This window comes from Sphingomonas sp. P3_C6 (assembly GCF_056402595.1).
Window position 1 is genome coordinate 1 of the sequence record NZ_JBFUHB010000024.1, and the last position, 55558, is coordinate 55558.

Consider the following 55558-nt stretch of genomic DNA (forward strand, 5'->3'; position numbering starts at 1 on the left):
TCCTCGAGTCCTCGAGCGTGCGTAGCCGCTTGGTCTCCGACACCTCCAGCCCGCCGAACTTCGATTTCCAGTTGTAAAACGTCGCTGGGCTGATCCCGTGGCGCCGGCATACATCCGCCGTCGCCATCCCCGCTTCCTGCTCCTTCAATATCCCGATGATCTGCTCTTCGCTGAACCTGCTCCGCTTCATCCCGTCCGACTCCCTTCGCGTGTCGGACTCTACTTATCCGCGGTCACATTTCAGGGGAGCACGTCACTCTGTATAGTTGATCGTCCACCGCGATTTTGCCGACTCCCCATTCGGCTCGCTAAGAACGACGGGCCGCGTAGATAGGAGTTGTTGTGCAGCACGTTCTCTCCCTGGCAATACTGATCGCTACCATGACTTCGGCCAACGCGTCGGCAAAGGATTTCGATGCGGTTGCCGCTGCGCCGAGCAGCCACCGTGTTTTGATGGAAGACGACAAGATACGTGTTCTGCGGGTAGAGGTGGCACCCGGTGCGACTGAACCCGTCCACGATCACCGCTGGCCGAGCGTGATGTATTTCGAGCAGCCACAGCCGATCACCTATATTGAATACAAGTTGGTGGACGGTCGCCCGATAGAGATCCGGCGCTCCGATGCCCCCGCGCTCGAGGCTACGCAGACCGTTAGAGGGGAACCAGAGGGACTCCATGCCGTGATGAACCGAGGAACGGCACCGTTTCTTGCCGTGAGGGTAGAGTTCAAAGACGGTAATTCAGTCAAATAACCAATAGGGCTCACCCTAACTTGCCGATCAACGGCAGCTTCCCACCACCTTAGGACGACCAGGCGCCGATCGGGCCGGCCGAAAGCAGGCCTTGGATCCACATGAACGAATGGCAAAAGTTGGTGGAAGGAAACGGCGGGCCGACCGGCCGCTTCTGGGCCGCCGCGAAGCTGGCGGCGGCTCTCGACCCAGCTCCGGTCGTTTACTCATTCCGGTGAACGTCCGGTCCCTACGGAGGCTACCGATCGCGCCGGTCAACGTGGACGATCAGCAAGCGCCGCATTTCCCGAGCCAAATGGAGACGCTATAGTCCTCACTCGCTGAGGAGATGCAGAGTTGAAGACCCCCTTGCGAGTTGCTGCTGCGCTCACAGGTTCGTTTGTCGTGGCTGCGGCAAATGCAACCCAGCCGAACCCCATGACGGTGGCAACCTTCCTCGCGAAAGAACAGGCTCTGGAGGCGCGTGGGGCCTTGGCCGCCCTGTCTTCTGACACGCGGATCCTTCAGCAGGAAGCACAGGCGTCGTTTGGCGAATGGCTCGCTCAAGCACATCCACCGAACGCTTGTCCTCCAAAAGGTAGCAAGTGGCGGGGCGATCCGCAAAAATTCCTGGAAATGCTCCGTGCAGTGCCGCCGGGGGAACGCGCCCGCCTCAGCGTTCGGGAAGCGTTCCGAAGAGATTGGAACAAGCGTTACCCCTGTCCGTGACGACCTCGCGGAACGTCCACTTTCCAACACCTCAAGCCGTTCAGCCGAAGCCCGATCTTCACGGCCGTGCTTGTGAATGACGGCTTCGCCCAAGGAGCGTCTGGCAGCAGGCGACCAGATATCGCCGTTCCCCCGTGGCGGCGCGAACGTCCGAGTCTGACAGGAGCCGCCGACCGGGTGTCATGGAGCTGCCGGTCTGCAGCCGCCAACTAGCCGCCGTTTACGCTCCTAGCTAGACCGCATCCCTAAAAGCGGCCGTTCGTTCAGCGGGTCTGGCGAGAGCGTGGCTCGCCAATATCTCCGCCACTCTTGAACGTGATATCAATGGGTACTTGCGCGCGCCCCGTATCGACCGTGGCCGCTGGTAGCGACAGGCCTTTCTCGGCACTGCCAGCTATCTCCTGAACGGAACGGAAACCATTTCGGTTCGACTGGTTGCCGGCAGCCAGTCGATAGGGCGCCTGTCCATTGAACATCGCCAGCACGGTCAACGGTTCGACCATCAGGTCGAGCTTGGGCGCGCGCGTAAAACCCGAGGTGCGGGAATCCGCCACCAGCTTGTATAAATTAAATTTAGCGCCCGAGAGTTCGAGTTCGATCGTCGCTCCATCTTGTCGCATGACTCCGCGGGCCAGCATTGACCAGGGCTGTTCCAGCTCGTCACGACCATATAGCTCGATTGGCACAGGCTCATCGAGTCCAATCCGGCTCAGGCGGATCGCAGCAAGCGGTGTCGAGAAGCTCACCGAGAACTTGATCTCGTGTGGGTTGGAAAGCGCTGCACCCTTGGTGGGCAACGCGATCCGCGGTTGCTCCCGAACAAAGGGCATAGCAACTGTTGCACCGGTTGCGTTCACGCCCGGAGCGGCAACCCAGCTCAACTTGAGATAGCGGCCGCGCAGATTGGTTCCGTGCATTGCAAAGCGACTGTTGTTCAGAACATCGGGGAAATCAGCATTGACTGCAGTGCGATAGAGGAGCTTTTCGCCAAGCAGGTCCCATTTCTTCAAATCCGAGCTCGACTCGATCTTGAAAGTCGCGGCGACGTATTTGGGCAGAATGGCGCGGATGAAAAGTGCATTAACGGGACGATCGATTGATCGCGTATCCAGCAAGACAGCCTTGCGCAGCGGACCAGAGGATTTACTGCCCGCATCTACGCCTACTGCCATCGGAGTGGCGGCGACTTCGTGGAACGATGGTAGGAATTCCGGTCCCGTAATTGTACCCTCTAGCGCAGTCGCCAGTGGGTGGCCGCGGTGGTCGAACACACGCACATCCCCAAAATCACGATCGCGCAGAGCAACCAGTGCGGCGGCTGGCAGCGTGATCCGTTGCGCGCCGTTGCCCTTGGCTGCTTTTACCTCCAGTTGAACGGCGAATGCACCAGGCACATCTCCCCTTGGTGGCGCTGGCGGACCGCTGGAGCAAGCGGCAGAAAGCAATGCAATGAGGATTAAAATGCGCTTCATGTTCCGTCCCCCTGGGCCCTGCGGGGCGCCGACCGCCAAGTGATCTTCGGCGAGAAAGCTCTCAAAGACTATGTCCGCATTTCATAACACAGTTGCCGCAGCAATGCTGTTTTCGACCAAGTATCGCCGTTCCCGTGTGGTGGCGCGGACGTCCGGATCTGATAAGAGCCGCCGATCGAGCATTAGAAAGCCGCTGGTCGGCAGTTGCCCCCAACGTCGACCCTCCGGCAGATTGCAACAGCCTCCTAAACCGGTCGCTCCAGGCAACCGCAGCGTTCCCGTTTCTCCATCTCGAACTGCCAGTTTCGGGAAAACACTATAGGGAACATATTTTGGGAAAGCGCGAAGATGACGCGCCCGGCAACGCTGATCCGGCCTCAGGCTTCCCGCCGCTGAGCCTTCCTATTCGAGAAGAGCTCAAAGTGTTAAAGAAGCACTACGAAGATCATGTTCGCCATGCTGCTGGCGTCGGTTGCAACCGGGGCGCAGGCCCAGACAGCGCAAGCACGGCCCAGTGAGAGTGCAGCAATGAACGACGCCGCAAACGTAATTGCCGTGGACCACACAGGTTTCGCTGTATCGTCTTTGGACGAAGCCGTTCGGTTTTGGACGGGAGCGCTCGGTTTCACACTTGAGCGGCAATCGGAGATGGGGGGCGACTTCCTGCATCAGGTTACAGGTGTCGATGATCCGAGTGTGAAAACGGCGATCGTCAGGGCACCAGACGGCTACGTTGTCGAATTGTTGCAATATTCAAGAGGGCACCAGAACGGGGCGGTGCCTTCCAGCGCGGGATCGATCGGAGCGGCCCACCTGGCGCTGACCGTGAAGGATATTCATGCCACTATTGCCCGCGTCGAGGCAGCAGGATGGAAGGCCAAGGGTAGTCCGCTGCCGATCGCGGGTGGTCCACGGAAGGGTACGTTGGTGGCATATGTTTCAGGCCCCGATCATATCACGATAGAGCTTATGCAGCCGCCGGCCCGTTAGTGAGCCTGCGGAAGTTTTCCTGATCAACCATCCTTTTCAGGACTGCCGCAAATGGCAGCCAACACCGGTTCGCGACCTGGACCTACCGAACCGCAGGCCGACAGGTTTCCGCCTTCCACCTTGCAGAAACACCCAATTCTCGAGTGTCGGGTTTTGGCAATGACGGACGTTCGAATTGCCGCGAGCGAACGGCGCAAATGTCCCAGGTCCGGACTTTCAAGGGGCGTTACGAAGTCCCTGAATGAATGGCAGGTTTTAGGGACACCGATCGACGCGCTGGACGACGATATATGGGGCGCGTTTCTGCCGGAATCGCCCGGCAGCGCGAAGGTCCGGGATCGGCGCACCGACACCGAGAAGCTCGTCGTCCGGAATCCACCACCGCCAGCCATGCTGAAATGTGGCATGGCGATCAAGGCGATCATGGTGGACGTCGATGGCGTGCTTATCATCCATCCGGATACGCGCGGGTGGAGCGTCGATCTGGAGCGCGATCTCGGCATCTCTGCCGAAAGCCGGCAAACGAAATTTTGGCCGGGAACATCTGGAAATGGGTCTTCGATGCAGGAGTCGGCGGAAGGGCAGCTATCGCCATCTCTCGTCCTGGCAACTGCCGGTCTGCTGTCGCCCCATTGCGAAGGTCTGGGGCTGCAAAATAACGCTGATTGGCCTTAGGCCCGGGCCATTGGCCAGCCCTGGCATTGCCGCCGCGCCGGAATGGGATTGACGGATGGGGTACCAGACAGCCGGAGTTGGTACTGGCTCTCAAAGTGCTACGTTAGCCGACATGAGGACAGACCTGATCGACGAGAGCACACGGGCAGCGATCCTGCGTCTGACGATGGCCGAGCGGGAATGCCTCAAGCGCTGCCTGAGCCATCAGACTGCCAAGCAAATGGCCCTCGATCTTGGTATCTCGCCTCACGCCGTGGAGAAGCGGCTGAAGATGGCCCGCGCCAAGCTGGGCCTGTCCTCATCCCTTGAAGCTGCGAAGCTGGTGGAGTCGTTGGAGCGGTACGGTCGGCCAGGACCCGACTCGTCGGACCTTCCTTCGGGCAATGTAGGGGCCGAGGAAGTCGGCTCCCTTGCCGCCCCGCGAAACGAGACCGCGTGGAGTATGCGGCGGCACCAAGTTTATGTGGTCTCAGGAGCAATGCTAATGAGCTTTTTTGCCGCAATAGCCCTGATGATCTGGGTTCAGCCATCTGGCGCGATCGAGGGGCAGGCAACCCCACCAGCAAGCGTCCAATCTGCAGCGCCAACCGCATCCAGCGCCGTGCCGGCTGCCGGCACCGAGGCTGCCTTGCGGCGTCTTGTCTCCGGGTTGGCGAGCGGCTCGCCCGACTACGACAAACTCTCTCCGCAGTTCGCCGAAATCGTCCGCCGCGATCTGCCCATGACACGTCCCATGTTCAGCTCGTTCGGCGCGCTGAAGTCAGTGACTTTCCGCGGGCGAGGCCCGATGGGCGACGACACCTACAATTTGGTGTTCGCCAAAGGCGAGGTGATAATGTCGGCCCTGCTCGACGCCGACGGCAGGATGGCGGGCGGCATTCTTCGGCCGGGGGGTGAAACCCCTGGGCGCTGACCACGCGACAACTGCCTTACGCGACAAAAGCAACGTTCGATTTCCACCAATCTCAATCGTTCCCGTTTGAGGTAACGACCGAATATCCGGCATATCCGGCATATCCGCCAGGTAACGTTGAAGCGGCCGACGGTAGCGGCCCCGATAATGGCTATGCCGTGATGCGGGCCGCCACCGCTTCGGCGACCTTGATCCCGTCCACCGCGGCCGAGAGGATGCCGCCGGCATAGCCGGCGCCCTCGCCCGCCGGGAACAGGCCATTGGTGTTGAGGCTCTGCAAGTCAGGGCCGCGTGTGATCCTGAGCGGGGAGGAGGTGCGGGTCTCGACGCCCGTCATCACCGCATCGGGATGGTCGTAGCCGGGAATTTCCCGGCCGAACGCGACCAGCGCCTCGCGCATCGCGGTCACCGCGAAGTCGGGCAGGCATTCCGCCAGGTCCGTCGGATGGACACCCGGCAGATAGGACGGGACGACGGTGCCGAGGCTGGTCGATGGCCGCCCGGCCAGGAAGTCGCCAAGGGTCTGGGCCGGCGCCTTGTAGCTCGACCCGCCGGCGACATAGGCGCGCGATTCCCAATGGCGTTGCAGCGCGATGCCGGCGAGCGGATTGCCCGGATAATCGCGTTCCGGATCGATGCCGACGACCAGGCCCGAATTCGCGTTGCGTTCGTTGCGCGAATATTGGCTCATGCCGTTGGTCGCGACCCGCCCCTCCTCCGAGGTCGCCGCCACCACGGTGCCGCCCGGGCACATGCAGAAACTATAGACGGTGCGGCCATTCTTGCAGTGATGCGACAGGCTGTAATCGGCGGCGCCAAGGATCGGGTGGCCGGCCGAATGACCGAACCGGGCATCGTCGATCCAGCTTTGCGGATGCTCGATGCGCACGCCGATCGAGAAGGGCTTGGCCTCCAGGAACACGCCCTCGTCATGGAGCATGTGGAAGGTATCGCGCGCGCTGTGGCCGACCGCGAGAACGACCTGCTCGGCTTCGAGATACTCGCCCGTGTGCAGGCGCAGGCCGCGCACGCGGCGCGTGCCGTCGGCGTCCGTCGCGATATCGACCCCGTCGACCCGGTGCTCGAAGCGATATTCGCCGCCAAGTCCCTCGATCGTCTCGCGCAGGCTCTGCACCATCGCGACCAGCCTGAAGGTGCCGATATGCGGATGCGCCTCGGTCAGGATCTCCGGCGGCGCGCCGGCCTTGACGAATTCGATCAGCACCTTGCGATCGAGGTGCCGGGGATCCTTGATCCGGCTGTAGAGCTTGCCGTCGGAAAAGGTGCCCGCCCCGCCCTCGCCGAACTGGACGTTGGATTCGGGATCGAGCACGCTGCGGCGCCACAGGCCCCAGGTGTCCTTGGTGCGCTGCTTCACTTCCTTGCCGCGATCCAGGATGATCGGGCGGAAGCCCATCTGCGCGAGGATCAGCCCGGCGAACAGGCCGCATGGCCCGGTGCCGACCACCACCGGGCGCGTGCCGTTCCAGCCCGCGGGCGCCTTTACCGGGAAGCGATAGCTGGTGTCGGGCGTGCGCTGGACATGGCGGTCCTTGCGGAAGCGGGCGAGGATCGCATTCTCGTCCCGCAAGGTCACGTCGATCGAATAGACGAGCTGGATATCGCTCTTGTCGCGCGCGTCATGGGCGCGGCGGGCGACGGTGTAGCGGACGAGGTCGCGCGGCGTGATGCGCAGGCGGTTGCGGATCGCCGCGGCCAGGGCTTCTTCCGGATGGTTGAGCGGCAGTTTCAGTTCGGTGATGCGGAGCATGGCCGGCGCTATAACGGCGGACCTGCCATTCGGCCATGGCGCCGGATTTCCGGCCTGTCGTAAATATCACCCATCCGATCACTGATCGCGGTTTAATGCATTTCTTCGATGTGAGTCGGCATGGCATGAAGGGGCAACAACAAGCAGGAGAGACCGATTATGGACGCGAAGACGAGCGCAGACCCGTTGAGCTGCCCGATGAAGGAGCCTGCCGCGTTGCGGCGGCTGCTGGGGCGTACCAACCGTGACTGGTGGCCGAACCAGCTCTCGCTCGAGATCCTCCAGCAGAACGGTCTCTCCGGCGATCCGATGGGCGACGATTTCGACTATGCGGCCGAGTTCAAGACGCTCGACTATGCGGCGGTCAAGCGCGACCTGCACACGCTGATGACCGACAGCCAGCCCTGGTGGCCGGCCGATTATGGCCATTACGGCCCTTTCTTCATCCGCATGGCCTGGCACAGCGCCGGCACCTATCGCACCGGAGACGGCCGTGGCGGCTCATCCTCGGGCTCGCAGCGCTTCGCCCCGCTCAACAGCTGGCCGGATAACGCCAATCTCGACAAGGCACGCCGCCTGCTCTGGCCGATCAAGCAGAAGTACGGCCGCAAGCTCTCCTGGGCCGACCTGCTGATCCTGACGGGCAATGTCGCGATCGAATCGATGGGTGGCCCCGTATTCGGCTTCGGCGGAGGCCGCGCCGACGTATTCGAGCCCGAGAAGGACATTTATTGGGGCACCGAGGAGGAGTGGGTCGGCCATGCCGACAACCAGACCCGGATCCAGCCCGAGCGGGAGATGGTGCTGGAAAGCCCATTGGCCGCGATCCAGATGGGCCTGATTTACGTCAATCCAGAAGGACCGGGCGGCAACCCAGACGCCCTTCAGTCGGGCCGCGACATTCGCGAGACCTTCGCCCGCATGGGCATGAACGACGAGGAGACCGTCGCGCTGGTCGCGGGCGGCCACACCTTCGGCAAGGCGCATGGCGCGGGCGACGCGTCGCTGGTCGGTGCCGAGCCGGAGGGCGCCGACATCGCGCAACAGGGTCTCGGCTGGCAGAGCCGGCATGAGAGCGGCATTGCCGACCATACCATCACCAGCGGTATCGAGGGCGCCTGGACGCCGACGCCGATTACCTGGGACCACAGCTTCTTCCACATGCTGCTCGACTATGACTATGAGCTGGTGCGGAGCCCGGCGGGCGCGAAGCAGTGGCAGCCGGTCGACCAGAAGCCGGAGGACCTGGCCCCGGGCGCGCACAGCCCCGAGCGCCGCCTGCCAACGATGATGACCACCGCCGACATGGCGATGAAGGTGGACCCGGAATATCGCAAGATCACGGAACGGTTCCGCGACAATCCCGATCAGTTCGCCGATGCCTTCGCCCGTGCGTGGTTCAAGCTGTGCCACCGCGACATGGGGCCAAAGGCGCGTTACCTCGGCCCCGAGGTACCGGCCGAAGACCTGATCTGGCAGGATCCGATCCCCAAGGCCGATTATGCGCCCATCGACAGCGGCGACGTGGCCGCGCTGAAGCAGAAGATCCTCGGATCGGGGCTGAGCGTCGCCGAACTGGTATCGACCGCCTGGGCATCGGCATCGACCTATCGCCAGTCCGACCATCGCGGCGGCGCCAATGGCGGTCGCATCCGCCTCGCCCCGCAAAAGGACTGGGCGGTCAACGAGCCCGAGAAGCTGGCCAGGGTGCTCGGCGTCTATGACGGCATCAAGGCCGATTTCGACGGCGCCAATGGCGGGAAGAAGGTCAGCATCGCCGATCTGATCGTGCTGGGCGGAACCGCCGCAGTCGAGAAGGCGGCCAAGGATGCCGGCCACGATGTGGCATTGCCCTTCACGCCGGGACGCACCGATGCCAGCGCCGGGCAGACCGATATCGAGAATATCGACGTGCTCGAACCCAAGGCCGATGGTTTCCGCAACTATCTGTCGGTGCGGTTCAGCGTGCCGACCGAGGAACTGCTGGTCGATCGTGCCCAGTTGCTCGGGCTGAGCAGCCCCGAAATGGCGGTGCTGGTTGGTGGCCTGCGGGTGCTTGGCGCCAACCATGGCGGATCGAAGCACGGCGTGCTCACCGATCGGCCGGGGCAGCTCACCAACGACTTCTTCGTCAACCTGCTCGACATGGGCACGGCGTGGAAGGAAATCGATGAGGCGGGCGACGAGGAGTTCGCCGGCACGTGCCGCCAGACCAATACGCAGAAATGGACGGCGACCCGTACCGACCTGGTGTTCGGATCCAACTCGCAGCTTCGGGCCCTGTCGGAGGTCTATGCTTCGAGCGATGCCGGCCGCAAGTTCGTGGACGATTTCGCCGCGGCCTGGACCAAGGTCATGAATGCCGATCGATTCGACCTGAAAGCCTGAGCCTTTCCCCGAGCGCACGCGCTCACAGGCCGCCGGCGTCCCCTCGCTGGCGGCCTTTTGCTGCCGAAAGCGACGCCGCGCCTCTTCCTTTCACCCGTTCGCTGGCGTAACCTTATCTCATGCGCAAACACCTCCTCATCATCACCGGAATCCTGATCGTCGCGGCGATCGCCTTCTGGTTCTGGCTCCGCTCGCCGGACGTGGCGCAATTGAAGATCGAGCAGGTCATGGGCGCGCGGCCGGAGATATCGCCACCGCGGATCCAGAGCTTTCCGACGATCAAGGTAGCCGATGCAATCGGCTGGCCCAAGGGCGTCACGCCCACGCCTGCCGCCGGACTCACGGTGAAGGCGTTTGCGAGCGGGCTCGAACATCCGCGCTGGCTCTATCGCCTGCCCAATGGCGACGTGCTGGTCGCCGAAAGCAACTCGCCGCCGCGCCAGGGCGGCGGCATCACCGGCATGGTAATGGGCTATCTGATGGGCAAGGCGGGCGCAGGCGGCGCCTCCCCGAACCGCATCCTCCTGCTACGCGACGCCGACGGGGATGGTGTGGCCGAGACGAAGACGACMTTCATGTCGGGGCTCAACTCGCCCTTCGGCATGGCGCTGATGGGGGACTGGCTCTATATCGGCAACACCGACGCGCTGGTCCGCGTGCCCTACAAGGAAGGCGACACGAAGATCGATGCGAAGCCGGAGACGGTGATCAAGCTGAACCCGGGCGGCAACCACTGGGCCCGGAACGTGATCGCCAATCCCGACGGCAAGACGCTGTACGTAACGGTCGGATCGTCGAGCAACATCGCCGAGAACGGCCTGGACGCCGAGAAATTCCGCGCCAACATCCTCCAGGTCTATCCCGAGGCGAAGACCTTCCGCATCTATGCCTCGGGCCTGCGCAACCCCAATGGCCTGGCGTTCGAGCCACACTCAGGCGGGCTATGGGTGACGGTGAACGAGCGCGACATGCTCGGGTCCGACCTTGCGCCCGACTATATGAGCCAGGTCGAGTTCGGCGATCAGTTCGGCTGGCCCTGGTATTATTGGGGCGGCTATCCCGATACCCGGGTCGAGCCGGCCAATCCCGCGCTCCAGCAATATTCGAAGCGCCCCGATTATGCGCTCGGGCCGCACACCGCCTCGCTCGGCATCACCTTCGCGGGCGATGCGAAGCTCGGGCCCAAATTCGCCAATGGCGCCTTTGTCGGCCAGCACGGATCGTGGAACCGCTACCCTGTGTCGGGCTACAAGGTCATTTATGTGCCGTTCGGCGACAATGGCTTCCCGGTGAAGGGCGCGAAGCCGGTCGATGTGCTGACGGGCTTCCTAGACAAGGATGGCAAGGCGCAGGGCCGCCCGGTCGGCGTGATCACCGACAAGACCGGTGCGCTGCTGGTATCGGACGATGTGGGCAATGTGATCTGGCGCGTGGCCGCCAAATAGGACGATTTCAGGAAGCGGGGGATTTCGGGCTGCAGCCGGCTCCCCCCGAAACCCGCCGCAGCCCGTGTCGCGCGTCCACGGCCCCTGACCGCTGGCGCTCCTTCCCAAACCAGATATGCGCAGATGCAGCGCCCGTCCGATCTCTTCTCGCGACGTCGGTATAGCTTCCTCGAAGCTGACCGATAGTTTAAGACAAATATGGCGATACCCATATCGGGTAACGGGGCCGTCCCGGCCATTTCACCGGAAGGGGCATGCCGATGAGCGAACGTGTCGTCACCAACTCAGCGAAAATGGGGGAGAATTGGCGCGTCGCGGTGTGTTCGCTGATGAACCTGTTCCTGACGATGCATCGCACCATGGCGGCGGCGACACCGGTCGGGCCAACCGAGCTGCTGATCTATTCGACCGTGTCTGTCGCCAATGTGCAGCGGCTGATGCGTGAACGCAGCATCCCCGGCGACCTGGCCGGCACCGACATATTGCCGCGCGAATGGGTCGTGCCGATCTCCCGGAACGCCATCGCCACGGCGAGCGGCCTCCCCCGCGAGACGGTGCGCCGGCACGTCGCACGGATGATCGAGACCGGATTGCTGATCGAGGACGAGCGCGGTGGCGTCACCCTGCCGAGCGGCGTCATCCAGGATCGCGGGCTTGAGCCGTTTCTGGAGGGCATGCTCACCAATTACGCGCGCAGTGCCGAGGAATTGCTGCGGATCGGCGTGATCCGGATCGAGAACGATTAGGGCCCTCCCCGCCATCTTAACGCCGTATTGTCCCTCACGTTTGTCGAGGTGGCCACATGATGGGAGGATGGCCTTGTTCGATTTGCCGCAAGCCGAACCACCGGGAGGAATCGCGCCCGCCGTCGGATATCAACAACGGGCAGGGCCAGTCGACAGTCCCATTCCCCGGCAACCTTCGGCTACGGCGGCCTGCCCGCCATCGCCATCCGACGAAGTGGTGGTTTGCGGAAAGAGAAATGACGAGCAATATCGCCTGCACCCACTCCCGCCGGCGCCGGATGGCGAGAATCCGCTATCAACACCCATCCGCGTGACATTGGCACCGGGCGTGACCTTGGGATTCCAGCAGGGCGGCGGCTTCGGCCTCAGCGCCCAATTCGGCCGCGGCGCCAAGAAAGGCGAGGGAAAATAGCCCGTACGAGCAGGCCGCCGGGCTTATTTGAGCAGCTTCTTCCCGCTCTCGGTCAGCTTGTCGCGAATCTTGCCTGCGAAGAGGCGGAGCATCGGCGGCAGGTCGAAGCTCGCATGGACCTTGGTTTCCATTACATCGAGGCGGCTGGCGACGCGCTGGCCCATCGCCTCGACCGTGAAGATCAGGGTGTCGCCGTCCCAGCGATGCTCGGTCACCGCGCCGCCTGGCACGAAGGAGGCGAACTTGCCGATGCCCTTCTCGATCTTGGCGCGGGCAGCGGCGAGGCCGAGCTTGTGCGGGATATCGACGGTGATGGGATCATTCATCTCGCTGGCCCTCAGTTCGCGAACAGCATCGTATCGTCGGCAAACGCCTTGAACTCGAGCGCGTTGCCGCTGGGATCGCGGAAAAACATCGTCGCCTGTTCGCCGACCTCGCCCTTGAAACGAACATGCGGCTCGATACCGAAGGGGATCCCTGCCGCCTTGACGCGGTCAGCAAGCGCCTCCCAGTCGCCCATTTTCAGCACCACGCCGAAATGCGGAACGGGCACGTCATGGCCGTCGACCGGGTTGGCCACCGCGACCGGCTTCGCCGCCGGATCGAGATGCGCGACGATCTGATGGCCGAACAGGTCGAAATCGACCCAGGCATCGGCACTGCGGCCTTCAGGGCAGCCGAGCACATCGCCGTAAAAGGCACGCGCGGCGGGGATGTCGTGGACGGGAAAGGCGAGATGGAAAGGGCGCAGGCTCATCGGGGCGTAATAGCGTTCTTTTCCGCGCCTCGTCACCCCGGATCCCTCGACAAAGCCCGGGACAGGCTTGTTCCGGGGTCCGCCGTTCCGCATACGAACCTGCGAAGAATGTGCGGCCCGATGGATGCCGGAACAGGTCCGGCATGACGGAAGTAGGAAAAGCCTTGCTCGACAATCAGGTCCTGGCACTCAAGCGACTGGCGGGACGCCGCCCCGCCCTGCTCTCTCTCGCGCTCGGTGCATTATCCGCAACCGGGTTCGCCCCGCTGGATCTCTGGCCTGTCACCCTCGCCTGTTTCGCGTTGTGGATGTGGCTGATCCACGACTCGCCGGGCCTGAAACCGGCGCTGCTGTGCGGCTGGCTGTTCGGGGTCGGACAGTTCGCAGTCGGCAATAACTGGCTGCAGCATCCGTTCGTCTACCAGGATGTTATGCCGCACTGGCTCGGCTATGTCGGCGTGCTGCTGGCGGCGCTGTATCTCGGCATCTACCCGATGTTCGCCGCCGGCCTCGCCTGGCGCTTCGCGAGCCCACGCGCGGCGAGCGATCTCATGACGAAGCCCGGCCTCGCCTATCTCCTCGTCTTCGGCGCTGCGTGGATCGTCACCGAATGGCTGCGGGCGTCGTTGCTGAGTGGCTATCCGTGGAATCCGCTCAGCGCCATCTGGGTGCCGCTGCTCGGCGTCGCGCGGATCGCGGCATGGACGGGGACTTATGCCCTGTCCGGGCTGACCGTGACCATTGCCGGAACGCTGATCCTCGCGACGGGGCGACGCTGGCCCGTGCCCGCCGTCACCGCCGCGCTGCTGGCCGTGCTGGCGCTTTTAGGCATGCCGATCGCTACCACCCCGGCCGCCGTCCCCGCCGGGCGCCCCTATGTCCGCGTCGTGCAGCCTAACCTCGGCGAAGAGGAACGCCCGACCCCGGACTATGCCGAGAACAATCTGCTTGCGCTGGAATCGTTGGTCGGGACGCCCGGCAAGCACCCGCGGCTGATCGTCTGGCCGGAGGGCGCGCTGCGCTATTTCATCGAGGACGGTTATCCGGTCGATTATTACTGGCAGGGGTCGCCCGGCCTGGTCCGCCGCTACATCGCGTCGATGATCGGCCCGCACGACATGGTGCTGAGCGGCGGCAGCGCGCTCCAGTTCGATGCGGCCGGCAATCTCGCCACCGGGACGAACTCGATCTTCGCAATCGATTCGAAGGCCATGATCCGCGCCCGGTACGACAAGGCGCATCTGGTGCCGTTTGGCGAATATCTGCCGCTGCGCCCATTGCTCACAACATTCGGCCTGCAGCGGCTGGTGCCAGGCGACCTGGATTTCGCGCCCGGCCCCAAGCCGCGCACCATCACCCTGCCCGGCTTCGGCGATATCGGCATGAACATCTGTTACGAGATCATCTTCTCCGGCGAGGTGATCGACCCCGCGCATCGCCCGGCGGTGATCTTCAATCCCTCCAACGACTCGTGGTTCGGCGCCTGGGGCCCACCCCAGCATCTCGCCCAGGCACGGTTGCGTGCGATCGAGGAGGGCCTGCCGATCATCCGCGCCACGCCGACCGGCATTTCCGCCGTGATCGCCGCCGATGGCCGGTTGCTCGCCAGCCTGCCCCTGCACAAGGCCGGCGCGATCGAGCTTCCCCTGCCCGATGCGGGCGCGCCGACGCTGTTCTCGCACCTGGGCAACTGGATGGCGTTGATCGTCACGGCGGCAATGCTGCTCTTGGCCGTTGCCTTCCGCCGGCCGGCTCGCTAGGGCACACATATAAGGAAAGCTTTATATGCGGTTTCCGGCCTGCCGGAGCCGCCCTAGCCAAGGGTAGATTTGATGCGCGCTTCGTTTCTCTTCACCTCCGAGTCGGTTTCCGAGGGCCATCCCGACAAGGTCGCCGACCAGATTTCGGATTCGGTGGTCGATCTGTTCCTGTCGAAGGATCCCTATGCGCGTATCGCCTGCGAGACGCTGACCACGACCAACCGGGTCGTGCTGGCCGGCGAAATCCGCTGCAAGGGCGTCTTCGAGAATGACGAATGGGCGCCGGGCGCGAAGGAAGAGATCGAAGCGGCGGTTCGCGCGACCGTGAAGCGCATCGGCTATGAGCAGGCCGGCTTCCACTGGGAAAACTTCTCGTTCGAGAATCACCTCCACGCCCAGTCAGCGCATATCGCGCAGGGCGTCGACGAGAGCGGCAACAAGGATGAAGGTGCCGGCGACCAGGGTATCATGTTCGGTTACGCAACCGACGAGACCCCGGACCTGCTGCCAGCGACCCTCTATTATTCGCATCGCATCCTCGAGAAGCTCGCGCATGACCGCCACAACAAGGTCGTACCGTTCCTGGAGCCGGACGCGAAGAGCCAGGTGACCCTGGAATATCGCAACGAGGTTCCGGTCCGCGCGACCGCGCTGGTCGTTTCGACCCAGCACGCCCCGGGCTATTTCTACGACGGCAAGGAAGGCAATCCGGAACTCTACAAGGAGCTTCGCGACTATGTCGTCGGCGTGTTCAACGAAGTCCTGCCCGAGGGTTTCGTCGACGAAGAGACCAAGATCTACGTCAACCCGACCGGCCGTTTCGAAATCGGCGGCCCTGACGGCGACGCGGGCGTCACCGGCCGCAAGATCATCGTCGACACCTACGGCGGCGCAGCCCCGCACGGCGGCGGCGCCTTCTCCGGCAAGGACCCGACGAAGGTCGACCGTTCGGCGGCCTATGTCGCGCGCTACCTCGCGAAGAACGTCGTTGCCGCTGGCCTCGCCCGCCGCTGCACGATCCAGCTCAGTTATGCGATCGGCATCGCCGAGCCGCTGTCGGTCTATGTCGACACGCACGGCACCGGTACGGTCTCGGAAGCGAAGCTGGAAGAGGTCCTGCCGCAGCTGGTCCGCCTGACCCCCAAGGGCATCCGCGAGCACCTGAAGCTCAACGCCCCGATCTACCAGAAGACCGCGGCCTATGGTCATTTCGGCCGCAAGCCAGAGGGCGATTTCTTCACCTGGGAAAAGACCGACCTGGTCGACCAGCTCAAGGCCGCCGTGGCCTGAGGCACTTCCCGGCGACAGCCGAAAAAATGCGGCGCGGTTCCCCAAGGGACCGCGCCGTTTTCGTGAAGGCTTGCGTCAGCCTCCCGCGCAGCTATGCCGCCCCGCCATGAACGATCCCACGACCATCCGCCGCCTCTATGGCCGCCGCCAGGGGCACAAGCTGCGCCTCGGCCAGGCCGCTCTTGTCGAAGAGCTGTTGCCGGAGATCAGCGTGCCCGAAAGCGGGCCCATCGATGCCTTTACCCTGTTCGGCGACAATCGCCCCCTCGAGGTCGAGATCGGCTTCGGTGCCGGAGAGCATCTCGCCGGGCAGGCGGCGATGCGGCCGGACACTGGCTTTATCGGCTGCGAGCCGTTCCTCAACGGCGTGGTCGGTGCGCTCAACCATGTCCGTGACGGCGATCTGGACAATGTCAGGCTGCATATGGGCGATGCGCTCGACGTGATCGAGCGGCTGCCCGACGCGTCGCTCGACCGGGTCTATCTGCTTCACCCGGATCCGTGGCGGAAGGCACGCCATGCCAAGCGGCGCATGGTCAATCATGGCCCGCTCGACCTGATCGCGCGCAAGCTGAAGCCGGGCGCGGAATTCCGGCTCGGCACCGACGACCCGACCTATTGCCGCTGGTCGATGATGGTGATGAACGCACGGACCGATTTCGTCTGGCAGGCGAAGCACCCGCGCGACTTCCTGGTCCGACCCAACGACTGGCCCGAAACCCGCTATGAGCGCAAGGCCCGGCGGCAGGGCCATGAGGTGTGGTACTTCCGCTACCTCAGGCCCTGACCGACTCCGTTCAGGCGCTCAACTCGTCCGGCGCGTCGTTCGACGCTTCGAGCTGACGTTCCCGCGCCTGGGCCTGCATCGTCGGTACCCAGCGCGCCAGCACCTCGAACGCCATAGGATTGTCGAACGCGATCCCGGCATGGTCCTTGTTGGTCCAGCGTACCGACCCGGCGATCGGTGCCAGACCGTTAAGCATCAGGATCAGCTTCTGCCCCGCCTCGAGCTGCGAGCCCGGACTGACTCGCCCGCCAGCCTGGGATATGTTGCACATCGTCACCGAATGATAGCGCGAGCCGACACGGATTCGCGCCCTGACGTCAATGCCCACGCGCGGTGCGCGCGGCTGTTGCGACGAAGTCGAATAATCATGATTGTCGGCGAGGAGCCTGGCCGCATTGACCGGCTCGTTGAACTGGATGCCGGCCAGCCCGTCGCGGCGCCAGAGCACACGGCCGGAAACCGCCTGGCCCGATTTGAACTCCGCCGTAACCGGTTCGCCGATGTTCAACTCAGAATAGATATGTGCCATCAGGCCGCCCGACGAGATGTTGCGGACCAGGCAAAGCTCCTCGCTGCGAAGCGTCTGCAGCTTGGCAACCCGCAACACCGTCACATGACGCAGATTCTGTCGCCGCTCGGGCGGCAATGGCGGCGAGTTGGAGAACGAGATCGTCGTCAGTTCGCCATCATCGAAATGATCGAGCATAGGAGCACCCCTTTACGAGCGATGTGGTCGCATCACTACCAGCACGAGGGTTCCCAAATCCCCCACGCAAACAGCACCCCTCCCGACGTGAAGTATCGGTCACATTGGCTGCCAAATCCTTAACATCGCCACCGTTTCGGATGTATTTGTATGCAAGGCCAAAACAATGTTCGTCTCTGGCGAAGATTGTTCTTATTACTCAATGCACTCCCGCAATGGAGCGTCCGGCGCAGGCGTTGCGGGTATCGGATCCGCCCCCTAGGATATGACCCGCGGGTCTTCCGCACAGGGGCGGCCAAGTGAGCGACGATATCGAGCGGATGATAGAAATCGTCGATGCCTCCCTCCGAGAAAAACCCGATTATCCGTACAATCTGGTGGGGCTCGCCGAAATGGTGGCTGCCCGGAAGGCGGCTCGCCGCGCCGCCGGGCTTGCGCGCGACGCGATGGCACTCGGCCGGGACGATCCGGCCACGGTGATACGCGGGCGACGGCTGCTAGCGTCGCTCGTCCCCGGCTATCACGTTCCGATGATGAATGATGCGCGCCGCAATGCCGCCTGGGACGCGACGCTGCGCCGCATGGTTAAGCCGGGCATGACGGTGCTCGAGATTGGTACCGGCGCGGGCATGCTCGCGCTGATGGCGGCGCGCGCCGGCGCGGCGACAGTCGTCACCTGCGAATATAATGCGGTCGCCGCCCGGATGGCCCGCATACTCGCCGAGCAGAATGGATATGCCGACCGGATCCACGTCGTCTCCAAAAAGTCTCAGGCGCTGACGATCGGCAAGGAGCTCGACCGCCCGGCCGACCTGCTGGTGTGCGATATCTTCGCCGACGGGCTGCTCGATTTCGATCCGCTCGGCGCCATCGCCGATGCCCGGCAGCGGCTGCTCGCGCCCGGTGCACCATCGGTACCGATGGCGGCAAGCTTGCGGGCGGCGCTGGTCGACTGGCAGGATTATCGACGCGTCGGCCATATCGACACGGCCTGCGGGTTCGATCTGTCGCCCTTCGCCGATTTCGTCCCCACCAGCATCCTCCGGCCGATCGGTGCGCCCGGCATCGAGCTGGTGTCGGAAGATGCGGAACTGTTCCGGTTCGACTTCTCGCAGGACCGCTTCCCGCCTTCCGACCGCCGCGCCGTCCCTTGCCGCCTTACCGCCACTGGCGAAGCCAACAGCATCGCGCGCTGGATCAGGCTGGAATTGGATGCGGAAACCACGATCGAGGCGAGGCCCGAACCCGGCGCGAACTTCTTTTCCGGCCTGACCATGACGCCGCTTGGCGTTCCCCTGCCCGTGCGGTCCGGCGATTCCATTACGATCGGGACCGCACATGATGGGCGGAGCATCTCTACCTGGGTCGAGACGGTGCCGACTGGGATGTGAGCCCGGTACGGGATTCATCCCGCTGTGGAGGGAGCTTCGACAGTAACGGGTGCAGCGGGGCGCTGGCCGCTGCGTTCCCACAGGCCCCGCAGTAGCCGCCCCGCCACCGCTGGCAGGCCAGGACGCACCAGTATCCAGTCGCGGATCGCAGACCCCTTGGCCGCGCCGATCACGCGCTTGTAGCCACTGTCGCCGGCACCCCAGTCGACGGTGTCGATCCCGTCGGCCATCGCGCGCACGAGATTACGGTAATAGAGTAGCTTGCCCGGCGAATGCTTGGCGAAAGCCGGGTCATAGCTGTTGGCGATGGCGTATTTGAGCGCGCCCGCATTCAGGTCGAACGAGAATGCGGCCGGTGCGCCATCGACCGTGAGCAGTGCCGCCCACAGCATCTCGGCCAGCACCGGATCGCTCGCCGCGGCGCGCCAGAAGGCGCCGTGCCCGGTTGTCGTGAACTTGGCGTCGCGTCCATCGGTCCGCGCGGCGATCCAGCTCTTCTCCTCGATCGCGGCAAGGGAATCGAAGCCACCCGCCGTCAGTTCGGCGCCCTGAAGGAACCGCCAGTCGAGTGCGCCATGGTCGCCCAGATGCTTTTCGTGGAAGCGATTCTTGCGCAGGGTCGAGTTGCGCGGCCAGCCGCCATCGGCATTCGCCGCCGCCATGTCGAGGACATAGCTGTCGGCGACGAAGCGATCGAGCGTCGCCCAGCCCTTTGCCCTCGCCTGTGCGAGCAGCGGTTCGAGCGCCGGATCGCCGTCGCAGATCGGCCCGACGCGGAGCGCATTCACTTCCTGGCCGAGTCGGTCGAGCAACGCGTCGAACGCCCCCTCCCCCGCATCCGCGCTGACGGGAAAGCTGCGGAACGGCCAGTAGCAGCCCGGCACCGCCGCCAGCCGCGCCAGCGCAGGCCCGAAACGGACGATCGGCAGCGCGATCACCGGATCGCCGTCACGCTCAACCAGGATCGTGCGCGCCGATCCGCCATAAACGCTGAGCGCCGCGGCGAACCATTGATAGCGCAGGAAGCGGTGAGTCTCGGGCGCCGACTCGGCGACCAGATCGATCGCGCCGGACAGTCCGTCGAGCACGAGCGCCCGCGTCGCCGGCGGCAGGCGCGTGAATTCGGCAAGCAGCATCGGCTTCGTCATGACCGGCGTGTTAGCCGCCATCCGTTACCATCCGGTTCGCGCTTGACCCCTGAAGCGGGAAACCGCCACAACGTGCCCGTGGAATATTCGCCAGCCGTCACGACGATCGCCCAGACGATCCAGCTCTCGCTTTCGCCCGTGTTCATGCTGGCAGGCATCGGCGCGTTGCTCAACGTGCTCGCCGGACGCCTGTCGCGCGTCGTCGACCGTGCCCGTCAGGTGGAGGCCCTGCATCCACGCTCGACCGGCCCCGAGCACGACCGCCATGTCTGGGAGCTTCGCCTGCTCGACAAGCGCATGTCGGTGATCAACGCAGCACTGGTGATGGCGGTGTCGAGCGCGGTGATGACGTGCCTCGTCGTCGCGCTGCTGTTCGTGGCGGAACTGGCCCGGCTGCATATCGGGACCATCGTCGCGCTGTCCTTCATTCTGGCGATGATCCTGCTGATCACAGCACTCGCGTCTTTCCTGATCGAGGTACGCATGTCGCTCACCGCCATCCATATCCGGCCCGAGCTGCTCGAAAAGCACCGGCGCTGAACGTCACCGCGGAGAAGCGGGCGCTTCAGGCGGTGGTGGCGTTCGCCTGCCTCGTGCCGCTGGTCACCGGCGGGCAGAGCATCCTCGAAGGACCCGGTTTTCTCGGCCATCCACCGGTGATCCCGACCGATCTCGACAGCCATTTCCGCTATATCTCGGGCATCTTCTTCGCAGTCGGCGTCGCGTTCGCGACCTGCGTGCCGGGGATCGAGACGAAAGGGCCGCGATTCCGGCTACTCGGCGCGCTGGTGATCGCCGGAGGATTGTCACGGCTGGTGTCGCTGGTCGAGGTCGGCGTGCCGTCGACCGGGCATGTGTTCGGGCTGGCGATGGAGCTTGGCGTCGTGCCGTTGCTGCTGATGTGGCAGGCGGCTTTCGCGAGAAGGTGGAAGGCCTCGTCCTGACCTGATGCTTCCCCGGAAGTAATCACGAAGCGGAAGGCTATCGCGTCCCTTCCAGTCCATTTCCGACATCGGCCACCGGCAGATATCGTGGCGCCACCCTTGCATGGCTCGCCTGCTCATAGGCGTAACCCGCGTTCAGCACCGCCTGGTCGCCATACGCCGTGGCGATAAACGACAGCCCGAGCGGCAGGCCTTTGGCCAGCCCCATCGGTACCGTCAGATGCGGATAGCCGGCGATGGCGGGCAATTCGCTCGCGCTCGGCCCGTCGAAATGGTCGCCGGACACGCTGTCGCTCAGCCAGGGTAGACCATAGGTCGGCTCGACGAGGATGGTGGCGTCGGCTTTCTTCAGCATCGCATCGATGCCTTCCGCCCCCGCCAGTCGCAGCGACTTGGCCCGTGCGCCGAGATATTCCGCATCGGCCAGCCCGCGCGTCTTGGCCGCAGCGACGAAGGTTTCCTGCCCGAAGAAGGGCATCTCCGCCGTCTTGTTCGCCTCGTTGAACGCGATCACCTGATCGAGCGTCCGCGTCGTCACCGCGTTGGGCGTGGTTGCGAGATAGGCGTCGAGATCGGCCTTGAGCTCGACCTTGAGCACCTCGAACTCGGCATCGCCGGCCCCGTCGAGCTTGGGCTGCCGCACATCGACCAGCACCGCCCCCGCCGATTTCAGCACCGCGAGTGCAGCGTCATAGACCGGCTTCATCGCCGCCGGCATGTCCGGCCGCAACACCGCGATGCGTAATCCCTTGAGCGAGTCGGGCGACAAGCCTTTCGCGAAGTCCGAGCGATATTTCGCCGCGTCCCTGGTCGCGCTGTCAGCCGGATCGGCCGCCACCATCGCCGAGAAAAGGATCGCCACGTCCTTCACCGACCGCCCCATCGGCCCCGGCGTGTCCTGGCTATGGCTGATCGGCACGACATGAGTACGGCTGACCAATCCGAGCGTCGGCTTCAGCCCGACCAGCCCGTTCATCGAGGACGGGCAAACGACCGATCCATCAGTTTCGGTCCCGATCGCCACCGGCGCGAAGCTGGCCGCCACCGCAGCGCCCGACCCGCTGGACGATCCGCAGGAGGTGCGGTCGAGCGCATAGGGATTGCGCACCAGGCCGCCGACCGCGCTCCATCCGCTCATCGAAGCGTTCGAGCGGATATTGGCCCATTCCGATAGATTGGTCTTGCCGAGGATCACCGCGCCAGCCTTGCGCAGCTCGGCGATCACCGGCGCGTCGCGGCCGGTCATATTGTCCTTGAGCGCCAGGCTACCCGCGGTGGTGGGCAGTTCCTTCGTCTCGATATTGTCCTTGATCAGCACCGGGATGCCGTCCAGCGGGCCAAGCGCCTTGCCCGCCTTGCGCCGCTCATCACTTGCCCTGGCCTGAGCGACCGCGTCGGGCGTGACCGCGATCACGGCGCGCAGCGTCGGTCCGGCGCGGTCCATCGCCGCGATCCGGGCGAGAAAGGCACGGGTGATCGCCTCGCTGGTGGTACCCTTCGCGATCATCGCCTGAAGCTGGTCGATCGACTGCTCGTTGACCCGAGGGGCTTTCTGGGCGAACACCGGTCCGGCGATGGCGGCCGACAGCAACAGACTCATCGCAAAAGCGCGCATTCACCGCCCCCTTTTCTCGCTCGAAGCCAAATCATGCGGCACCGCGCCTGCCGTAACAAGCCGGGATCACGCCGCTCGGCTCATTCGCCGAACAGGTCGCGCTGGCCCTTTTCCAGTTCCTCGGCATAGCGGCGGCGCACGAATTTCTCGGAGAGCACGCCCAGCACGGCACCGCCCGGCCCGACCACCGCAAGCTCGTCGACCTGATCCATGTCGAACCGCGCCATGATCGCCACGATGTCGGCGTCGGGCGCGAGCGGCGCGGTGGGCGACGCTACCAGCGATCGGGCAGTCGCCTGATCGTCGACGCCGTCGGCATAGGCGGCGGCCGGCACCAGGATGCCGGCATAGCTGCCATCGGGCTCGATCAACACCGCACGGCTGGCCGAGCCGAGCGGGAAGCGGCGGCGGAACTCGGCCACGCTGATGTCCGCCGGCGTCGCCTGGGTCTCGCGGCGCATCATCCGGCCGGCGGTGAGCGTGCGCACCCATCCGACGTCCCGTGCGCTCTTGATCGTCTCGCCGCGCAGATGGAGCCGCCAGGTCGAGAAGGAATAACCGAAACGCGCCCGCACGATCGTGCTCGCGACCAGCGAGGCGGCGACCACCGCGCCGGTCAGGAAGAAATCATGAGTCGCTTCGAGCACCAGCATCGCGACCGTCATCGGCCCGCCGACCACCGCCACCGCCAGCGCCGCCATGCCGACGATTGCCGCGTCGTTCTGGACGAGCAAGGGATGCCCGGCGACCTGCTCGAGCGAACCGGCGAACAAATGGCCGACCAGGGTGCCGATAAACAATGACGCGAAGAACAGTCCCCCGCGAAAGCCGAAACCGAGCGACACGATCGACGCCAGGCATTTCGCCGCCAGCACCGCGGCGATCAGGGCCAGCGGATAGCCAATCGCCAGATCGAGATGCAGCGCGCCGTGCCCGGAGGACAATACCTGCGGCGTGACCATCGCGATCGGGATCAATATTAGGCCACCGATCGCCGGCCGGACCGACGCCGGGATGTGGACCCGCCGGGTAAATGCCTCGACCAGCGCGACCGCGCGCATCAGCGCAATGCCGAGCACGGCGCACAAGCCACCGAGCAGGGCGTAGAGCAGGTAATCGACCGTCGGCACCGCGACATTGGCGGTCGTCGAAACGATGTAAGGCGCGATGCCGAGCGCCTGCGACACGCTCGCCCCGGCCAGCGCCGCCGCGGCGACCGGCGCGATCGCCGACGGGGTATAGGCGCCGATGACAATCTCGAAGGCATAGAAGGCGCCCGCCAGCGGCGCGCCGAACGCGGCGGCAATGCCCGCCCCCGCCCCGGCACCGACCAGAGTCCGCAGGTCCGCTCGCCGCAGCCGCAAGGCCCCGCCCGCAACCGAACCGACCGCGCCCCCAAGCTGCGCATAACCAGCTTCGAGCCCGACCGACGCGCCGAAGCCGTTGGAGATCACTGTCTGCCCCGAGATCACCAGGCTGTCGGGCATCGACATATGCCCGCCATGCAGCGCATTGGCCTCGACCGCGTCGATCATCGCCCGGCGGCGCGCCCGCGTGATCCAGGTGAAGCCGGCAAGGATCAGCCCGCCGATCGGCAGGACCAGAAGCTGAAACGGCGACAGGGTGGCAAGGCTGCTCAGGCTCGTCATCGGCGGCAGGCGGAACAGCAGATGCTGCAAGGTCCGCGCGATTCCACCCAGCGCGACGGTGAACAGCCCGGCCGCGCCGCCGACGAGAATGGCAAGGACGATAAACCATGCCTCGCTCGCCCGAAACCGGCGGCGCAGGCGTGCGAACCAGGTAAGGGCTAGCAGGCGGGGCGTCAGGGTCATTGCGGGCGCTTTGCGCCCGGCGTCACGGCGCGACAAGCCCGAGGGCGGGCGCCAGATATGAAAAGAGGCTGCCGGGTCCGCAGACCCGGCAACCTCCTGACATGGTCAGCGGCCGGATGTTCCAGCCCGGGAGACCATGCGAACCGCAGCTTCGATAGACGGCAGCGTTGATTGAGGGAGAATACCCCCCGCCGTCATCCCGATAAAGCTAGCGGTGCGTCCCCCGAACGAACTGAACCGACCCCATTGCTGAACCATGAGACATCGGATCACCTCCTTTCGCTAGTTAAAACGTCGTACCCAGGACTGGATACGCACCCTGTTTGAATCATCCGAATCACATAAACAAGTCTTGTAATGTTATGCGTTTTCGACGATTCTCGTCCGCCTGCGCCGCTTCCCGGGCACCCGCCCGTCAGGCCTTGCCGAACGCGACGCGCAGTTCCTCCTTCGCCTCTTCCAGCACCTTCTTCTGCTTCGCATCCAGGCCGTGCCCGGCGCGGTTGATATAGAAGGTCAGCATCGACATGGCGGAGCGGAACGGCGTGCTCCGCCGCCTCCGGCTGTGCTCGGCCGACCGCTTGAGCGACGCGGCGATGCGCTTCGGATCCTTCCAGGTGAAGACCTCGCGCTGCAGGTCGAGCGCATTGCTGTGCTCGGTCACGTCTTGTGACCATTTTTCGTCGGCCATGATCAGTGCCGCTTGAAATACTGGACGTCGCGCTCGTGCTTCTCGGCGGCGGCGCGGCTGTCGAAGGTGCCGAGGTTGCGGCGCTTGTGCGTGTCCGGATCGACCTTGCGCGAATAGAGGCGATAGTCGCCGGATTTGAGTTTGCGGATCATGGCATTCTCCTCGCGGCGCAAACGCGCGAGGCGAAAACTTTATCCCGTCAGCGCCGGCAATCCTCTGTCACGCGTTCGATCTCGGCCCAGGCAGGCACGACCAGCGGCACATAGCCTGCCTGCTCGATCACGAAGCGCCCGCGACTGAAACCCATCGCGTCGAGCAGCGCATCGCGCGGCTGGAGCGCGACGGCGACATAGGACGGCGTGCCGCCGGTGGGCGAGGCGGACAGCGTCCGCAGCGCCGTCGATGTGCGAATCGTCATCGCCACCGGTCCGGCAGCGATGCCCTGTCGCGAAAGATAGAGAGTGTTCGCCGCGCGGTCGCAGCGCAGGGTCAGCGCGGCATCGGCACCGGGCACCCCGAACAGCGCGATCGAGCCGCGCGCATCCTGGCGATAGGCCCAGTCGCCCGGCGTCAGCGGCCAGTCGCGCCAGTCCTTGCCGAGCGGTGCCGCGGTCGGCGTGGGGGCCGGCGGCGGCGGTGTATAGACCGGCGTCGGAACGGGCCTCGGCGCGGGTCGTGGCGGCGCGGTGGTGCCAACGCAGCTAGCGAGGGTAACCATCACGGCGAGAAGCGGAAACAGACGCATTGCGACCTCTATGCGCGAAGCGGCCATGCGGCTCAACCGCTCGTCTTGCATCGCCCGGCGAATTCGCCTCTGTTGCCGCCGGGCCGTGCACTGGCGCGGACGGGGAGAGAGCGGAACATGGCGATCCAGGCCAGGCGGCTGAAATCAATCATCGGCGGATCGGCCGGCAACCTGGTCGAATGGTATGACTGGTATGCCTATTCATCGCTCTCGCTCTATTTCGCCGCGACCTTCTTCCCTAAGGGCGATGCGACCGCGCAGCTGATGGGCACCAGCGCGATCTTCGCGGTCGGCTTCGTTATGCGGCCGATCGGCGCCTATTGGATGGGACGCTATGCCGACACGCATGGCCGCAAGGCGGGGCTCGCGCTGTCGGTCGGGCTGATGTGCCTCGGCTCGCTGATGATCGCCCTCGTCCCCGGTTATGGATCGATCGGCGTTGCCGCACCTGCCATCCTGGTGCTGGCGCGCATGATCCAGGGCCTGTCGGTCGGTGGAGAATATGGCGCGAGCGCGACCTACCTGTCCGAAATGGCGACGCGTGACCGGCGCGGTTTCTGGTCGAGCTTCCAGTATGTCACCCTGATCGGCGGACAGCTCACCGCGCTTGCCGTTACGCTGCTGCTCCAGACTGCGCTGAGCAAGGCGGAGATGTCGGAATGGGGCTGGCGCCTGGCCTTTTTCTTCGGTGCCGTGCTGGCGCTGGCCGTCTACATCCTGCGCCGCCGCCTGGCCGAGACAGCCTCGTTCGAGAATCAGTCCGCCGACCGGCCCAAATCAGGCCTGGTCGCGCTGTGGAAGGCGCATCCGCGCGAGTTCCTGCTGGTCATGATCATCAGCGCGGGGGGCAGCTGCACCTTCTACGCCTACACCACCTATCTCCAGAAATTCCTGGTCAATACGAGCGGTTTCGATATCCAGACCGCGACCCAGGTGATGACCGCGGCGCTTGTATTGTTCATGCTGAGCCAACCCATATTCGGGCTGCTCGCCGACAAGTTCGGGCGCAAGCCGATGCTGCTGCTGTTCGGCGTCGGCGGCATGCTCGTCACCGTGCCGATGTTCAGCGCGCTGGCGGTGGCAAGCGATCCGCTGGTCGCGTTCGCGATCATCCTGGTGCCGCTGATGTTGTTGTCGGCTTACACCTCGATCAGCGCGCTGGTGAAGGCCGAGCTGTTCCCGGCGCATATCCGTGCGCTGGGCGTTGCCCTGCCCTATGCCATCGGCAATGCAGCGTTCGGGGGCACGGCGGAATATGTCGCGCTCTGGTTCAAGAACGCACATGTCGAATCCGCTTTCTACTGGTACGTCACGGCGATCCTCGCCTGCGCGACGATGGCGTTTTTGATGCTGCCGGAAACCAAGCGAACGAGTTTGATCCTCGAAGACTGACCGATTGAAGGAAAGACGATGTCTAAGAACGACCCTATCCAGCTGCTCGCCCATTCGAACGAGAGCGATTCGATCAAGGTCAAAGGTCGGGAAGGCGACAAGGTCGGATCGGTCTACGAATTCCTGATCAACAAGCGTACGGGCGAGACCGCCTATGTCGTGCTGACGATCGGCGGCTTCCTCGGCATGGGCAAGGCCTTCTATCCCCTGCCCTTCAGCCTGCTTGCCTTTGATCCGGCGGCCGACACCTATATCGTCACGATCGACCGCAAGGTGCTCGAAGGCGGACCGAGCTGGGCCGCCAACCCGCCGCTGTTCGACCAGGCCTATGCCAATCGCGTCGCGAGCTATTACGGCGTCGCGATCGAGGACCTGTCGCTCGGCGGCGGTCAGGACGGCATCGCGGTATAACGTCCATACCGGCGCCAACTCGCCCTGTTCCCGGCCAATAACAGGGCGAAACAGGGCGGGATTTTTTCTCGCCCCTGTTATCTCCAACTTTGTTGGAGATTTTTTCCCTTTCTATCAACACCCTGCCGAGCATTTGCCCTGTTCCGCAATAACAGGGTGAAAGTCCTGCGGAACAGGGGCGCGCGCTCGATTAACAGGGCGCGTTCAACATATCAGGGACGGTGGAAGCGTCGCCGACGCGACCGTCATGGGAAAGAGCGAGCCGGGATTTGCCGCACCCGGCCGGTCTTCACGGTGCAATGATTCGGGCCGTGGTTGAATCGATCGACAACCAGTTTCGAGCGGCCTCACACGAACGGCCGGGCGCGCGCCGGAATAGGCGTGCTTTCGTGCGGCGTCAGTCCAGGCCAGTCTTGCCAGGCGCCCAATAGGCCTTGGTGACGATGCGCGGTGCCGGAATCGACTGCAGCCTCAGGCTCTGCCGAAGCCTTTGTATCGTTGCGGCCTTTCCGGTGAGCACGAACGACGCGCCAGCGGCAATGCCGTCGGAGAGCGCGGCCTCCAATGCCCCGACATGCGCATTGTCCTGGCTCCTCGCGATCAACGCGACATGCTGGAAACCCAGCTGGGTGGACACGTGCCGGGCGCTCTCGATGTCGCCGACCTCGAAGATGGGTGACACGAGGCGCGTTCGATCCTGAGCACCCGCCGCATAGGCAAGGCCCATCGAGGTTTCGTCACCGACGATGACAAGCGGACCGGGCAATCGGGACAGATCCAGCGATGCGCGTGGACCAAAGATGTCGCACTCGCCACCAGGCACAGCATCGCGAACCCAGGCGCTGCCCGGTCCGTCGCCGTGGGAATAAGCCAGGATACAGGTTCGCCCGGCCGATGGGTTCCATTCGATGGGCGTGTAGGTTCGCGTCGTGAACGCCGACCCCATCGCGATCTGTATCTTCTGTCCAGGTCGCCATGCCACACCCGCGAGCGCGGGACCCTCCAGCGTGATCAGATGGAAACGATCGGCCAGTTGCTCGTTTGCGGTGACGGTCGCGCGTTTCATCCACAGGCGTGTCAGCGCCTTGCCCAGACGCCCCTGCTCCCTGGTGCCGAGGCGTTCGGACGATCCGATGGCGGGCATCACGACAGCTTCACGGAAAATTCGTTACCGCGACCTTCGTCCGGCAAAGAAAGCGAAACATAGCCGTTCGCGGGGTCGCGTATATAGGCCTGATATTCGGGGTCGAAGGCGTTCTCGCCAAGCACTACGGCACCGGTCTTCAGCCGAGGCTCGACCAGCCTGAGCACCGGCAGGTATAGCGAGAAGGCACCATCGACCAGCAGCAGGTCGACCTCGCCGCCGACATCCTTCAGCGTCTCGAGCGCATCGCCGGCGCGGATGTCGACAAGATCGGCTAGTCCAGCCGCCTCGAGATTGGCCCGGGCGCGAACGACCTTGGCGGCCTCCATTTCGCTGCCGACGAGATGACCCCCGCCATTATCGCGCAACGCCGCGGCGAGATAGATCGCGGAGATTCCCATCGACGTCCCGAACTCGACGATCCGGGTCGCCTTGCAGGCGCGCGCGATCGCATACAGGAACCGGCCATAGTCCGGTGAGACGGCCAGGAAATTGTCGGCGCGATCGCGATAGGTCGCCCGATAGTCGGCKCGCTCATCGGCGAGCAGATCAGCGACCAGAGCCTCGATCGATGCGCCCGGTGCCGCGATCCTGGCTTTCATCGCTTCGGAAAGAGCGCGATCTGTCGCTTCGGCATTGCGGTGAAGATCTTCCAGAAGATCGGCGACACGCGGGCTGCTCAATGTGCTCATGATGGTCCTTACCGATGGCCGACGCCGGAGCGGCTCGACGGGATGATGGCGATCGGATACCGGGGAGCTGCCTTGGCGTCATTACGAAGGACAGACAAAGTGTTATTCATTGTCGCCAATGATCCTCATGTCCACAGGCGTTACCCATGCCGATTATGAACGCATTGCGGGATTTCGAATGGGTCGATCCCGATGAAGTGCCGCGACCGATCGTCGCCTTTGGTGCGGAGATGTCCGATGTCGGCGGATTCGAACTCGATCATCATCGCCACAAGAAGGGGCAGATGCTTCTCGTCCAGCGCGGTGCGCTCAGTTGCGAAGTCGAGGGCGGGCTGTGGATCGTACCACCGCGCAGTGCCATCTGGATCCCCGGCGGTGCCCTTCATGCCATCAAGGCGGCGGGTGCGCTCGAAGGCTATAACGCGTTCGTCGATCCCGGGGTGGATATGCATTTGCCAACAACCTGCTGCGCGGTGTCGGTGACGCCGTTGCTGCGCGAGCTCCTGTCGCGGGCCGCGCACCTGCCGTATCTCTATGAGGAGGGTGGCGCCAACACCCGGCTGGTCGCGGTCCTGCTCGACGAACTTGCGATGGCGCAGGTCGAGGATCTGCATCTGCCGATGCCTTCCGACCCGCGGCTTCGCAGGATTGTCGACGAGATGATGGCTTTCCCGGCAAACCGTGGGACATTGGAGAGCTGGGCGCGACGCGCCGGCATGAGCGAACGGACGCTGTTGCGACTGATGAGCCGAGAGACAGGCATGAGTTTCGGCCGATGGCGCCAGCAGCTCGGCGTCGTTCTGGCGGTGAAGTGGCTGGCCGGCGGCGCCTCGATCCAACAGGTCAGCGGCGATCTTGGATATGAGAGCGTCCCGAGCTTCGTGACCATGTTCCGCAAGGCACTCGGCACCTCTCCCGCACGATACATGGCGGAGCGTCACCTGGGCTGAGACAATGACTCAGCGTCGTCGCGACTCCGCTGGCCAGCGGTATTTGCTGGACTGCCACCACAATTCCACCGCGATTCCTTCGCGGCGCTATAGGTGCGCGGCTCAAGTTCAGGCATTGAGATCGACGCATGGCACGCAAGCATTCAAAACATGACCCCTATGGGGACCTGCATCGTGAAGAAGAGGCTCCGGCCCCGGTCGTAGCCTGCTGGCTCTGTGGCAGGCCTACCGGCAAGACCATCGTCTGGCACCATCCCGTGCCCAAGAGCCGGGGCGGGCGTGACGTCGTGCCCATGCACCCCATCTGTCAGCAGACGCTGGTGGCCAATTTCACCAATTCCGAACTGCAGCGATATGGGACGGATGTGGATATGCTGCTGGCCAATCCCAACATACGCAAATTCGTCGACTGGGTGGCGAAAAAGGACCCGGATTTCACTGCGACGACGGCCAAGAAGCAACGCTGATCCGCCGCGCCTGCTGTTCCCGCCCCCGGATTCGCGGTCCCGCATGACCGCGACGGGGAACGGCCGCTCCTAGAACGCCACGGCGAAAGCCGAGCCTTGTCCTCATCCAGCGACCCGCCGGATGAGGAAGGGCCGCAACCTCCTTTCGGCGACCGCTTTGCGGTCAGTCCGTGATCGGCGGCCGCGGCGCTTCGGGCCGTGGTGGCCCGGCCGGGCGCGGCACGGGCAGGCGGTAGCAGATGAACTCCGCACCATCGAGGCCGCCGCTGGCCAGCACAATATGCTGACGGCCGCCATGCATGTACGTCATCGGCGAGCCGGTCTGTGGCTGATCGAGAAAGACCGCGCCGACTTCACGCCCGGTCATCTTGTCATAGGCGCGCAGCCGGGCCGCCTTGCGTCCCTGCTCGTCGGTGAATTCGCCACTGTCGCCGCAGATGACGAGGGTCTTGGTCACCAGAACGCCGAGGATGCCCGACTGCCCCGTCCGCGGGATGGTGACGCCTTTGAGCAGCGGATTGTTCCTGATGAAGTCCGGCGTTTCGCCGTGCGCGACCTGCCACAGCTTCGTGCCGTGAGTCAGGTCGAGCGCGGTGATGCGACCATAGGGCGGCTTCAGGATCGGCATGCCGTTGATGGTGAGCAGGTCGGGCGTGATCGGATCGTTCAACCCGTCCTTCACGTTCGGCGCCACGGGCCCGCCGAGCCCCGGCCGACCGCCCGGATTCGCCGATCCGCCAAAGGCCCCGCCCATATTATCGTTGGTGCCGCGGGTCGTGCTGCCGCCCTGGACAAGGCGCCCGTTGGGCAGTTGCCTGATCGCGTAGTTCTGCAGCACGGTTTTCGAATAGATGTAGAAGATCCCGGTTTCCGGGTCGCAGGCGCCACCCGGCCAGTTCGCGCCACCCTGATTCTCKGGCGTCATCAGCGTGCCCCATGGCCCTTCAGGCTTCGTCATGGTCGGCGGGCGGTAGAGCCCGCCAAGCCGATAGTGGCCGATGATCTCGAGCGCCCGCGCCTTGAGCTCGGGTGTCCAGTCGATCACATCGTCGGCAGTGACACCCTGGCGATCGAACGGCGGCGGCCGCGACGGCACGGGCTGAGTCGGCGCATAATATTCGCCGGGCACGTCGCCGGCGGGCACCTTCTCCTCGCGGATCGGCCAGACCGGCTTACCGGTTGCACGGTCGAGCACGAACAGGAATGCCTGCTTCGTCGGCAGGGCGAGCGCCTTGATCACCTTCCTGCCCTGGCGGACATCCATCAGCACCGGGGCGCACGCGATGTCGCGATCCCACAGCCCGTGATGTTCCGTCTGGAAATGCCACCGGCGCTCCCCCGTTTCGATATCGAGCGCAACCAGGGTTTCGGTGAACAACGCATCGCCGTGCCGGGTCACACCGATCCAGTCGGCCTGGGGCAGCTCGACGCCGGCATAGACGAGGCCGAGCTCCGGATCGGCCGACATCATCGCCCACACGCCGGTGTTCGTCGCCGTTTCGGCCTGTCCCGGCTTGATCCAGGTGTCGTAGCCGAACTCGCCCTTCTTCGGCACGGTGTGGAAGATCCACTTCCGCTTGCCCGTCCGCACGTCGAAGCCGCGCAGATAGCCGGGGCCGGTCGAGGACGACGCAGTGCCGATGACGACGGTGTCCCGCACCACGAGGGGTGGGGCATGAAGGCCGACGACCGGCGCCTTGGGATCTATGTCGTGATCCCAATCGAGCCGCAGGTCCACTTCGTTGCCCGTCCCGAATGCGGGATCGGGAAGGCCGGTCTTTATGTCGATGGAGATCAGCTGATAGCTGCGGGTGACGTAGAGAATCCGCTCCACCGTCCCGTCGGTCCAGTAGCCGACGCCCCAGCCGGAGCCGCCGCGGGCGCCAAGGCGCCCCTTCTCGTCATGCCGGTAGGTCCAGATGATCTGACCGGTGCCGGCATCCATGCAGACCAGATAGCGTTCGAGGCCGACGGTTCCGTACAGACGGCCCTTCACCACCGTGGGTGTGGCGTTGAAATAGGAATCCTTGCGCGCGCCGAAATTGTCGGTCTTGAAGCGCCAGGCGACCTCCATCTTGTTGAAGTTGGAGGCGTCGATCTGGTCCAGGCCGGCATAGCGAGTGGAGGCCAGATCATTGCCATAGCCAAGCCAATCGGTGTCGGCGGCCGGCTTGGCGGGCGCGGCGCCCGGGCCGCCATTCAGCACGGCCTGCGCCTCGGCGCGGGCCGCCCAGGGGGCGACGGCAAGTGCGGCAGCGGTGGACAGGAGAGCTTGGCGGCGGCTGATAGAGGTCGTCATAGTCACTTTCGGCACGTGTGAACCAGAATGCCCAAAGTCCATCCATAGCGTCGGACAACGCGAAAGCGCCGGCGCCGCGAAGATATGCATGAGTCGCCGCCACACGCAATCGGATTGTATAGTATATGATTCTGGCTCTCCGTGCGGAGGCTGCCCGAACGCATGGTGGCGGGCGGCTTTTGACGGAATCGACCGGCAAGTGTCCCGAACGACCCGCCTCAGTGGCTAGTTTCGAATCGGTTATGGGATCCGGAGCCCGATTTGAGCGCGTAATCGGTCGTCCGCTTCGGACTTCAATTCTGGCGTACTCTGCGTCAACCCGTCAGATTACGCGTTCGGATATTTCTCTCGCCACGAGACGCACTCATGGATGAAGCGGCCAACCATTGGACTTGGCGGCAAGGCACGTTGCCACCCGTCATCCGTGACAATGGCAATCTGGGAGCGTGCGCGGGAAAGTCGCTCATCGAACGCGACTGAGGCGATACGCTTATCCTCGACGGAAAAGCCCCCCGACACGAGCGGAAGCGAACGCCCATGCTCGCCCTGAAAAGCGTCGAATTCCTGACGCCATCCATCTGCGGCAACGGTAAATCGCTTCACATTCATCCTGTAGTCGCCGCCCACCAGCGAAAATATCGGGAACGCGTCGCACGTCCCGACGATCGCCACCTCCCGCGGACCAAAACCGTAATAGACGCCGGGTTTCCCGCCGTACCGCGTATAGTGCCATCCCGCATCCCAACCGGTTTGTCGGGCGGAATCAGCCACCTTATTCTCGCAACCCGCCGGCCAGCACCAGCAGCGCGAGCAGCGGAAAAAGCCTCAACGCCGCCCGCCGCCCACACGCATCTTCTGGCTCTTGCCGTAGCGGGTCTTGCGCGTGCCGGGCTTACCCTCGTTCGATCGGCCCATCACCGGCGCACGGTGCTCGTCGGCGGGGAGGCCGAGTTCTTCGGCTTCCAGCGAGCGGATCTCGTCGCGCAGGCGACCGGCTTCCTCAAACTCCAGGTCGGCGGCGGCGGCGCGCATCTTCTTTTCGAGCTCCTCGATATAGGCGCGCAGATTGTGACCGACCATGTGGGGTCGATCCTCGTCGATCTCGATCGTGACCTGGTCGCGGCTCGACACGTCCTGAATGATGTCGCCGATGTTGCGGCGGATCGTCGTCGGGGTGATGCCATGCTCGGCATTGTAGATGAGCTGTTTCTCGCGGCGCCGGTTGGTCTCGTTCATCGCGCGCTCCATCGAGCCCGTGATGCGATCGGCATAGAGGATCACCCGGCCGTCGACGTTGCGCGCCGCGCGTCCGATGGTCTGGATCAGCGAGGTCTCGGAGCGCAGGAAGCCTTCCTTGTCGGCATCGAGGATCGCGACCAGCCCGCATTCGGGGATGTCGAGCCCCTCGCGCAGCAGGTTGATGCCGACCAGCACGTCGTACACCCCAAGCCTGAGATCGCGGATCAACTCGATGCGCTCGAGCGTCTCGACATCCGAATGCATGTAGCGGACCTTGATGCCGGCCTCGTGCATGAACTCGGTGAGGTCCTCGGCCATGCGCTTGGTCAGGGTCGTGACCAGCGTGCGATAGCCGGCCTCGGCGGTCTTCTTCGCCTCGACGATCAGGTCCTGCACCTGCTCCTCGACCGGCTTGATCTCGATAGGCGGATCGATCAGCCCGGTCGGGCGGATGACCTGCTCGGCGAAGACGCCGCCGGTCTGCTCCATCTCCCACCCGCCCGGCGTGGCCGAGACATAGGTAGTCTGGGGGCGCATCGCCTCCCATTCGTTGAAGCGCAGCGGGCGGTTGTCGATCGCCGAGGGCAGGCGGAAGCCATATTCGGCGAGCGTCAGCTTGCGGCGGTGATCGCCGCGCGACATGCCGTTGATCTGGCCGATCGTGACATGGCTTTCGTCGACGAACAGCAAAGCATTGTCGGGGAGATATTCGAACAAAGTGGGCGGCGGCTCACCCGGCATGCGGCCGGTGAGGAAGCGGGAGTAATTCTCGATGCCGGCACACGAGCCCGTAGCCGCGATCATCTCCAGGTCGAAATTGGTGCGCTGCTCCAGCCGCTGCGCTTCGAGCAGCTTGCCCTCCGGCACCAGCTCCTTCAGCCGCTCGGCCAGCTCGTGCTTGATCGCCTCCATCGCCTGCTTCAGCGTCGGGCCGGGCGTGACGTAATGGCTGTTCGCATAGACGCGGACAAAATCGAGGCTCGCGACTTTCTTGCCGGTCAGCGGATCGAACTCGACGATCTCCTCGATATCGTCGCCGAAGAAGGACACGCGCCAGGCCGTGTCTTCATAATGCGACGGGAAGATCTCCAGGTTTGATCCCTTCACCCGGAAATTGCCGCGCTGGAACGCCGCGTCGTTGCGCTTGTACTGAAGCGAGACGAGCTTGCGCACGATCTCGCGCTGGTCGACCGTCTGGCCCTTCTTCAGGTCGAAGATCATCGCCGAATAGGTTTCGACCGATCCGATACCGTAGAGGCAGGAGACCGAGGCGACGATGATCACGTCGTCCCGTTCCAGCAGCGCGCGCGTCGCCGAATGCCGCATCCGGTCGATCGATTCGTTCACCGAGCTTTCTTTCTCGATGTAGGTGTCGGACCGGGGGACGTATGCCTCTGGCTGGTAATAGTCGTAGTAGCTGACGAAATATTCGACCGCATTCTCGGGGAAGAAGCTCTTGAACTCGCCATAGAGCTGCGCCGCGAGGATCTTGTTCGGGGCAAGCACCAAAGCCGGGCGCTGTACTGCCTCGATCACCTTCGCCACGGTGAAGGTCTTGCCCGACCCCGTCACGCCGAGCAGCACCTGGTCGCGCTCGCCTGCCTTGGTCTGCTCGACCAGCTCGGCGATCGCGGTCGGCTGGTCGCCCGACGGCGTATAGTCGGAGACGAGCTTGAACTTCTTGCCACCCTCCGCCTTAGGCGGGCGTGCGGGACGATGCGGAACGAAGCTGACGCCCGTCTCGGGCTCTTCGAGGCTGGTGCGAATCTGAATTGCCATAGTGAGTGAATATGGGGAGGAAGACGCCGACCCGCAACGAAAGGCGGGAAGCGGCCCGACGGTCGCTCAACGACAGGCCATACGGCCAATCGCAACAGAGGAATGACGATGCGGATCTATTTCTTGCTCGCCGGCGCGGCAGTGTCGCTCGCAGCGTGCAACCAGCGTGCGCCAGGCAACAACACGGGCCCGGTCGCCAACACCACGGCGCCCACCGCGCCTGTGGCGGCAAAGGCACCACCGCGTATTCCCGGCGAATGGGAATATGTGACCAAGGTCGAGACCCTCGCGATGGAGGGCGATATCCCCGGCATGGCGGAACGGATGAAGGCAGGCCCGCAGGTCAGCACGCGCCGCCAGTGCATGAGCAAGGCAGAGGCCGAGGAGGATATTTCCAGGGCAGTGCAGAAGGATCAGGGCGGTTGCCGCTTCGAACGGGTCCAGGCGGGAACAGCCACCATCGCGGGCACGGCGATCTGCAGCAATGGCGGCATGGAGGCGACGGGCAAGATGACCGGAACGGTCAAGCCGACCGCGATCGACATGGTCGTCGACATGAAGATGAGACTGCCGGGCGCAGGCAGCGCAGCGCCGTCGTCGGTGACGATGCGCATGACGACGGCCGGCAAGCGGGTCGGCGACTGCCCGAAATAGGGGCGAAGACGGCGGGCGCATTCCCTCTCCCGGCGGGAGAGGGAAAAGAAATCAGTAGATTCGTCGGTACGCGACCCGCCACATCACCAGTCCGATCGCCGCCGACAGGCCTGCCAGGATCACGCTGGTGGCGATCGCGCTGATCCAGCGGAACATCAGGGTGCGCGCATCGGTCGCCGGCATGGCGAACAGGCCGAAGCCATAGGTCTGGCCGCCCAGGAACAGGGCGAAGCCGCAAAGGGCGCCGACCAGCGCCGCCGTGCCAGGCCCGCGCCGGTGAAGCGCATGTGCGATGAGCCACAGCGGCCCGGCGACGGCGATCGCCGCCATCGCGGTGATCACCACGCCGATGACGAATCCCACCACGATTCCCAGGGGCGATGGCGGCCCGCCAAGGGCAACGAGGATGCTCGCCACCACGCCGCCCGCAAGACCACCCGCACCAAGCGACAGCCCGGCGCGATCCAATGTCGTGTCATATCCGCGCAGCGCGACCCGCTCGGTCAATGTTATCACTCCCCCCGGTGGCGGCTTCATATCACCGGCCCGCGCGGCACCCAAGCCTCTCCGTTTCCGATGCCGAGATGGAATGCGGACGCCGGTGTCAGGGCTCCCGTGCCTCCCAGTTCGTTTCGAAAACGAACGGTGGTGGATTTCGAAACGACCTTCATTCCGGTGAAAATGGGATCAGCGTAGCGCGCGCACCGCCGCGGTATCGAGGCACCGTACGATATCCGCGCGCGGCACCGCCCTGTGCGGCACGGGCGGGGCATAGGGCGCGACGATCGTCGGCTGGCCGAGCGCCACCGTGCCGAAGCCGGAAAGGCCAGCGCATTCCTCCGCCGCGGCGAGCAGCCGGGGCGGGGTATCATAGGCCTCATAGGAGAGGCGGAAGGTGCCCCAATGCACGCCGATCCCGGTCGGCGCGCCGAGCCGTCGATAGACCTCGACAGCGTCGATCGGCCCGATATGGCTGCCCGACACCATCTGCCCAGCCTCGAAGCGGAAGGCCCCGATCGGGATCAGCGCGAGGCGGACCGGGCCGAGCGCCCGCGCCTCGTCGGGCCATTGCAGGTCCCCAGGGCCGGTATCGCCGGCGAAGAAAACGTTCCCGCCCGGCAGGCGCAGGACGAAGCTCGACCACAGGGCCCGGTTGCGGTCGGTGAACCAGCGGCTGTCCCAATGATGATTGCGGGTGACGACCACCTCGACGCCCGGCTTCACCGCGACCCGCCCGCCCCAGTCCCGCGCGACCGACGGCACGCCGGCCTGACGGATGACGCTGTCATTGCCGAGCGCGGTGATCACGCGCGGATGGTCGCGGTCCCACAGGCGCTTCAGGGTGGGAAGGTCGAGATGATCGTAATGGTTGTGGCTGACCAGGATCAGGTCGATCTTCGGCAGATCGTCAAAGGCGACACCCGGTTCCGCGACCCGCCTCGGCCCGAGCCCGAGCGGCCCCGATCTTTCGCTCCACACCGGATCGGTCAGGATATTGAGGCCCTGGGTCTGGATCAGGACGGTCGCGTGGCCGACCCAGGTCGCGACCATCGCCTCGCCCTCGACCCGCGCGGGGATCGGCACATGACGCACGGCGACATGATCGGGCCAGGCCGGGCGCCCGTCGCTGCCGGTCAGGTAGCGCGCGAAGAAACCGGCACGGCTGCCGCCGGTCGGTACGCCTGCGGTATCCTCGTCGTCATCCGGGTTGGCGAAGCGCTGCCCATCGAAATGAGCCGACACCGGCCCGCGATAATAGATGCGGTCGAGGAAGCGGGGAGCGATCGTGATGGCGAGGCACAAGAAAACCGTCGCGAAGAGGAAAGCGATCAGCGCTCCGCGGACGATCCGCACCAAAATTCCCGGTGATTTCATCGCCGCCCCGTCCCACAGCAGCATCCGCACCGCAAGCAGCGCCTTGCTTTATCACGCGATATTGGGGCCGATGGCATCGGCTACGATCCAATCGACTGTCCTCGCCTACCGCGTATGGTGAAGGCCCCAACTACCCGGCTAGACCTTCTCCACCCGCACCATCAGCCACCCGCACAACCCTGCCCCTGCCGCCATCACCGCCGCCGCGATTGCCGCGCCGTGGAAGGCGCCGAGCGAGACGCCGCGTCCGTTATCCGTCAGCACCAGCCCGATCAGCGCGACCGCGATCATCCCGCCGACCCGCGCGGTCGCGTTGTTGACGCCCGAGGCGGCGCCGGTGTGGCGATGGTCGACCGCCGCCATCACCGTGGTGGTCAGCGGCGCGACCGCTGCCGTCATGCCAATGCCGATCAGCATCATGCCGGGCAGGACGTGCCGCACATAGTCAATGCTCCCGGCCGGCATCGTCGCGAACAGCGCGAACCCGACGCCCGTTACCATCGGCCCGATCGACAGGAGCGGCCGGGCGCCGATTTTTGCTGCGAGCGCGCCGACGCTGCGTGACCCCAGGCCCATGATCAGCGGCAGCGGCAGCATCGCCGTACCCGCCGCCGCCGCGCTCCAGCCGCGCGCGATCAGCAGATAGGGCAGCAGCAACAGCGAGCCCGAGAGCGCCGCGTAGAGCAGGAAGGTGAGCAGGGTCAGGCCGGTGAAGGTGCGCGTGCCGAACAGGGCGAGCGGCACCATCGCCCGGTCGCCGAGCCGCGCCTCGAGCGTCACGAACGCAACCAGCGCGATCGTCCCGCCCCCGATCATCGCGGCGCCGGTGCTGCGATCCTGCACCGTCATCAGGGTCAGCCCCCAGACCAGCAGGCCGAGCCCGACCGTCGCCAGCGCGGCGCCATACCAGTCGGGCGGGGTCGCATCGGCATCGTGCCCGTCCGGCACATGGCGCCAGCCCATCACGAATGCCGCCGCCGCGATCGGCAGGATCAGCCCGAAGATCGATCGCCAGCCGACATGGTCGACCATCCAGCCGCCAAGCACCGGCCCGATCGCCCCGCCGATCGCGCCCGCTGCTGCCCAGGTACCGATCGCCCTGGCCCGCGCCTCCCCCGCGAAATCCGCGCCGAGGATCGCCAGGCTCGCCGGCACCAGCAGCGCGGCGCCGACGCCCTGCCCGATCCGGGCGGCGATGAGCCAGCCAAGTGTCGGCGCGATCATGCAGCAAAGCGTGGTTACGGCGAAGAAGAGCAGCCCCCACAGGAAGGTCCGCTTGCGCCCTAACCCGTCGGCCAGCGCGCCGCCGATCAGCACCAGCGCCGACAAAGGCAGCATGTAGCCGTTGACGATCCACTGCACGCCCTGCCCATCGGCGCCGAGGCTGCGCGCCATCGCCGGCAGCGCTACATTGACGACCGACCCGTCGATCAGCGCGACGCTCGACCCGAGCACGGTCGCGATCAGCGCCCCAGTGCTTCCCGCCTGCCGGTCGGTGCCTGTCACGAACGGATTCCGGTTCTCATACGGTCATCGTCCTACAATGCCCCGGCCAGCGCCAGGACGACGCCCATCACCACCAGGACCAGTCCAATCCCCTCGCTGCGCATCATGCGCTCGCCGAGATAGAAACGCGAGAAGGCGAAGGTGAAGGCCACCTCGACCTGACCGACGATCCGCACCAGCGCGACGGGCGCGGTGGCGAAGCCGGTGAACCAGCAGGCCGATCCCATGGAGGACAGCAGCCCCACCTGCCCCGCGACACGCCATTCGGCGAACACCGTGCGGATCTGGTCGCGCTCGCGCAGGAACAAATAGCTGCCCTGCATCAGGACCTGAAGGCAGACCGTCACCGCCAGCACGATCAGCGCCGCCTGGATCGGATCGGGCGTCGCCACATCCTGGGTCGCCCGGCGGATGCCGATCGCGGTCAGCGCGAAAAAGAAGCCCGAGGCGATGCCGCACAAAGCGGCGGGCTGGCCGAGCGCGCGCAGGAAATCCATCGGCCCCATGCGTTTGCCGCCGGTCGACAGCACCATCACGCCGACGACGCCGCAGCCGATGCCGGCCCAGCTCACCGGGCTCAGTCGTTCGCCCAGCAGCAGGAAGGACAGTGCGGCGCCCTGCACCGCCTCAGTCTTCGAATAAGCGGTGCCAACCACGAAATTGCGATGGCTGAACGCCATGATGAGCAGGTTCGTGGCGATGATCTGCGCCAGCCCGCCCGCCGCGCAGAACAAAGGGAAGGTCGGGCCGAGCGTCGGGAAGCCGCCCGGGGCGAAGAAGGTTTCATAAATGCCCGCGAGGATCAGCGCGAAGGGCAAGCCGTACAGATAGCGCACCAGCCCGGCGGCATTCACCGACATGCTGTGGCTGACGCGCTTCTGCACCGCCGTCCGCCACGCCTGCAGCGCGCCCGCCGTGATGGTGGCGGGAAGCCATATGGGGGATGTGATCATCCCTATTCCTCCCCATGCGAAGCATGGGGAGGGGGACCATTCGCCTCTTCCGGCGAATGGTGGAGGGGAAGGCGCGACAGTTGCTCGTGGCAGACCGCCACTATCCCGCGAGTGACACTGTCAAGATCGTTCAACACTGATAACGCTGGGACCCGCAGCACGCGCAACCCCTGCCGAGCGCACCACGCATCACGTGCTTCATCGCGCGCTGATTGGTCGCCACGGTTGTGCGCCTCGCCGTCTACTTCGATGACGAGCCGCGCTGCAGGACAATAGAAGTCGAACACGAACCTTTCCGCCGGGTGTTGCCGCCGGAATTTGAACTCCTCCGGCTCTCCGCGCAGCCATTGCCACAGGCGCACCTCCGGAGGCGTCATCACACGCCGCAACTTCCTCGCACGTTGCACCATTTTGCGACTGGCCCGCATTTCCCCTCCACCATGCTTCGCATGGTCCCCCTCCCCATCTGCGATGGGGAGGAAAAAAATTGTCTATCGATTGCTGACCGGCCGCGCGTCGACCGTGGTCGCGAGGAACGCGAGGATCGCGGCCCTATCCTTTTTCGAGGTCCAGGTGCCGAGCCGGAACAGCATCGCCCCGAACCCCATCATTCCCAGCGGGATCGCGACAAAGGGCAGGATCGCCTCGAAGGGTGCCGCGGATGAGACCATGCCGGTAAGCGCTATCCCGATGAAGATGGCCAGGAACCCGAACCAGCACCCCATGAAGCCGAACACGCCGGTGGGCGGCCCGATCTTCCCCTCGATCCGGGTGCCGCCGTCCACCGGCTCCATCGTCGCGACCAGCGTGGTCTGGAAGCTATTCTGGACGTTGGGCCGATAATAGAACAACGTCATCGTCTGTTCCGACCCGTTGCCGGTCACGCCCTTGACTGGCTTGGCCGTGCGCCCGCCGAGCACATTCTTCAGCTTCTTCGCGATCGCGTCGGGCGCGAGCGGCGAGGTGAGGACGATGCGGCGGGCCATGGATCAGACGCCTTCCAGCAATTTCTCCCGCGCGATCTTCTCGCGCCAAACGAGCGGCGCGAGCTGGTGGACGTTCTGTCCTTCGCTGTCCACCGCAACCGTCACCGGGAAATCGCTGACCTCGAACTCGTAGATCGCCTCCATGCCAAGATCCTCGAAACCGACGATCTTCGAGCCCTTGATCGCCCGCGCGACGAGATAGGCGGCGCCGCCGACCGCCATCAGATAGGCGCTCTTGTGGTCGCGGATCGCGTCGACCGCGGCCGGGCCGCGCTCGGCCTTGCCCACCATGGCGAGCAGGCCCTGTTCGAGCATCATGCGGGTGAACTTGTCCATGCGGGTCGCGGTGGTGGGGCCGGCCGGGCCGACCACTTCCTCGCCGACCGGATCGACCGGGCCGACATAATAGATCACCCGGCCCTTGAACTCGACCGGCAGCTCCTCGCCGGCATCGAGCATGTCCTTGATGCGTTTGTGCGCTGCGTCGCGCCCGGTCAGCATCTTGCCGTTGAGCAGCAGCCGGTCGCCATGCTTCCAGCTCTGCACCACTTCCGGCGTGAGCGTGTCGAGATCGACCCGGATCGCTGCGCTGTCCGGCTTCCAGTCGACCTTGGGCCATTCGTCGAGCTTCGGCGCCTCCAGATAGACCGGCCCCGAGCCATCGAGCGTGAAATGCGCATGGCGGGTCGCCGCGCAGTTGGGGATCATCGCCACCGGCTTCGACGCGGCATGGGTCGGCCAGTCGAAGATCTTCACGTCGAGGATGGTCGAAAGCCCGCCAAGCCCCTGCGCGCCGATACCGAGCGCATTGACCGCGTCGAAAATCTGGATGCGCAGCGTCTCGATGTCGTTGCGGGGCCCGCGCTGCTTGAGCTGGGCCATGTCGATCGACCCCATCAGGCTTTCCTTGGCGAGCAGCATCGCCTTTTCCGCAGTGCCGCCGATGCCGATGCCGAGCATGCCCGGCGGGCACCAGCCGGCGCCCATCTGCGGGATCATCTCGAGCACCCAGTCGAGGATCGAATCGCTCGGGTTCATCATCTTGAACTTGGACTTGTTCTCCGACCCGCCGCCCTTGGCCGCGACATCGACCGAGACCTTGCTGCCGGGCACCATCTCGACGTGCAGCACGCTCGGCGTATTGTCCTTCGTGTTGCGACGGGTGAAGGCAGGGTCGGCCAGGATCGACGCGCGCAGCTTGTTCTCCGGGTGGAGATAGGCGCGTCGCACGCCCTCATCGACCACTTCCTGCAGGCTCTTCTCGCTCTCCAGCCGGCAGTCCTGGCCCCATTTCACGAAGACGGTGACGATGCCGGTGTCCTGGCAGATCGGCCGGTGACCCTCGGCGCACATCCGGCTGTTCGTCAGGATCTGCGCGATCGCGTCTTTCGCCGCCGGGCTCTGCTCGGCCTCATAGGCGACGCCGAGCGCGCGGATATAGTCCATCGGATGATAGTAGCTGATGAACTGAAGCGCGTCGGCCACGCTCTCGATCAGGTCGGCTTCGCGGATGATGGTGGTCATGTCGGTCGGTTCCAAGGGGTGATTGAGTCGGGATGAGTCGCGGCTGCCTTATGCCCGGCATCGCGCCGGGCCAAGGGGCCGCGAAAAATCGGATTTTCCGATTGCGCGCAAGGAATTTGGCAAGGTTCTCCCGTTAGAGCCTGATCAATGATCGCCCCATTCCACCCCTTTCGCGCCCTGAGCTCGGCCGCCGGCGCGTTGCGGGACGATCTCGCGCCCGCCGCAGACATGGGCGACACGCACCTGGCCACGCTGCGCGGGCAGGTCGATCAGCTTGCCGCCACCTGGCTGTTCGCGTTGGTGGCGCTCATCGCTGCTCCCGTACTGCTCTGGTACGGCGCCTTCCAGCTCGACCGAGCCGACCTTCTGCGCGAAATCGAGCTGCGCGGTGCGATCGGCGTCGGGCTCGGCGTCTTCGCGCTGGCGCTGCTCAGGATCCCGGCGCTCACCCGGTCGTCGCCGCTCGCGCATGTCCGTGCGATGACGCTGATCGGCGCGACGATCGCCGTGCTGCTCTTCTCGCTGCTCGGGATCAGCAGCGAATTCCCGGCCGGTACCGGCCAGCTCGCCAGCTTCGTCACCGTCTTCTCGACCATCATCGTGCTCGTCGTGGTGCTCCATCCCGTGCGCGCGGCGACGATCGGCTTTGCGGCGGCGCTGGTCGCGATGATCACCCTGCAATCCGGCTTCGGCATGGCCAGCGGCATCGCCTTCGCCTTTCTCGCCTGCCTGTCGGTCGCCACCTATCGCCTCGCCCGGCTCGACCGCTCGGCCGCCGGAGACCGCAGTGCGGCCGCGACGCAGGGCAGGATGGCCTCCCGCCTCGTCCAGGAATTCGAAGGACACACGACAGGCTGGTTCTGGCAGACCGACAGCCATGGCAAGGTGACCTATCTGTCGCTCAAGGTCGCGCAGGAGCTGGACACCAGCGAGACCCCGGCAATCGGCCAGGCGCTGACCGCCCTGTTGCGCATGGACAGCGCCTCGCCCGAGACCGAGCGCACCCTGGCCTTCCACCTTTCCTCGCGCACCGCCTTCTCCAATTATTCCGTCCGCCCCGCCGGCAAGGGCAAGCTCGAACGCTGGTGGTCGATCTCGGGTCGCCCGACCGTCGACGAGCTAGGCCGCTTCCAGGGTTTCACTGGCAGCGGCAGCGACCTGACCGAACGCCGCCGCGCCGATGCCGAGATCACCCGCCTCGCCTTGTTCGACGGCCTGACCGGCCTGGCCAACCGCCAGCGCATGCGCCTGTCGCTCGATCAGATGCTCAACCAGCCGAGCGGCACCTATCGCTCGACCTCGCTGCTGCTGCTCGATCTGGACCGGTTCAAGGCAGTCAACGACACGATGGGCCATCAATCGGGCGATGCCCTGCTCAAGCAGGTCGGCCAGCGACTCCAGCGCGCGGTCGGCGAGGCCGGTCTTGTCGGCCGGCTTGGCGGCGATGAATTCCAGGTGGTGCTGCCGAGCGAATCCAGTCGCGAGCGGCTGGCTGAACTGTCGCGCACGATCATCGCCTCGCTCTCCCAGCCCTATTTCATCGACGGCTCCTCGGTCACCATCGGCTGCTCGATCGGCATCGCGATCGCGCCCGAGAACGGCCGCGACGCCGAGACCCTGATCCGCAACGCCGATCTCGCGCTCTATGCCGCCAAGGCCGATGGCCGCGGTATCCATCGCTTCTTCCGTGAAGAGCTGCTGGTCGGGGCACAGAGCCGCAAGCAGCTCGAGGACGATCTGCGCAACGCCTTGGCGCAGGGCCAATTCTATGTAGCCTATCAGCCGGTGGTCAGCACCAGGACAGAACGGATCGTCGGCTATGAAGCGCTGATCCGCTGGGATCATCCGACCCGCGGCGCCGTCTCGCCAGCCGAGTTCGTTCCGGTCGCCGAGGATTGCGGGCTGATCGAGGCGATCGGCGAGTGGGTATTGCGCACCGCCTGCATGGAGGCAGCGAGCTGGCCGAAGGACATTCGCGTCGCGGTCAACGTCTCGCCGATCCAGTTCGCGAATCCGTCGCTGCCCGCCGTCGTCACCAGCGCGCTTGCCAAGTCGGGCATCGCTCCGGCCCGGCTCGAACTGGAGATCACCGAGGGCGTGTTCCTCGACGAGACCGCATCGTCCGAGCAGATGTTCAAGATGCTGAAAGGGATCGGCGTCCGCCTGGCGCTCGACGATTTCGGCACCGGCTATTCGTCGCTCGGCTATCTGAAGAAAGCGCCGTTCGACAAGATCAAGATCGACCAGAGCTTCGTGCGCGGCGCCACCATGGCGGGCAACCGCAACGCCGCGATCATCAAGGCGATCGTCACGCTTGCCGATACGCTCGGCATGGAAACCACTGCCGAGGGCGTCGAGGTGCGGGACGAGATCGCGCTGATCCGCGAGCTCGGCTGCAGCCACATCCAGGGCTATGTCTATGGCAAGCCCGCCCGGGCGGCAGACGTGCTCGCGCAGCTTGCCGCGGCCGGGGGCATGGCGACCGCCTCGGGCTACCGGGTCAGCCGTGCCCCACGCCACTCGATGATCCGCAAGGCCCGGATCACCTCCGGCGACGTCGAGGGCGAGGTCCGCATCCGCAACATGTCGTCGAACGGCGCGATGATCGACGGCGTCGATGTGGATCAGGATGCGATCGGGCTCGATATCATGATCGAGCTGCTCGAGGAGCAGATGTTCCCGGCGAAGATCCGCTGGGCGGCAGAGGGCAAGGCCGGTGTGGAGTTCGCCCAGCATTTCAACATGGAGCGACTGAATCCGCAGACCCCGTCCGCACAGATGCCGCAGCAGAAGCGCTCCGCCTGATCTTCGTCACCGCGGAATGGATGCCGGAACGAGCCCCGGCATGACGGTGGAAGGCCGCCCCTCAATCCCGATCGGTCGGCGCTCCCAGCGGGAACATGTGGCGATATGGCCGCATCTCCTCCAGCACCCGCGCATAGGATGGCCGCGCCAGCAGCCGTGTGCGATATGCCCAGACATTGGCGTATTCCTTCGGGATAGGATGTGTCCAGTCGGCATAAAGCAATGCCGGCGCCGCCGCGCAGTCTGCCATGCTGAACGCCTCGCCCGCGGCCCATTCGCGGCCCTCCATCCAGCGGTCGAGCACGGCATAGGCGTCGTCGAGCATCGCCTTCGCCTGCGCCACGCCGTACGGATCGTGCGTGCCTTCCGGGCGGATGAAGTCGAACACGACCCGCCCCTGGCTGTTCATGACATAATTGTCGAAGAACCGGTCCATCAAGCGCACCTCGATCGCCGCATCGGCATCCTCGGGGATCAGCCTGACCGGCCCGGGATAATGCAGGCCAAGATATTCGATGATGACGCTGGCTTCGGGCAGGATCCTCTCGTCGTCCGTGAGCAGCGGGAAGCGCTTCATCGGCCACAGGGAGGCCCATTCGCCCGCCACCGGTTCGCTGCCGTCGAGCAGCTTATACTCGAACGGGATGTCGTTCTCGTAAAAAGCCATCAGCGCCTTGTGGCAATAGGAGGACAGCGGATGGGCATAGAGCTTGAGTGTCATGCCGGTCTCTCCTTACTGCTTCGTCAGCACGATATGCGTGGCGTTCTCGCCCAGAACCTGCTGGCCTACTTTATAGCCGAGCGCCGGCAGATCGAGCCCGGCGAACAGCGGCTCGCCCTTGCCCAGCACCACAGGTGATATCGCGAGATGCGCTTCGTCGATCGCACCGAGGGTCAGATAGTCGCGGATCGTCGCGGCGCCGCCGCCGATACGGATGTCGCGGTCGCCGGCCGCCTGCCGGGCAAGCCGCAGCGCCTCTTCGGCGCCTTCGGTGACGAAATGGAAGACGGTGCCGCCCTGCATCTCGAGCGGCGGACGGGCATGATGCGTGAGGACGAACACCGGGCAGTGATAGGGCGGCGTATCGCCCCACCAGCCCTCCCAGCCGTCATCGGACCAGTCGCCGCGGCTGTGCGCGAACATGTTGCGGCCCATGATCCAGGCGCCGAGACCCTCCATCGAGCGGGCGGCGAACCCCTCGTCCACGCCGGTCGATCCACCTTCCTGACCGAACATCGTGCGAAAGGTCCTGGTGGCGAAGGCCCATCCATGCAGCTCCTCGCCGCGCACGCCCAAAGGGTTTGCCAGGCTCTGGTCGACGCCCGCGCCGAAGCCGTCCACCGATATCGAATAAGCGTTTACGCGAACCCTGGTCATCGCCCTCTCCTCATAAACCGCTTGCGAATCAAAACCGGTTGCCTTCTACCAAACCGGTTCTACATTGCAACCAGCCATGGCGATCCATATCGAAGATCCGCGATCGGGCTGTCCGATCAACCTCACCATCCAGACGCTAGGCGATCGCTGGAGCCTGATTATCATCCGCGACATCATGTTCGGCAATCGCCGCCATTTTCGCGAACTCCTCTCGCGCTCGGAGGAAGGGATCGCCTCCAACATTCTGGCGGATCGCCTTAAAAAGCTCGTCGCGGCGGGCTTTCTCGCCATCACCGACGATCCAAGCCACAAGCAGAAGCATTTCTACAGCCTGACCGAGCCCGCGATCCAGCTCGTGCCGCTGATGGCGCATCTGGGCGCCTGGGGGCGGCGGCACCTGCCCGTCACCCCCGACCTCGCGATCCGCGCGCAGCTATTGGAGGAAGGCGGGCCGGAGATGTGGGCCGATTTCATGGACGAGCTGCGCACCGAGCATCTCGGCACGCCACCCACCGGGCGACCGAGCGTCGCCGGGCGGCTGCAGGCGGCCTATGAGGCGATGAAGAGGGAGTAGGGTCAGCCCCACCCCCACCCACAGCCGTCACCCCGGACTTGTTCCGGGGCCCATCCATCCGCGGGCGCATAGGTCAATCATGTGCGTCGCGCCTCGCCGCAGAATGGATGCCGGAACAAGTCCGGCATGACGAAGGGGGAGGGTTCGGTGCTTATCCCGCGCTGTTCCCGACGGGCGCAGCCGGTGCCGGAGCAGCCGCAGCCGCAGCCGCATCCGCAGGAGGAGGGGGCGGCGGCGGGCCAGCCTCGGGCCCGCGCGGACCGTCACGACCCGGCCCACCGGGACCGTCACGGCCAGGCCCGTCCGGTCCGCCGTGACGCCCGCCAGGCCCAGGCCCCATCGGCCCAAGCGGCGTCACCTTGCCGTCAGTCCCGACCAGGAAGGACGCGCGCAGCACGCCGTCGCGGTTCCAGCCCTGGACGGTCACCGTCGATCCGGCGGCGACCAGCCCATCCGACCGCGGCCCGCCTTCGATCATCGTACGCCCGCTCGCATCGGCCAGGATGAAGTTCGATCCATAGACGTCGCCCACCTTGCCGCGCACCGTGACCAGCCCCTCGCCGGTCTTCAGCGAGGCGATCGCCACGGGGGTCAGCGGCGCCACCTCGATCGTCGGCCCGGCAAGACGCGCGGCGGTCGCGCCCACTGCGCCGCCGGCGCCAAGCAGGACAAGGGCGGCAAGTCCGGCGCGCAGCGAAAGCTTGCGGGCGGGCTTGACGGTAATGTCTTCGGTCATTGATCTCACTCCATCGGTTCACGATGAAACCGTGATAGCCATTGGCGCCAACGCCCCGCTGAACCTCCCCGTTCAGTTTCGGTTTAAAGCTGGAGCCTAGCGACAAAGTGCTATCCCCTCCCCGTTCGGGCTGAGCTCGTCGAAGCCTTGCTCTTCTTTCTGCCCGCCAAGGACGAGCTCAGGACGAACGGAAGGGTCGCCGACGAGAAAGGAGTCGCATGCGCATCTTGCTGGTCGAGGACGATACCGCGCTCGCCGACGGCATCGCCCGCGCGCTGAGGGCGGAGAATTTCGCCGTCGACATCGCCGCCAATGGCGAGGACGGCGCGCATCTCGGCGACACGGGCATCTACGACGCCGCCGTGCTCGACCTGGGCCTCCCCATAAAGTCCGGCATCGCGGTGCTGAAGGAATGGCGCGCCGCCGGGCGCAGCCTGCCCGTCCTCATCCTCACCGCACGCGATGGCTGGTCGGACAAGGTCGAGGGCTTCCGCGCCGGCGCCGACGATTATCTGACCAAGCCGTTCCGCGTCGAGGAGCTGGTCATGCGCCTGCGCGCCCTCATCCGCCGTGCCGCCGGCCATTCCGCCACGCTCATCAGCTGCGGACCGCTCAGCTTCGACGCCCAGACCGGCCAGTTCGAGCTCGACCGTCTGCCCCTAAAGCTCACCGCGCTCGAATGGCGAATCCTCTCGGCGCTGATGCTGCGCAAGGAGACGGTGATCGACCGGCTCGACCTGCTCGAGCATGTCTATGAAGGCGATGCCGATCCCGATTCCAACTCGCTCGAGGTGATCATCGGCCGGCTGCGGCGCAAGATCGGCCGCGACCTGATCGAGACGGTGCGTGGCCGCGGCTATCGCCTGACGGAAACGCAACCGTGAGGGTGATGCCCCGCTCCCTGTTCGGCCGCCTCGCCGCGCTTGCCGCCATCGCCACCATCGCGGCGCTCGCCTTTGCCGCACTGGCGATCGGCGCCGTGCTCGAGCGCTTCGTCATGCAGGGCCTCGACCAGCGCCTCGACGCCCAGGTCGCGCTGCTCGCCACGGCGATCGGCCCTGACGGCAAGGTCGATCGGGGCCGCATCGTCTCACCGGCCCCGTTCGGCCGGGCCGGTTCCGGCTGGGGCTGGCGGATCGACGCACCCGCCGGCACCATCGCCTCGGCCGACCTGCCCCGGATAGACGAGCCCCGCGTCGACCAGCCCCCGCCGCCCGAACCGGACGGCCATCGCCGCCGCCGGCACGATGAGGGGGAACCCTATCCGCTCGACTGGCGCGACGCGACGGGCGCCGATCGCCACGCCCGCAGCCTGACTGTCCAGACCAGCGCCGGCCCGGTGCGCATCGCCGCCTCCGCCCCCCGCGAGATCGTCGAGCGGCCCCTGCGTGCCGCCATGGCGCCGTTGCTCGGCTCGCTCGCCCTGCTCGGCATCGCGCTCGCGACCGCGACCCTGGTGCAGCTCCGCCTCGGCCTGCGCCCGCTCGGCGCGCTGCGGCAATCGCTCGCCGCCGTGCGCGCCGGCCGGGCCGATGCCGTGCCGGCGGATCAACCGGCCGAGCTCAGGCCGCTCGCCGAGGAACTCAACGCCCTGCTCGCCGAGAATGCCGCCGCCCTCGCCAATGCCCGCGGCCATGTCGCCAATCTCGCCCATGGGCTGAAGACTCCGCTCGCCGCGCTCGCGCTCGGCCTGCGCGGGCGGGACTGCGACCCGGACGGCATGATGGCCGCCGAGGTCGAGCGCATGGACCGCTCGATCCGCCACCATCTCGGCCGCGCCCGCGCCGATTCCTCGGGCGGTGCGGCGCGGCGGCGTACTCCGCTCGAACCGGCCATCGACGGCATCGCCGACGCGCTCGGGCGGATCCATGCCGACCGCGCCATCGCCTTTTCCCGCTCGGTCTCCCCGGGTCTCGCTCTGGCGATCGATCCGCAGGACCTGGACGAGCTGCTCGGCAATCTGCTCGACAATGCGTGGCGCTGGGCGACCGGGCGAATCGCGCTGACCGCCGGGCCGGGACCGGATGGCCGCGCGCACATCACGATCGAGGATGACGGCCCCGGCATCCCGGCCGGGGACCGCGCCGAGGCGCTGCGACCGGGCCGCCGACTCGACGAAAGCGGTGACGGCCATGGATTCGGCCTGTCGATCGTGCGCGAGCTGGCGGAGCTCCATCGCGGCACCCTGGCGCTCGACGCGGCACCCGGTGGGGGGCTGCGCGCCACCATCGGGCTGCCCATGGCCGCGCCGGACCCAATGTGAAAATTTAGTCATGTTCGGCGTTCGTTCTCTTGCGTTTCACGAAGCCCGCAGAACTCCGCGCGTCGCTGCACTGCATCGTTTCGCCGATGCCACGAACCGACTCAAATTAGCGACGAACCGAGTCTCCTAAATGTCATTTACCGTCTTGCGCCCCCGCGCGAATGGGCACAATCTGTAGGGGTTGAGTTCGGGGGCGAACCCAAGAACTGGTAGAACGACGACCGCGACCCCATATTGCGGACTGCATCAGACCCGTGCCCTAAGGTACGGGCAAGGCATAGTTTGTCCTCCTTCAATCGCCCCTGAAATGATATCATGGGGGTTCGCCCCCGATTCGAACGGACCGGGAACACCAGGGCAAGGTGCCGAGGCAGCCGGTCGTGTATGTTTGATGGAAAAGACAGGGGCAGAGCGATGGATTTCAGAGATACCCAGGAGGCAAGCGTACCCATGGCCACTGACGCGATCGAGGCGGCTATAAGCGCCCCGGAAACCTCTCAGGCGAGCTCTGCGCCCGCCAAGACCGGCGGCGCCGATCGCAAGCTCGACGCGCGCGGCGATTCGAAGGAAGTGAAGGCGCAGCTCTATCCGGTCGAGGTCGATCATTCGCGCGACGCGCTGCTCACCGATTTCGGCAAGGATACGCTGAACGACCGCTATCTGCTCCCGGGCGAGCGCTATCAGGACCTGTTCGTCCGTGTCGCATCGGCCTATGCCGATGACGCCGCACACGCGCAGCGCCTCTACGACTATATCTCGCGCCTGTGGTTCATGCCCGCCACGCCGGTCCTGTCGAACGGCGGCACCGGCCGCGGCCTGCCGATCAGCTGCTTCCTCAACTCGGTGCCGGACAGCCTGAACGGCATCGTCGACACCTGGAACGAGAATGTGTGGCTCGCCTCGCGCGGCGGCGGCATCGGCACCTATTGGGGTAACGTCCGCGGCATCGGCGAGCCGGTCGGCCTGAACGGCAAGACCAGCGGCATCATCCCGTTCGTGCGCGTGATGGATTCGCTGACGCTCGCGATCAGCCAGGGCAGCCTGCGCCGCGGCTCGGCCGCCTGCTATCTCGACATCTCGCACCCGGAGATCGAGGAGTTCCTCGAAATCCGCAAACCGTCGGGCGACTTCAACCGCAAGGCGCTGAACCTGCACCACGGCGTACTGATCACCGACGCCTTCATGGAAGCCGTCCGCAACGGCGAGGAATGGACCCTCACCAGCCCGAAGGACGGGTCGGCCCGCGCCGTCGTCGATGCGCGCTCGTTGTTCCAGAAGCTGGTCGAGACCCGCCTCGCCACCGGCGAGCCCTACATCATCTTCTCCGATCACGTGAACAAGGCGATGCCCAAGCATCACCGCGATCTCGGCCTCAAGGTCTCGACCTCGAACCTCTGCTCGGAAATCACCCTGCCGACCGGCAAGGACCATCTCGGCAACGACCGCACCGCGGTCTGCTGCCTGTCCTCGCTCAACTTCGAGACCTGGGACCAGTGGAAGGGCGAGAAGGGCTTCATCGAGGACGTGATGCGTTTCCTCGACAATGTCCTGCAGGACTTCATCGACCGTGCCGAGCCGGGCATGGAGCATGCCGCCTATTCGGCGATGCGCGAGCGGTCGGTCGGTCTTGGCGTGATGGGTTTCCACAGCTTCCTCCAGGCCCGCGGCCTCGCCTTCGAAGGCGCGATGGCCAAGAGCTGGAACCTGAAGATGTTCAAGCACATCAAGGCCCAGGTCGACGAAGCATCGATGCAGCTCGCGATCGAGCGCGGTCCCTGCCCCGACGCGGCCGACATGGGCGTGATGGAGCGGTTCAGCTGCAAGATGGCGATCGCGCCGACCGCGTCGATCAGCATCATCTGCGGCGGCGCCTCGGCCTGCATCGAGCCGATCCCGGCGAACGTCTATACCCACAAGACGCTGTCCGGCTCCTGGTCGATCCGCAATCCGTATCTCGAAAAGCTCCTCATCGAGAAGTCGAAGAACTCGGACGCGGTGTGGAACTCGATCCTCGAACAGGGCGGTTCGGTCCAGCATCTCGACTTCCTCACCCAGGAGGAGAAGGACTGCTACAAGACCAGCTTCGAGATCGACCAGCGCTGGCTGATCGAGCTCGCCGCCGATCGCACGCCCTATATCGACCAGTCGGCCTCGCTGAACCTGTTCATCCCGGCCGACGTCGAGAAATGGGACCTGCTGATGCTGCACTTCCGCGCATGGGAGCTCGGCATCAAGTCGCTCTATTATCTCCGCTCGAAGAGCATCCAGCGCGCCGGCTTTGCGGGTGGGGTGGAAGCCGACAACACGATCGACCTGCGCGAGATCCAGGTCGAATCGAAGGATTATGACGAGTGCTTGGCTTGTCAGTGAGGTGGCGTCTTTAAGTCCCCCTCACCCTTCCGCGCCTTCGGCGCTCCCTCCCTCTCCCACAAGGGGAGAGGGAAATGATGGGACGCACCTTCTAAACTCCTCTCCCCTTGTGGGAGAGGAAGGGGCCCGCGCGAAGCGTGGGAAGGTGAGGGGGAATGCAGAAGGACTAACGAAACGCCAGCTGCTGCCCTCGACCACGACCGCCCGAGCAAGAGCGTTGCGACGGGACCCGACAGAAGCGGAGAAGCTCCTATGGCGTGTGCTGCGCGAAGCCTTTCCGCACGCCAAATTCCGGCAGCAAGTTCCCATGGGCACATATTTCGCCGACTTCTGCTCGTATGGGGCGAAGCTGATCGTCGAGGTTGATGGCGGCCAGCATGCCGAAAATGCCGCTTACGACGCCCAGCGTACGCGCTTCCTTGAAGACGAGGGCTACAAGGTCCTGCGCTTCTGGAACAACGATGTCTTGGAAAACATGGGCGGCGTAATCGCAACGATCGCCCCGCATATCCCTTCTCCCCTTGCGGGAGAAGATGGCCCGAAGGGCCGGATGAGGGGGAGTCGCACGCGGTGACCTCGGCCCCCTCACCCTCCCATGCTTCGCATGGGCCCCTCCCTCTCCCACAAGGGGAGAGGGGAATTAGCTCAAGCCTCTTCCTCGAACGTCACCGCCACATCGGCGTTGGCGCTGAGCCGCACCTTGTCGCCCTCGACATCGGCCACCAGGCCGAGCGGGATGAAGTGATGGTGCCCCTCATGGGCGCCTTCGCCGCTGTCGGCCTTGGTCAGCTTGATCCGGCCTTCCTCGACATGATCGACCGTACCGACATGGACGCCATCGGCGCCGATGACTTCCATATGTTCCTTGATTGCGCTTGCGTCGGCCATGAGCATTCCTCCTTCGTTACGGATGCGGCCTCTCAACGCGCGCGAGGCCGATTCGATGCACGATTCCGGGAGGCCACGCCATGTTGGTGACGATCGCCTGTTTCTGCCTGTTCCTCGCCCTGCTGGTGACCATGGTCGCGGCCCGCGACGCGGGGAAAGACGTGTTCACCGGCGCGTCCCGCAGCCTGTATCCGAGGACCGTCGCATGAACGCCCGCCTGCGCCTTTTCGCCGCCATCGCGCTCGCCGCGAGCCTCTCGGCGTGCGCGCACCAGATCGGCTCAGCGGTCCAGCCCTCGGCGCCCGGCTTCCTGCTCGGCCTGTGGCACGGCTTCATCTTCCCGGTGGCATGGATCCTGTCGCTCTTCATGCCCGACGTCGCGGTTTATGCCGTGCCGAACAATGGCGGCTGGTATGATTTCGGCTATTTCATCGGCATCGTGTTCTTCGGCGTCGGATCGCACCGCGGATCGAAGACCGTCTATGTGAAGAGCCGGCGCGGATGAACCGTGCGCCGCTCATCATGACCATGGTCGCCGCGGCCGCTGGGGTCGGCGGGCTGGTCGTGTTCACGCGCCCTGCGCTGACCGAGGGCGCCGTCTATGCGCGCCGCATCGCCGGCACCATGTTGCTCGCGCTGGCACTGCTGCTCGGCCGCTTCGCCTGGGCGCTGAATTCCTGGGGAGGGTCGCAGTGAACCTGTGGCTCATCCTCACCCCCTCATTCGCGTGGCTC

At 65.1% G+C, this 55558-nt stretch carries 58 protein-coding genes (1 of these 58 cut by a window edge); 30 read left to right on the top strand and 28 right to left on the bottom strand.

Annotated elements, in window-relative coordinates; genetic code table 11:
- The coding region (locus AC1DT7_RS18605) for a transposase (RefSeq protein WP_478037667.1) at positions 1-190 on the bottom strand (190 nt) is incomplete at its 3' end.
- 152 nt (positions 191-342) lie between these two features.
- Here AC1DT7_RS18605 and AC1DT7_RS18610 point away from each other — a divergent pair.
- Entirely contained in the window at positions 343-753 is a 411-nt protein-coding gene (locus AC1DT7_RS18610) for a cupin domain-containing protein (protein ID WP_478037668.1), read from the top strand.
- Positions 754-1089: 336 nt separating this feature from the next.
- On the top strand, positions 1090-1461 hold the full coding sequence (locus AC1DT7_RS18615; protein ID WP_478037670.1) for a hypothetical protein: 372 nt from the start codon (positions 1090-1092) through the stop codon (positions 1459-1461).
- Positions 1462-1724: 263 nt separating this feature from the next.
- On the opposite strand, the gene AC1DT7_RS18620 is transcribed toward AC1DT7_RS18615, so the two are convergent.
- Entirely contained in the window at positions 1725-2933 is a 1209-nt protein-coding gene (locus AC1DT7_RS18620; protein WP_478037671.1) for a DUF3999 family protein, read from the bottom strand.
- A 447-nt stretch (positions 2934-3380) separates the two neighbouring features.
- Here AC1DT7_RS18620 and AC1DT7_RS18625 point away from each other — a divergent pair, with 447 nt between their 5' ends.
- The 3 genes from AC1DT7_RS18625 to AC1DT7_RS18635 all read left to right on the top strand — a co-directional run bounded on the left by AC1DT7_RS18625 (position 3381) and on the right by AC1DT7_RS18635 (position 5511).
- Entirely contained in the window at positions 3381-3923 is a 543-nt protein-coding gene (locus AC1DT7_RS18625; RefSeq protein WP_478037672.1) for a VOC family protein, read from the top strand.
- 51 nt (positions 3924-3974) lie between these two features.
- Positions 3975-4598, top strand: a complete 624-nt coding sequence (locus AC1DT7_RS18630) for a hypothetical protein (RefSeq protein ID WP_478037673.1) — start codon at positions 3975-3977, stop codon at positions 4596-4598.
- A 112-nt stretch (positions 4599-4710) separates the two neighbouring features.
- Positions 4711-5511 (top strand): helix-turn-helix transcriptional regulator, encoded by an 801-nt coding sequence (locus AC1DT7_RS18635; protein ID WP_478037675.1) that lies wholly within the window; start codon positions 4711-4713, stop codon positions 5509-5511.
- Between the two features lie 151 nt (positions 5512-5662).
- On the opposite strand, the gene AC1DT7_RS18640 is transcribed toward AC1DT7_RS18635, so the two are convergent.
- Positions 5663-7282: an NAD(P)/FAD-dependent oxidoreductase gene (locus tag AC1DT7_RS18640; protein WP_478037676.1), complete on the bottom strand. Its 1620-nt coding sequence runs from the start codon at positions 7280-7282 to the stop codon at positions 5663-5665.
- Between the two features lie 159 nt (positions 7283-7441).
- Here AC1DT7_RS18640 and katG point away from each other — a divergent pair, with 159 nt between their 5' ends.
- The 4 genes from katG to AC1DT7_RS18660 all read left to right on the top strand — a co-directional run bounded on the left by katG (position 7442) and on the right by AC1DT7_RS18660 (position 12273).
- A complete protein-coding gene (katG, locus tag AC1DT7_RS18645) occupies positions 7442-9670 on the top strand; it encodes a catalase/peroxidase HPI (protein ID WP_478037678.1) in 2229 nt (742 codons plus the stop codon).
- 119 nt (positions 9671-9789) lie between these two features.
- A complete protein-coding gene (locus AC1DT7_RS18650) occupies positions 9790-11115 on the top strand; it encodes a PQQ-dependent sugar dehydrogenase (RefSeq protein ID WP_478037679.1) in 1326 nt (441 codons plus the stop codon).
- A gap of 260 nt (positions 11116-11375) precedes the next feature.
- The gene (locus AC1DT7_RS18655; protein WP_478037681.1) at positions 11376-11861 is read left to right on the top strand and encodes a hypothetical protein; all 486 of its coding nucleotides are present in this window, start codon (positions 11376-11378) and stop codon (positions 11859-11861) included.
- A gap of 67 nt (positions 11862-11928) precedes the next feature.
- Positions 11929-12273: a hypothetical protein gene (locus tag AC1DT7_RS18660; RefSeq protein ID WP_478037682.1), complete on the top strand. Its 345-nt coding sequence runs from the start codon at positions 11929-11931 to the stop codon at positions 12271-12273.
- 23 nt (positions 12274-12296) lie between these two features.
- On the opposite strand, the gene AC1DT7_RS18665 is transcribed toward AC1DT7_RS18660, so the two are convergent.
- Together AC1DT7_RS18665 and AC1DT7_RS18670 are read right to left on the bottom strand one after the other, a co-directional pair.
- Positions 12297-12599, bottom strand: coding sequence for a polyhydroxyalkanoic acid system family protein (locus AC1DT7_RS18665; protein WP_478037683.1), 303 nt, complete (start codon positions 12597-12599; stop codon positions 12297-12299).
- 11 nt (positions 12600-12610) lie between these two features.
- Complete coding sequence (locus AC1DT7_RS18670; RefSeq protein ID WP_478037748.1) at positions 12611-13030, bottom strand: VOC family protein; 420 nt, start codon at positions 13028-13030, stop codon at positions 12611-12613.
- Between the two features lie 143 nt (positions 13031-13173).
- On the opposite strand from AC1DT7_RS18670, the gene lnt reads away from it, so the two are divergent.
- From lnt to trmB, 3 genes are all read left to right on the top strand, one after another.
- Positions 13174-14790, top strand: a complete 1617-nt coding sequence (lnt, locus tag AC1DT7_RS18675; protein ID WP_478037685.1) for an apolipoprotein N-acyltransferase — start codon at positions 13174-13176, stop codon at positions 14788-14790.
- Positions 14791-14862: 72 nt separating this feature from the next.
- Positions 14863-16080: a methionine adenosyltransferase gene (gene metK / locus AC1DT7_RS18680; protein WP_478037687.1), complete on the top strand. Its 1218-nt coding sequence runs from the start codon at positions 14863-14865 to the stop codon at positions 16078-16080.
- A 106-nt stretch (positions 16081-16186) separates the two neighbouring features.
- Positions 16187-16867 (top strand): tRNA (guanine(46)-N(7))-methyltransferase TrmB, encoded by a 681-nt coding sequence (trmB, locus tag AC1DT7_RS18685; RefSeq protein ID WP_478037688.1) that lies wholly within the window; start codon positions 16187-16189, stop codon positions 16865-16867.
- Positions 16868-16877: 10 nt separating this feature from the next.
- Here the strand turns inward: trmB and AC1DT7_RS18690 are convergent, their stop codons facing one another.
- Entirely contained in the window at positions 16878-17573 is a 696-nt protein-coding gene (locus AC1DT7_RS18690; RefSeq protein WP_478037690.1) for a PilZ domain-containing protein, read from the bottom strand.
- Between the two features lie 299 nt (positions 17574-17872).
- Between AC1DT7_RS18690 and AC1DT7_RS18695 the strand changes: the two genes are divergently transcribed.
- Entirely contained in the window at positions 17873-18964 is a 1092-nt protein-coding gene (locus tag AC1DT7_RS18695; RefSeq protein ID WP_478037691.1) for a 50S ribosomal protein L11 methyltransferase, read from the top strand.
- 14 nt (positions 18965-18978) lie between these two features.
- Here AC1DT7_RS18695 and AC1DT7_RS18700 read toward each other — a convergent pair whose 3' ends face one another.
- Positions 18979-20133, bottom strand: coding sequence for a GNAT family N-acetyltransferase (locus AC1DT7_RS18700; RefSeq protein ID WP_478037692.1), 1155 nt, complete (start codon positions 20131-20133; stop codon positions 18979-18981).
- Between the two features lie 51 nt (positions 20134-20184).
- Here AC1DT7_RS18700 and AC1DT7_RS18705 point away from each other — a divergent pair, with 51 nt between their 5' ends.
- Together AC1DT7_RS18705 and AC1DT7_RS18710 are read left to right on the top strand one after the other, a co-directional pair.
- Complete coding sequence (locus AC1DT7_RS18705; protein WP_478037693.1) at positions 20185-20652, top strand: DUF2721 domain-containing protein; 468 nt, start codon at positions 20185-20187, stop codon at positions 20650-20652.
- Positions 20653-20687: 35 nt separating this feature from the next.
- Positions 20688-21056: a DUF4345 domain-containing protein gene (locus AC1DT7_RS18710; protein WP_478037694.1), complete on the top strand. Its 369-nt coding sequence runs from the start codon at positions 20688-20690 to the stop codon at positions 21054-21056.
- 37 nt (positions 21057-21093) lie between these two features.
- Here the strand turns inward: AC1DT7_RS18710 and AC1DT7_RS18715 are convergent, their stop codons facing one another.
- The 5 genes from AC1DT7_RS18715 to AC1DT7_RS18735 form a co-directional block, all read right to left on the bottom strand.
- Positions 21094-22671: an amidase gene (locus tag AC1DT7_RS18715; protein ID WP_478037695.1), complete on the bottom strand. Its 1578-nt coding sequence runs from the start codon at positions 22669-22671 to the stop codon at positions 21094-21096.
- An 80-nt stretch (positions 22672-22751) separates the two neighbouring features.
- A complete protein-coding gene (locus AC1DT7_RS18720) occupies positions 22752-24503 on the bottom strand; it encodes a chloride channel protein (RefSeq protein WP_478037696.1) in 1752 nt (583 codons plus the stop codon).
- A gap of 415 nt (positions 24504-24918) precedes the next feature.
- Positions 24919-25194: a DUF3175 domain-containing protein gene (locus AC1DT7_RS18725; protein WP_478037697.1), complete on the bottom strand. Its 276-nt coding sequence runs from the start codon at positions 25192-25194 to the stop codon at positions 24919-24921.
- A 2-nt stretch (positions 25195-25196) separates the two neighbouring features.
- Positions 25197-25346, bottom strand: a complete 150-nt coding sequence (locus tag AC1DT7_RS18730) for a hypothetical protein (protein ID WP_478037698.1) — start codon at positions 25344-25346, stop codon at positions 25197-25199.
- Positions 25347-25393: 47 nt separating this feature from the next.
- Complete coding sequence (locus AC1DT7_RS18735; protein ID WP_478037699.1) at positions 25394-25939, bottom strand: hypothetical protein; 546 nt, start codon at positions 25937-25939, stop codon at positions 25394-25396.
- Between the two features lie 117 nt (positions 25940-26056).
- On the opposite strand from AC1DT7_RS18735, the gene AC1DT7_RS18740 reads away from it, so the two are divergent.
- Positions 26057-27331: an MFS transporter gene (locus AC1DT7_RS18740; RefSeq protein ID WP_478037700.1), complete on the top strand. Its 1275-nt coding sequence runs from the start codon at positions 26057-26059 to the stop codon at positions 27329-27331.
- An 18-nt stretch (positions 27332-27349) separates the two neighbouring features.
- Entirely contained in the window at positions 27350-27742 is a 393-nt protein-coding gene (locus AC1DT7_RS18745; protein ID WP_478037701.1) for a PRC-barrel domain-containing protein, read from the top strand.
- 397 nt (positions 27743-28139) lie between these two features.
- Here AC1DT7_RS18745 and AC1DT7_RS18750 read toward each other — a convergent pair whose 3' ends face one another.
- A complete protein-coding gene (locus AC1DT7_RS18750) occupies positions 28140-28886 on the bottom strand; it encodes a siderophore-interacting protein (protein ID WP_478037749.1) in 747 nt (248 codons plus the stop codon).
- Complete coding sequence (locus AC1DT7_RS18755) at positions 28886-29578, bottom strand: O-methyltransferase (RefSeq protein ID WP_478037702.1); 693 nt, start codon at positions 29576-29578, stop codon at positions 28886-28888. Before AC1DT7_RS18755 ends, AC1DT7_RS18750 begins: the two co-directional genes overlap by 1 nt.
- Positions 29579-29724: 146 nt before the next feature.
- Here AC1DT7_RS18755 and AC1DT7_RS18760 point away from each other — a divergent pair, with 146 nt between their 5' ends.
- Together AC1DT7_RS18760 and AC1DT7_RS18765 are read left to right on the top strand one after the other, a co-directional pair.
- Positions 29725-30528 (top strand): AraC family transcriptional regulator, encoded by an 804-nt coding sequence (locus tag AC1DT7_RS18760; RefSeq protein WP_478037703.1) that lies wholly within the window; start codon positions 29725-29727, stop codon positions 30526-30528.
- 128 nt (positions 30529-30656) lie between these two features.
- A complete protein-coding gene (locus tag AC1DT7_RS18765; protein ID WP_478037704.1) occupies positions 30657-30995 on the top strand; it encodes a hypothetical protein in 339 nt (112 codons plus the stop codon).
- Between the two features lie 163 nt (positions 30996-31158).
- Here the strand turns inward: AC1DT7_RS18765 and AC1DT7_RS18770 are convergent, their stop codons facing one another.
- From AC1DT7_RS18770 to uvrB, 3 genes are all read right to left on the bottom strand, one after another.
- Entirely contained in the window at positions 31159-33294 is a 2136-nt protein-coding gene (locus tag AC1DT7_RS18770; protein ID WP_478037705.1) for an outer membrane protein assembly factor BamB family protein, read from the bottom strand.
- Between the two features lie 327 nt (positions 33295-33621).
- Positions 33622-34065, bottom strand: coding sequence for a hypothetical protein (locus AC1DT7_RS18775; protein WP_478037706.1), 444 nt, complete (start codon positions 34063-34065; stop codon positions 33622-33624).
- A gap of 54 nt (positions 34066-34119) precedes the next feature.
- The gene (gene uvrB, locus AC1DT7_RS18780) at positions 34120-36312 is read right to left on the bottom strand and encodes an excinuclease ABC subunit UvrB (RefSeq protein ID WP_478037707.1); all 2193 of its coding nucleotides are present in this window, start codon (positions 36310-36312) and stop codon (positions 34120-34122) included.
- Between the two features lie 108 nt (positions 36313-36420).
- Here uvrB and AC1DT7_RS18785 point away from each other — a divergent pair, with 108 nt between their 5' ends.
- A complete protein-coding gene (locus tag AC1DT7_RS18785) occupies positions 36421-36966 on the top strand; it encodes a DUF3617 domain-containing protein (protein ID WP_478037708.1) in 546 nt (181 codons plus the stop codon).
- 51 nt (positions 36967-37017) lie between these two features.
- On the opposite strand, the gene AC1DT7_RS18790 is transcribed toward AC1DT7_RS18785, so the two are convergent.
- From AC1DT7_RS18790 to AC1DT7_RS18820, 7 genes are all read right to left on the bottom strand, one after another.
- Positions 37018-37473 (bottom strand): hypothetical protein, encoded by a 456-nt coding sequence (locus AC1DT7_RS18790; protein WP_478037709.1) that lies wholly within the window; start codon positions 37471-37473, stop codon positions 37018-37020.
- A 180-nt stretch (positions 37474-37653) separates the two neighbouring features.
- Entirely contained in the window at positions 37654-38865 is a 1212-nt protein-coding gene (locus AC1DT7_RS18795) for an MBL fold metallo-hydrolase (protein WP_478037750.1), read from the bottom strand.
- Between the two features lie 114 nt (positions 38866-38979).
- Positions 38980-40347, bottom strand: coding sequence for an MFS transporter (locus AC1DT7_RS18800; RefSeq protein WP_478037710.1), 1368 nt, complete (start codon positions 40345-40347; stop codon positions 38980-38982).
- Between the two features lie 32 nt (positions 40348-40379).
- Complete coding sequence (locus AC1DT7_RS18805) at positions 40380-41300, bottom strand: DMT family transporter (RefSeq protein WP_478037711.1); 921 nt, start codon at positions 41298-41300, stop codon at positions 40380-40382.
- A gap of 2 nt (positions 41301-41302) precedes the next feature.
- Positions 41303-41728, bottom strand: a complete 426-nt coding sequence (locus AC1DT7_RS18810) for an endonuclease domain-containing protein (protein WP_478037712.1) — start codon at positions 41726-41728, stop codon at positions 41303-41305.
- Between the two features lie 63 nt (positions 41729-41791).
- Positions 41792-42286: a hypothetical protein gene (locus tag AC1DT7_RS18815; RefSeq protein ID WP_478037713.1), complete on the bottom strand. Its 495-nt coding sequence runs from the start codon at positions 42284-42286 to the stop codon at positions 41792-41794.
- A 3-nt stretch (positions 42287-42289) separates the two neighbouring features.
- On the bottom strand, positions 42290-43810 hold the full coding sequence (locus AC1DT7_RS18820; protein ID WP_478037714.1) for a fumarate hydratase: 1521 nt from the start codon (positions 43808-43810) through the stop codon (positions 42290-42292).
- Positions 43811-43957: 147 nt separating this feature from the next.
- Here AC1DT7_RS18820 and AC1DT7_RS18825 point away from each other — a divergent pair, with 147 nt between their 5' ends.
- Positions 43958-46615, top strand: coding sequence for an EAL domain-containing protein (locus tag AC1DT7_RS18825; protein WP_478037715.1), 2658 nt, complete (start codon positions 43958-43960; stop codon positions 46613-46615).
- A gap of 61 nt (positions 46616-46676) precedes the next feature.
- Here the strand turns inward: AC1DT7_RS18825 and AC1DT7_RS18830 are convergent, their stop codons facing one another.
- Entirely contained in the window at positions 46677-47336 is a 660-nt protein-coding gene (locus AC1DT7_RS18830) for a glutathione S-transferase family protein (RefSeq protein WP_478037716.1), read from the bottom strand.
- Positions 47337-47348: 12 nt separating this feature from the next.
- Positions 47349-47993 (bottom strand): dihydrofolate reductase family protein, encoded by a 645-nt coding sequence (locus tag AC1DT7_RS18835; protein WP_478037717.1) that lies wholly within the window; start codon positions 47991-47993, stop codon positions 47349-47351.
- A 76-nt stretch (positions 47994-48069) separates the two neighbouring features.
- On the opposite strand from AC1DT7_RS18835, the gene AC1DT7_RS18840 reads away from it, so the two are divergent.
- Positions 48070-48567 (top strand): winged helix-turn-helix transcriptional regulator, encoded by a 498-nt coding sequence (locus AC1DT7_RS18840; RefSeq protein WP_478037718.1) that lies wholly within the window; start codon positions 48070-48072, stop codon positions 48565-48567.
- 151 nt (positions 48568-48718) lie between these two features.
- On the opposite strand, the gene AC1DT7_RS18845 is transcribed toward AC1DT7_RS18840, so the two are convergent.
- On the bottom strand, positions 48719-49303 hold the full coding sequence (locus tag AC1DT7_RS18845; RefSeq protein WP_478037719.1) for a hypothetical protein: 585 nt from the start codon (positions 49301-49303) through the stop codon (positions 48719-48721).
- Positions 49304-49521: 218 nt separating this feature from the next.
- On the opposite strand from AC1DT7_RS18845, the gene AC1DT7_RS18850 reads away from it, so the two are divergent.
- The 4 genes from AC1DT7_RS18850 (at position 49522) to AC1DT7_RS18865 (ending at position 54510) form a co-directional block, all read left to right on the top strand.
- Positions 49522-50187 (top strand): response regulator, encoded by a 666-nt coding sequence (locus AC1DT7_RS18850; RefSeq protein WP_478037720.1) that lies wholly within the window; start codon positions 49522-49524, stop codon positions 50185-50187.
- Between the two features lie 5 nt (positions 50188-50192).
- The gene (locus AC1DT7_RS18855; protein WP_478037751.1) at positions 50193-51566 is read left to right on the top strand and encodes a sensor histidine kinase; all 1374 of its coding nucleotides are present in this window, start codon (positions 50193-50195) and stop codon (positions 51564-51566) included.
- A gap of 414 nt (positions 51567-51980) precedes the next feature.
- Positions 51981-53936, top strand: a complete 1956-nt coding sequence (locus tag AC1DT7_RS18860) for a ribonucleoside-diphosphate reductase subunit alpha (protein WP_478037721.1) — start codon at positions 51981-51983, stop codon at positions 53934-53936.
- Positions 53911-54510, top strand: a complete 600-nt coding sequence (locus AC1DT7_RS18865) for an endonuclease domain-containing protein (protein WP_478037722.1) — start codon at positions 53911-53913, stop codon at positions 54508-54510. The genes AC1DT7_RS18860 and AC1DT7_RS18865 overlap by 26 nt, the downstream gene beginning before the upstream one ends.
- Before the next feature lie 71 nt (positions 54511-54581).
- On the opposite strand, the gene AC1DT7_RS18870 is transcribed toward AC1DT7_RS18865, so the two are convergent.
- Positions 54582-54824: a DUF2171 domain-containing protein gene (locus tag AC1DT7_RS18870; protein WP_478037723.1), complete on the bottom strand. Its 243-nt coding sequence runs from the start codon at positions 54822-54824 to the stop codon at positions 54582-54584.
- A gap of 80 nt (positions 54825-54904) precedes the next feature.
- Here AC1DT7_RS18870 and AC1DT7_RS18875 point away from each other — a divergent pair, with 80 nt between their 5' ends.
- The 4 genes in view from AC1DT7_RS18875 to AC1DT7_RS18890 are tightly spaced (each overlapping or abutting the next) and all read left to right on the top strand, a layout consistent with a single transcriptional unit that may run on beyond the window.
- A complete protein-coding gene (locus AC1DT7_RS18875; protein WP_478037724.1) occupies positions 54905-55033 on the top strand; it encodes a hypothetical protein in 129 nt (42 codons plus the stop codon).
- Positions 55030-55329, top strand: coding sequence for a hypothetical protein (locus AC1DT7_RS18880; RefSeq protein WP_478037725.1), 300 nt, complete (start codon positions 55030-55032; stop codon positions 55327-55329). Before AC1DT7_RS18875 ends, AC1DT7_RS18880 begins: the two co-directional genes overlap by 4 nt.
- Complete coding sequence (locus AC1DT7_RS18885; RefSeq protein WP_478037726.1) at positions 55326-55520, top strand: hypothetical protein; 195 nt, start codon at positions 55326-55328, stop codon at positions 55518-55520. The genes AC1DT7_RS18880 and AC1DT7_RS18885 overlap by 4 nt, the downstream gene beginning before the upstream one ends.
- A protein-coding gene (locus tag AC1DT7_RS18890) for a hypothetical protein (RefSeq protein WP_478037727.1) crosses the window boundary here: on the top strand, positions 55517-55558 show its 5' portion. 234 nt of this gene lie beyond the right edge of the window; only the first 42 of its 276 coding nucleotides appear in the window; its start codon is at positions 55517-55519; its stop codon lies beyond the right edge, outside the window. The genes AC1DT7_RS18885 and AC1DT7_RS18890 overlap by 4 nt, the downstream gene beginning before the upstream one ends.

Coding starts and splice junctions, on each gene's coding strand:
- AC1DT7_RS18620 (WP_478037671.1), bottom strand. CDS start 2,933: ATGAAGCGCATTTTAATCCTCATTGCATTGCTTTCTGCCGCTTGCTCC.
- AC1DT7_RS18625 (WP_478037672.1), top strand. CDS start 3,381: ATGTTCGCCATGCTGCTGGCGTCGGTTGCAACCGGGGCGCAGGCCCAG.
- AC1DT7_RS18630 (WP_478037673.1), top strand. CDS start 3,975: ATGGCAGCCAACACCGGTTCGCGACCTGGACCTACCGAACCGCAGGCC.
- AC1DT7_RS18635 (WP_478037675.1), top strand. CDS start 4,711: ATGAGGACAGACCTGATCGACGAGAGCACACGGGCAGCGATCCTGCGT.
- AC1DT7_RS18640 (WP_478037676.1), bottom strand. CDS start 7,282: ATGCTCCGCATCACCGAACTGAAACTGCCGCTCAACCATCCGGAAGAA.
- katG (WP_478037678.1), top strand. CDS start 7,442: ATGGACGCGAAGACGAGCGCAGACCCGTTGAGCTGCCCGATGAAGGAG.
- AC1DT7_RS18655 (WP_478037681.1), top strand. CDS start 11,376: ATGAGCGAACGTGTCGTCACCAACTCAGCGAAAATGGGGGAGAATTGG.
- AC1DT7_RS18660 (WP_478037682.1), top strand. CDS start 11,929: ATGGCCTTGTTCGATTTGCCGCAAGCCGAACCACCGGGAGGAATCGCG.
- AC1DT7_RS18665 (WP_478037683.1), bottom strand. CDS start 12,599: ATGAATGATCCCATCACCGTCGATATCCCGCACAAGCTCGGCCTCGCC.
- AC1DT7_RS18670 (WP_478037748.1), bottom strand. CDS start 13,030: ATGAGCCTGCGCCCTTTCCATCTCGCCTTTCCCGTCCACGACATCCCC.
- lnt (WP_478037685.1), top strand. CDS start 13,174: ATGACGGAAGTAGGAAAAGCCTTGCTCGACAATCAGGTCCTGGCACTC.
- metK (WP_478037687.1), top strand. CDS start 14,863: ATGCGCGCTTCGTTTCTCTTCACCTCCGAGTCGGTTTCCGAGGGCCAT.
- trmB (WP_478037688.1), top strand. CDS start 16,187: ATGAACGATCCCACGACCATCCGCCGCCTCTATGGCCGCCGCCAGGGG.
- AC1DT7_RS18690 (WP_478037690.1), bottom strand. CDS start 17,573: ATGCTCGATCATTTCGATGATGGCGAACTGACGACGATCTCGTTCTCC.
- AC1DT7_RS18700 (WP_478037692.1), bottom strand. CDS start 20,133: ATGGCGGCTAACACGCCGGTCATGACGAAGCCGATGCTGCTTGCCGAA.
- AC1DT7_RS18715 (WP_478037695.1), bottom strand. CDS start 22,671: ATGCGCGCTTTTGCGATGAGTCTGTTGCTGTCGGCCGCCATCGCCGGA.
- AC1DT7_RS18720 (WP_478037696.1), bottom strand. CDS start 24,503: ATGACCCTGACGCCCCGCCTGCTAGCCCTTACCTGGTTCGCACGCCTG.
- AC1DT7_RS18725 (WP_478037697.1), bottom strand. CDS start 25,194: ATGGCCGACGAAAAATGGTCACAAGACGTGACCGAGCACAGCAATGCG.
- AC1DT7_RS18730 (WP_478037698.1), bottom strand. CDS start 25,346: ATGATCCGCAAACTCAAATCCGGCGACTATCGCCTCTATTCGCGCAAG.
- AC1DT7_RS18735 (WP_478037699.1), bottom strand. CDS start 25,939: ATGCGTCTGTTTCCGCTTCTCGCCGTGATGGTTACCCTCGCTAGCTGC.
- AC1DT7_RS18740 (WP_478037700.1), top strand. CDS start 26,057: ATGGCGATCCAGGCCAGGCGGCTGAAATCAATCATCGGCGGATCGGCC.
- AC1DT7_RS18745 (WP_478037701.1), top strand. CDS start 27,350: ATGTCTAAGAACGACCCTATCCAGCTGCTCGCCCATTCGAACGAGAGC.
- AC1DT7_RS18750 (WP_478037749.1), bottom strand. CDS start 28,886: ATGCCCGCCATCGGATCGTCCGAACGCCTCGGCACCAGGGAGCAGGGG.
- AC1DT7_RS18760 (WP_478037703.1), top strand. CDS start 29,725: ATGCCGATTATGAACGCATTGCGGGATTTCGAATGGGTCGATCCCGAT.
- AC1DT7_RS18765 (WP_478037704.1), top strand. CDS start 30,657: ATGGCACGCAAGCATTCAAAACATGACCCCTATGGGGACCTGCATCGT.
- uvrB (WP_478037707.1), bottom strand. CDS start 36,312: ATGGCAATTCAGATTCGCACCAGCCTCGAAGAGCCCGAGACGGGCGTC.
- AC1DT7_RS18785 (WP_478037708.1), top strand. CDS start 36,421: ATGCGGATCTATTTCTTGCTCGCCGGCGCGGCAGTGTCGCTCGCAGCG.
- AC1DT7_RS18795 (WP_478037750.1), bottom strand. CDS start 38,865: ATGCTGCTGTGGGACGGGGCGGCGATGAAATCACCGGGAATTTTGGTG.
- AC1DT7_RS18805 (WP_478037711.1), bottom strand. CDS start 41,300: ATGATCACATCCCCCATATGGCTTCCCGCCACCATCACGGCGGGCGCG.
- AC1DT7_RS18810 (WP_478037712.1), bottom strand. CDS start 41,728: ATGCGGGCCAGTCGCAAAATGGTGCAACGTGCGAGGAAGTTGCGGCGT.
- AC1DT7_RS18815 (WP_478037713.1), bottom strand. CDS start 42,286: ATGGCCCGCCGCATCGTCCTCACCTCGCCGCTCGCGCCCGACGCGATC.
- AC1DT7_RS18820 (WP_478037714.1), bottom strand. CDS start 43,810: ATGACCACCATCATCCGCGAAGCCGACCTGATCGAGAGCGTGGCCGAC.
- AC1DT7_RS18825 (WP_478037715.1), top strand. CDS start 43,958: ATGATCGCCCCATTCCACCCCTTTCGCGCCCTGAGCTCGGCCGCCGGC.
- AC1DT7_RS18830 (WP_478037716.1), bottom strand. CDS start 47,336: ATGACACTCAAGCTCTATGCCCATCCGCTGTCCTCCTATTGCCACAAG.
- AC1DT7_RS18835 (WP_478037717.1), bottom strand. CDS start 47,993: ATGACCAGGGTTCGCGTAAACGCTTATTCGATATCGGTGGACGGCTTC.
- AC1DT7_RS18840 (WP_478037718.1), top strand. CDS start 48,070: ATGGCGATCCATATCGAAGATCCGCGATCGGGCTGTCCGATCAACCTC.
- AC1DT7_RS18845 (WP_478037719.1), bottom strand. CDS start 49,303: ATGACCGAAGACATTACCGTCAAGCCCGCCCGCAAGCTTTCGCTGCGC.
- AC1DT7_RS18850 (WP_478037720.1), top strand. CDS start 49,522: ATGCGCATCTTGCTGGTCGAGGACGATACCGCGCTCGCCGACGGCATC.
- AC1DT7_RS18855 (WP_478037751.1), top strand. CDS start 50,193: ATGCCCCGCTCCCTGTTCGGCCGCCTCGCCGCGCTTGCCGCCATCGCC.
- AC1DT7_RS18860 (WP_478037721.1), top strand. CDS start 51,981: ATGGATTTCAGAGATACCCAGGAGGCAAGCGTACCCATGGCCACTGAC.
- AC1DT7_RS18865 (WP_478037722.1), top strand. CDS start 53,911: ATGACGAGTGCTTGGCTTGTCAGTGAGGTGGCGTCTTTAAGTCCCCCT.
- AC1DT7_RS18870 (WP_478037723.1), bottom strand. CDS start 54,824: ATGGCCGACGCAAGCGCAATCAAGGAACATATGGAAGTCATCGGCGCC.
- AC1DT7_RS18875 (WP_478037724.1), top strand. CDS start 54,905: ATGTTGGTGACGATCGCCTGTTTCTGCCTGTTCCTCGCCCTGCTGGTG.
- AC1DT7_RS18880 (WP_478037725.1), top strand. CDS start 55,030: ATGAACGCCCGCCTGCGCCTTTTCGCCGCCATCGCGCTCGCCGCGAGC.
- AC1DT7_RS18885 (WP_478037726.1), top strand. CDS start 55,326: ATGAACCGTGCGCCGCTCATCATGACCATGGTCGCCGCGGCCGCTGGG.